Source organism: Alicyclobacillus acidiphilus NBRC 100859, assembly GCF_001544355.1.
GTDB lineage: Bacteria > Bacillota > Bacilli > Alicyclobacillales > Alicyclobacillaceae > Alicyclobacillus > Alicyclobacillus acidiphilus.
In genome coordinates this window covers 115,343-173,013 of record NZ_BCQI01000001.1, presented here as the reverse complement: position 1 = coordinate 173,013, position 57,671 = coordinate 115,343, and the positions used below count along the sequence as shown (strand labels likewise).

Here is a 57,671-nt window from a genome sequence, read left to right as displayed (position 1 = left end):
GAGGTGTCGAAGATCGATCCCGAGCAGCACTTCACACAGCCGCCTCCGCGCTATTCGGAATCGAGTTTGGTCAAAGCCATGGAAGAGTTGGGCATTGGACGCCCCAGTACGTATGCGCCAACCATCGACACGATTATCAAACGCGGCTATGTCCTGTTGGAGCAGAAGCGCTTTATTCCGACCGAACTTGGCGAAATCGTCGTCAATTTGTTGAAGGAGAATTTTGATCAACTGATTGACGTGGACTTTACCGCAAACATGGAAGACGAGTTGGATTCGGTCGAAGAAGGCAAGGCTGACTGGATCAAGTTGTTGGACGATTTCTATCGCCAATTTGAACAGAACTTGGAACAGGCCGAAGCGTCGCTCGAACATGTCGAGATCAAAGACGAAGTGTCTGATGTGCCGTGCGATAAGTGCGGTCGCATGATGGTCTACAAAAATGGGCGATACGGAAAGTTTTTGGCGTGTCCGGGATTTCCGGAATGTCGCAATACGAAGCCCATTGTCAAGGAAGTTGGAGTGAATTGTCCGAAGTGCGGCAAGGTTCTTCTCGAACGACGTGGGAAGCGGCGGAAAGTGTTCTTCGGTTGCAGCGGCTATCCAGAATGCGACTATGTGCTGTGGCAAAGGCCGACGGGGCAATTGTGTCCGACTTGTCAGCATCCGATGGTGGAAAAGACATCCAAGGGCAAAATCACCGTCGTGTGCAGCAACGAGAAGGCGCATCCGCACGCGGCGCCGTTGGCGGAGTCGTCTGAATCCCGGAAGTCGTCCTAACTCGTCGGGATTGTAGAGCATGGTGAACCGGATTGCAGAGTGCGTCTTTCAATCGAGGAGGTTTGAGCCTATGAGCCATCAACATGTGACTGTCGTTGGTGCAGGTCTGGCGGGAGCGGAAGCGGCGTGGCAAGCGGCGCGGCGCGGGGCGCGCGTGACGCTGTATGAAATGCGGCCTGTGCGCCAGACTCCGGCACACCACACGGAACAGTTTGCCGAACTCGTGTGTACGAATTCGTTTCGAGCGGCCAGCATCACGAACGCGGTTGGACTGCTGAAAGAAGAGATGCGACGCTTGGACTCGGTCATCATGAAAGCGGCGGATGAACACAGCGTTCCAGCCGGGGGAGCGCTTGCCGTCGATCGCGAACGATTCTCGGCCCGGGTCACCGAATTGGTTTCGAGCCATCCCAATATCGAGGTGCGTCGAGAAGAAGTCACTGCCATACCGGACGAAGGGATTGTCATTTTGGCGACGGGGCCGTTGACTTCGGCGTCGCTTTCGGAGAGCATCCGCTCGTTCATTGGCGGTGATTATCTCTATTTCTTCGACGCGGCGGCGCCGATCATCACGAAAGAATCCGTGAATATGGACAAGGTCTTTCTCCAGTCCAGGTACGACAAGGGAGAAGCGGCGTACTTGAATTGCCCAATGACGGAGGAAGAATTCAACGCGTTCTACGACGCGTTGATATCGGCGGAGACGGCTGAACTGAAAGATTTCGAAGAGGAGCGATATTTTGAAGGCTGCATGCCCATCGAAGTGATGGCGGCGCGAGGACGCCAGACCTTGCTGTTTGGTCCAATGAAGCCGGTTGGTCTTCGCGATCCGAGAACTGGGCAGCGCCCGTATGCCGTCGTGCAACTGCGCCAGGACAATGGCGCGGCCACGCTGTTTAACATGGTTGGATTTCAAACGCATCTCAAGTGGGGCGAGCAGAAGCGAGTGTTTCAGATGATTCCGGGCTTGGAAGAGGCTGAAATTGTTCGCTACGGTGTGATGCATCGCAACACGTACGTCAACAGTCCGCAAATTTTGCAGCCTACGTACCAGACCAAGCAGCGCGAGAATCTGTTTTTCGCAGGGCAAATCACGGGTGTCGAGGGATACGTGGAGTCGGCGGCCTCGGGACTGTTGGCTGGCATCAACGCCGCCTTGGTCGCGTTCGGCAGAGAACCAATCGTTCTGCCAAACACCACGGCGATTGGAAGCCTGGCTCATTACATTACACATACTTCGCCTGACAACTTCCAGCCGATGAATGCAACATTTGGGTTGTTCCCGTCGTTGCCTGAGCGTATAAAAGATAAGAGGCAGCGCAATCAGGCGTACGCCGATAGAGCACTCGCCGATCTCGCAGCCCATATCTCTGCTCACGAGGTGAACTGATATGCATCTGCGAGCGTGCGTGGAACAGTTTTTGGCGCATTCAGAAGCAAAGTGGAGTCCGCGCACGAAATTGGCGTACGCTCAGGATCTTCACCTTCTGGTCGATTTTCTGGAATCGGTTGGCATACGAACGCCTGAAGAGGTTACGCTTCGCGAATTGCGTGCCTTCCTCGCTTCTCAAATGAGCCATGGTCAAGCGAAATCGAGTGTCGCACGCAGGCTGTCCTGCATTCGCACCTTTTTCGATTACTTGCAGCAAGAAGAGCAGATTCCACAAAATGCGGCGCGGTTGCTGTCTTCTCCAAAACGCGACAAAACCATTCCGAGGCACTATTACCAAGAAGAGATGGACCAGTTGTTGAGCCGCATTTCGGGGAACGATTTCGCGTCCCTGCGAGATCGAGCCCTGCTTGAGTTCATCTATGCCACTGGGGTGCGCGTATCCGAGTGCGTATCGCTCGATATCGGCGACGTTTCTCTGGAAGAAGGCTATGCGCTTGTGCGGGGGAAGGGTGGAAAAGAACGCTACGTGCTTCTGGGGCGACAGGCGCAGGACGCGTTGGAGCGGTATCTCTTGGCGCGCCGCAAGCGAGCGTCGACGGAGGCCCTGTTTATCAATCAGAAGGGGGGCCGTCTGACGGATCGCAGTGTCCGGCGCCTTCTGGAGCGACGAATCGCAGAGGTGCCAGGTCTTCGTTCCCTGCACGTGCACGGCTTGAGGCACACGTTTGCCACCCATTTGCTTGACGGGGGCGCGGATTTGCGGTCGGTGCAGGAACTGTTGGGCCACGCGAGCCTCTCGTCGACACAGATCTACACGCACACGACGAAGGACCGCTTGGCGAAAGTATACCAAAAGGCGCATCCGAGATCGGAACGGAAATCGTGAAAGGTGTGATAGCATGGACAATTCGATGCATGCGACGACGATATTCGCCATATTGAAGGACGGCAAAGGCGCCATGGCCGGCGACGGACAAGTGACCTTGGGGAACAGCATGATCATGAAGCAAGGGGCCAAGAAGGTCAGGAGGCTCTATCGCAATCAGGTCGTCGCTGGGTTTGCCGGGTCTGTGGCGGACGCGTTTACGCTGTTCGAGAAATTTGAAAAGCGGCTGGAGGAATTTCAGGGCAATCTGCAGCGCGCCGCTGTGGAACTCGCCAAGGAATGGCGCTCCGACAAGGTGCTTCAGAAATTGGAAGCCATGTTGCTCGTCATGAATACAGAGGACTTGCTCATTGTTTCCGGCGGCGGCGAAGTGATTCAGCCAGACGACGGCATCTGTGCGATTGGGTCAGGCGGCGCTTTCGCGTTGGCAGCCGGCCGAGCATTGGCGCGAAATACGGATCTTGAAGTCTCACAAGTCGCCAGACAGGCATTGGAGATCGCGTCGGAGATCTGCGTGTTTACCAATGATCACATCATCGTCGAATCAGTTGGATAAGGAGGTCGTGCAATGAGTTTGCAACGAGAACTGACGCCGCGGCAGATTGTCGAACACCTGGATCGATATATCGTTGGACAGCGCCAAGCGAAGCGGGCCGTGGCAGTCGCCTTGCGCAATCGTGCTCGCCGTGCGCAATTGAGCCCTGAGCTCCAAGCGGAAGTGACACCGAAAAATATTTTGATGATTGGGCCCACAGGCGTGGGCAAGACCGAGATCGCGAGGCGTCTCAGCAAACTGGTGGGGGCGCCGTTCATCAAGGTGGAAGCTACGAAATTCACGGAGGTCGGCTACGTCGGGCGCGATGTGGAGGCCATGGTTCGAGATCTCGTAGAGACCGCCGTCCGAATGGTGAAGTCTGAGTATGCTGAGAAAGTCAAGGACGACGCGGAACGCCGCGCGAACGACCGAATTGTGGAGGCGCTTGTCCCGGATCCCAGCGCGCGAAAGAGCATGAAAAATCCGTTCGAAATGTTGTTTGGCGGTGCTGCGCATCAAGAGCGGGAAGCCGAGCCGAGTTCGGAAAGCATTCGATCCGAACGCGCCCGAATGAAACGTCAGCTCGAGATGGGGGAACTTGAGGATCGATATATCGAGATCGACGTCGAGGAGCAAGCGGGGGCCTTGCCGATCGGTTTTGTGCCAGGCATGGGTGCCGAAGGCCTCGGCAATTTGCAGGAAGCTTTGGGCAACTTGTTGCCGAAGAACACGAAGAAGCGCAAGATGACCGTTCGCGAAGCGCGCAGAATCCTCACCCAGGAGGAAGCTCAGCGCTTGATTGACATGGATGCCGTTACGGCGGAAGCGATTTATCGAGCGGAAAATCACGGGATCATTTTTATCGATGAGATGGACAAAATCGCGGGGAAAGAGCAGCGCGGCGCCGACGTCTCGCGCGAGGGCGTGCAGCGGGACATCCTTCCGATCGTCGAGGGCTCCACGGTGACGACCAAGTACGGCGCGGTGAAGACGGATTACATGCTGTTCATTGGAGCCGGGGCGTTTCATATGGCGAAGCCGTCCGATTTGATTCCTGAACTCCAGGGGCGTTTTCCGATTCGTGTCGAATTGGAGGCCTTGACGAAGGAAGATTTTGTTCGGATCCTGCGTGAACCCGAGCACTCGCTGTTGAAACAGTACACGGCGTTGTTGGAAACTGAGGGAGTTCACGTGGAATTTACGGACGAGGCGATTGATCGCATCGCGGAGATGTCACAACAGGTAAACCAAGACACGGAGAACATCGGCGCTCGTCGACTGCACACGCTGGTCGAGAAAGTCTTGGAGGATCTGTCATTCGAAGCGCCTGATGTCACGCTTGAGTCGATCCAGATCACGAAACAGTACGTCGATGAGAAGTTGGGCAATATTGTCGTAAATCGGGACATGAGCCAATTCATTCTATAATTTGCGATCGACGCGACGTGGATAAATCTTCCGTCTATTACGTATATTGGTGGTATAGGCGAGATTTGGAGACAAATCTCGCCTTTTTTGCGTCGAGATCGTGAACGCGAGACGAAATCCCCGCTGGAAAGATATTCGGTCGGAAGGAATATGCCATGCACCGCCGAATTTGTTGGTTGTCGTCGAAATGACTCAAATTCTGCGAACGGGGATGTCAGCTTGGATACGTTACAACTTCTCCAGTCGTCCATTAACGCTGCGACATTGCGCCAGAGCGTTTACGCCAACAATATCGCGAACGCCGAGACGCCCGGTTATAAGAGGCAGGATGTCGCATTTGAAACATACCTTCAGAGCGCGCTTGAGAATGGTTCTTCCGCGCAGATGGGGGAGAAGCACATTCCACTGCCGGGCACGTCGACGAACACTTCCATCGCGACGCTCCCAAACATTCAGCCAGTGGTGTATACGGATACCTCGACAGCGGTCGACAACAACGGCAACAATGTGGACCTCACAAACGAAATGACGGATTTGGCGGAGAACCAAGTTCGGTATGACACCCTGGTCCAAGATGTGAGCGAACGATTGTCGCGGGTCCAGACAGCGATTATGGGGAGTTGATGTGAATGAATGATTGGTCAAGCATGAACATCAGCGCCAGCGGTCTGGCGGCCAACCAATTGTGGATGAACGTCATTGCGAACAATATCGCGAATGCGAATACGACGCGAACGCCGCAGGGAGGCCCTTACCGCTCCGAGATCGTCAACTTTCAGGCTGTTGGCGGTACGCCGAGTTTTCAGTCGGTCTACGGACAGGCGTTGACGTCTCCTAACGATGGGGGCGTCGAAGATGGAGGCGTTGAAGTTTCGTCGATCACGGAGGACACCAGTCCACTTCAGTCGGTCTACGATCCTTCCAGTCCCGACGCAGTAAACGGATATGTTCAAGAACCCAATGTCGATATCGCTACCCAGATGGTCGATTTGGTCTCTGCGTCTCGGGCTTATCAAGCAAATGTCACCGCGTTCGACGCGGCAAAAGAGATGGCAACGACGGCTCTGAGTATTAAGTAGCAGGGGTGTGTGACATGGCAAATCCAATATCTCCAATCAGCGCGAGTGTCGTAATGCAGCCGGCGACGGCGGGGACCTCAGGAACAGCCAAACCTACTTCAGGAAAGAGCTTTGCGGACTTTTTGGGAGATGAGTTGAACCAGGTGAATTCGCTCAGCCAGAATGCGGATCAACTTGCTCAGACTTACGCGATGGGCGGAAATGTGTCCACCGCGCAACTGATGATCGCTGAATCTCAAGCCAGCATCGCCGTCGATATGCTTTCGCAAGTAGGGACGCGAGTCCAACAGGCCTATTCTACGATGATGAACATGCAGGTCTGATGTGACTCCTGCGATTGAGTTTGAGTAAGGGTGAGCGTATTGAACCAAACCCTCCGTGCAATGTGGACAAGGGTTGTCGAGCGATGGACCGCTATGTCTGCCGCCATGCGACGCAACATCATCATCATTTCCGTTGCCGTTGTGGCCGTTTTGTCGATGATCATATTTGTCGCGACGCGTCCGCACTATGTCACCATCATGAGCGGACTGGACGATAAATCGCTCGGACAAGTTCAGCAACAACTTGAAACGTTGAACATTCCGCAGGAGATCCAAGGTTCTTCGGTGCTGGTTCCGGCTCGAGACGCCGATGAAGCGAGGATCCAGTTGTCGATGGCAGGTCTCCCGCAGTCGGGATACATTGGATATTCCAGCGTGAGTTCTTCCATCGGGATGACGGAAGACCAATTCAACATTCAGGTTCTGGACGCGTTGCAGCAAAGCTTGAATTCGACGATATCGTCCATCGATGGCGTCGAGTCCGCGCAAGTGCATATCGTCATGCCTCAGCAACAACTGTTTGTGACGCAACCTGTCACCGACGCAAAGGCTTCGGTATTTGTCCAGTTGGGCAACGGCGTCCAGTTGTCGGCGGCGCAAGTGGCGGGTATTCAGCAATTGGTTGCTCATTCTGTACAAGGGCTTACCGTCGGCAATGTCACGGTGGTTGATCAATACGGCGATACATTGTCGAGCGATGTGCCCAATGCCGATCAGGGAAGTTCGAGCGCTTCGACTGAGATTCAAATGCGCGAAAAGCTCGAAAATGATATGACGCAAAAGCTTGTTTCGGGGCTTCAGCAAATCGTTGGAGCGCAGAACGCGGTGGTCGTCGTGCATGCGAATGTGACGTTCAATCAGACAAAGATTCAATCGCACACGCTGATCAACGCGCCGGGATCGACCAACGGCTTCGTAACCAGTTCGGAGGTCGACAAGAGCCAGACCACCAATGGCACGTCCACGAACAGCGGGGCGGCAGGCCAGGCTGGCAGCAATCCTAACAGCACCACGTCGTACGCATCCGGCGGCGCGAGTGGACCGTCCAATTCCAACTCGACCGATACGACGACCAACTATGACTTTAGTTACCAGAATCAGCAGACGACTGCTGATCCGATGCAAGTGCTTGGCTATTCGGTAGGCGTGCTGTTGAACAGCAATGACAAAAGTATTACGCCGGCGGTTCAGAAACAGATTCAATCATTCGTTTCCTCGGTGATTGGATCCAGTCAATCTCAGGGAAAAAACCAAGTGTCCGTCTCATCCGTTCCGTTCAGTCAAACGTCGTCGGTGAGCGTGACGCCGTCGAAACCGCATTATTCCCTGTATGGTTTGGGGTTGCTCGCTCTTCTGCTGATTGGCGGAGGCGTGTACATGGTAGGACGGAGACGCGCGAAGAACGCAGAACCGGAGATTGTCGCCAGGATTCAGGACACGTATGAGAACGAGTTGGAAGAACTTCCGTTGACGGAAGAGGAGATCTTGCGGAACCAACTGGTTGGGCTCGCGACACAGCGTCCTGATGATTTCGCGAGCCTGCTGAAGACCTGGCTCTCTGAATGACGACCGAACTCGGAGGAGGCGGTGAAGAGCGTGCAACGTCCATCACAATCTTTGTCAGGCAAACAGAAGGCGGCTGTGCTTCTCATCGCACTCGGCCAGGAAGTCGCCGCGAACGTCTTGAAACGTTTGTCTCAGGAAGAAGTCGAAAAATTAACGTTTGAAATTGCCAATGTGAGCAAAGTGGATATGGAGAAACGCGAAACCATCCTTGAAGAGTTTCGCGATCTCGCCATGGCTCGCGACTATATTCAAACCGGTGGTATCGAGTATGCCCGCGAAGTCCTGGAAAAGGCTTTGGGCGCTGCGACTGCGCAAGACATCCTTGCGAGGCTGACATCGTCGCTCCAAGTTCGCCCTTTTCACTTCGCACGCAAAGCAGACCCGACTCAAGTTCTTGGTTTTATTCAAGACGAGCACCCCCAAACGGTGGCCTTGGTTCTCTCCTACTTGGAACCTGCGCAAGCCGCAATGATCATGTCTGAACTCACCCCGGAGATGCAGGCGGATGTCGCTCGGCGCATTGCCACCATGAAGGGGACATCGCCTGACGTGATTGCGGAAGTGGAAGATATCCTCGAATCCAAACTGTCGACGATGACCGCTGTCGACAGTACGCAGGCTGGCGGTATCGAAGCGATTGTGAATATTTTGAACGGCGTCGACCGAACGACCGAGAAGTCGATTTTGGAACAATTGGCTGCCAAGGACCCGGAACTGGTCGACGAGATCAAGAAGCGCATGTTCGTGTTCGAGGACATCATCTTCTTGGACAGTCGCGCCATCCAGCGTGTCATCCGAGAAGTCGACGCCCGCGATCTGCAGTTGGCGTTGAAGGTGTCGCGGGAAGACGTCAAAGAGATATTGTTCAACAACATGTCGAAGCGCATGGCTGAGCAGTTTGCGGAGGATATGGAGTATATGGGGCCGGTACGCCTGCGCGACGTCGAGGATGCGCAGCAGCGCATCGTCGGGATCATACGGCATCTCGAGGACCTGGGCGAAATTGTCGTCTCGCGCGGCGGAGGTGACGACATCATTGTCTAAAGTGCTGAAACGAGTTGCTGCGACATGGCCGCCGCCGGACACATTGCCGATACCGGTTCCCGCCGTCGACGATCATTACCGTGCCAGTGCCGAACAGGCGAGCGGCGATGTCGATCACGCCGTGAAGGCCGATATGGAAGCGGAGTTGCTCCGATTGTCGCATGAATTGGCAGAAGCCGCGCGGCAGCGGGATGAGTTGGTTTCCTCGGCCCAGCAGGAGGCCGAGCGGATTTTGGAATCTGCTCGGACGGAAGCTGAACAGGTGAAGGCCGCGGCAAGGCAATCCGGATATGCCGAAGGTTTGCGAACGGGACGGGAAGAGGCCAAGGTCGAACTGGCGATTTGGAAACGCGAGGAAACGGCGCGTTTGGCCGCCATTTGCGAGGATATCGAGCGACAGCGCGAAGGCCAGCTGCGGCAAGCGGAGGACGCGCTTCGGCGATTTGCCGTGGCTGCGGTTGAACGGCTTCTCCACCGAGAACTGACCGCCGCTCCAGCCGAGGTGGGGGCCATCGTTTCCGAGGTTCTGGCCGAGTTGATCGGCAGCACGTCTGTGCAGGTTCGCGTACACCCTGATGACTACGCCGCCGCCCGGCAGTCGCACCCGCGATGGCTGGCGGAACGACACGGCGAGTACGAGATCACCGTCGTTCCCGACGCGAATCTGGCCGTGGGAGACTGCGTCATCGTGGGTGACGCAGCTCGCGTGGACGCTCGAATTGCGACGAGATTGGCCGAACTGCAACGGTCGTTGGATGATTTTTCGCGGCAATGGGAGGATGGTTCCCGTGGCGAGTCTTCTTGACAGCGCAATAGGTCAGTTGCCAAATTGGAAACTCGTGCGGTGCTACGGGAAGGTGACGAAAGTGGTCGGGATGACGATTGAGTCGCTTGGGCCGCGGGCCGCCCTGGGGGATCTGTGTGTGGTGCACGGCGCGACGTCCCGGTGCGAGGCTGAGGTTGTCGGTTTCCGGGATGATCGGCTGCTGCTTGTGCCGCTTGGCGAGATGGCGGATATTGCGCCGGGCGCAATGGTGCAAGCGCGGGATGAACGGCTTACCGTCGCCTGCTCGAACGCGATGCTTGGCAGAATTCTCGATGGACTCGGCCGGCCGATGGACGGTCGCGGGCCGGTCCGGGCAGAAGTTCGTCGGCACGTCGGCGGCAGGCCGCTCGATCCGCTGCGCCGCCGTCGCGTGGAGACGGTGTTGTCGACGGGCGTTCGCGCGATCGATTCTTTGTTGACCGTCGGCAACGGTCAGCGGATCGGCATCTTCGCGGGAAGCGGCGTGGGCAAGAGTACACTGCTGTCGATGATTGCGCGCGGCACCTCGGCTGATGTGAATGTCATCGCGCTCGTCGGTGAGCGAGGTCGCGAGGTGCGGGAATTTATCGAGCGGGACCTGGGCGAGGAAGGGCTGGCGCGAAGCGTCGTGGTTGTGGCGACTTCGGATCAACCTGCCTTGATTCGCACGAAAGCCGCGTTTGTCGCAACGGCGATCGCCGAGTATTTCAGCGAACAGGGGATGCATGTCAACTTCATGATGGACTCGGTCACCCGTTTTGCCATGGCGCAGCGCGAAGTGGGTTTGTCGGCTGGCGAACCGCCGACGTCGCGAGGATACACACCGTCTGTGTTCGCATTGCTGCCGAAGTTGCTCGAGCGCACTGGGCCGGGGGAATTTGGTTCCATCACCGCGTTTTACACAGTTCTGGTCGATGGCGATGACATGAACGATCCGTTGGCTGACACGGTGCGCGGCATCCTGGACGGGCACATTGTTTTGTCGCGAAGACTCGCCAATGCAGGACATTTTCCTGCCATTGACGTATTGAGCAGTATATCTCGACTGTTTTCGACAGTGGCGTCGAAGGAGCACCAGACGGCGGCGGCCATTGTCCGCAATTGGTTGAGCAAATATCAAGATATCGAAGACCTTCTGCGAATCGGCGCATATCGGAAAGGAACCGATATCGACGCCGACGAGGCGATTGAACGAATCCCGCATGTGCACGAACTGCTTCGGCAGGAGACGGATCAATTGTCGACGATGCAGGAGACGCTCGGCGCGTTATCGACGCTCGCAGGGGTGACCATATGAACCGCTTTCTTCAATTTGCGGATCGCTATCACAAAATCAAGCAAGATTTGACTGGTATTGAAGAGATCGAATATGGCCGGGCGCTCCAGGAGGAGTCGAGCATTCGTCAGTTGTGGATGGATTTGGAGGCCGAGAAGAGCCGTGCCCGCAAAGCCCAAAGCGCGGTTGTGCGCCGTGAGGATTGGGAGGCCTACGAGGCGTATCGCCGAGGTCTTGAGATGAGGCAGTCCCACATCGAACGGCAATGGACAGAAGCGAAGATGACCTTGGAGCACCAACAGGAAAAACTGCGCATGGCCTTTGTCGATGAGAAGACTTGGGACAAAATTGTCGAGCGCACGTTCGCTGAAGTCTCAGCGGCACAAGCGCGTCAAGACCAGGCGAAAGCGGATGAGGATGCGATGCTCAGGTTCGGAAAGGCGGATTCACGATGAATGCACGTCAGGCCAAGACAGCCGCCAGTGTGAGCCGCGTTGAGACAAAGGAGGAAAAATCGGGCTTTTTGCGAAGGCTGGCGTGGATCGTTCTCGTCGGCGTGATACCGGTTCTCGTTGCGATTCTCGTGATTGGCGGCGCCTTGCAATACGTTGGCGTTCCTGTGTGGCAGACGGCCATGAGCCTGTTGGGACACTCGACGAACGCCTCTAAGAATGGGCCAATGGTGCAGTTACAAGGTACCATCGCCAGCCAAAAAGCGACTATCCAATCGTTGAATCGAACATTGAGTGCGGATTTGACCGAACTGCAACAGCAACGACAACAGGTCGCTTCGTTGCAGAGCGAGATCGCGACGTTGCGGCAGAAGCTGAGCGTGGTCTCGTCGGATGCCAAGCAGGGGGCGGCCGAAGCGAAGGTGTTGGCGCAGATGGATCCGCAAGCTGCGGCGGCTGTCTTGGACAAGATGTCCCTCGCGAAGGCAGGTTGGGTCGTCGAGGAAATGTCCACATCCGTGGCGGGGCCGATTCTGCAGGAGCTGTCGCCTGCACTCGCGAGTCAAATTTTGCAACAGGCGGCGACGGACCAGCAAGCGAGTCCAACCAGTTCGGCGACGTCCAATGCGGCCGCCAATACGTCCAACGCGTTGACGTCGGCGCCGTAGGCAAAGCGCGAACCGGACTCACGAATCGAAACGGTTGCACCCAGACGGTCAACCTTTGAAAGGAGGTGATACGATGACAATCTCGCAGGTGACAGCGAGCGCCGAGGCTGATTCAGGTTCGGTTGCCAACGGCAAGGCGAAGCGTTCTTTTGACGGATCGAACGTGGTGTTCAGCGACGTCTTTGCCGCGATGTTTGGATCGATTGCAGGCACGCCGCTGCCAGGCTCAGGCAATCTCGGTCAGGCGGACGGTAAGGCGGCGGGTGAGGCCAAGCTCAAAGCCGCATCTGTGTCGCGAAGCCCGACGTCGAAATCTGCGTCAGTGCCTGTGAAAGGTCCGGTTCCTCTCCGCGTCGATGTCCCGATCCGTGGTGTTGCGGCGCAGGGATCGAGTAAGGCAGGCGGACGGGAACCCGCAAAGTCCGGTGGGAGCGGGGCGGCTGGCGAGCAGGCGAAATCTGCGCAGGTGACGAGTTTGACCGCGATCGACGAAGCGACGAAATCGACCGATTCCGCCTTGGTGAAGATCGACGCGACGACCGTGGTGCAATCGACGGCGCAGCAGTCTGTGCAACCAGCGAGCGATTTTGGTAGGGCCAGTGACCGGGCGGCTGACGCGCTGTCCAGTGAGAATGCGTCGGCGACAGCGACGCCTGCCAATCGCCATCTGTCCGACACGGGGCAAGCGCAGCAGATGCCTGCCAGCCAGGAACCTGCGAACTCGGCGCATGTTGTGACGGCGGTTGCGGGTGATGAGTCCGCTCCGCAGACGAGTCAGGCGAAGCGCCAGGAACCTGCGATCACGGCAGCTGCAGTGATGACCCAGGCAGCCACGGCATCGCATGGCACGCAACCGGTCAATACGCAGACGGCGACCCATGCGAATGCGAGCGTCGACATTCGCGATCCGGACGCGCTTTCGCAATTCGGCAAGGTGCTTTCGTCGAGCTTGAACGAGGGTAAGACGCAGTTTCATGTCCAAATTGTCCCGCAGGGTTTGGGGCAGCTCGACGTGACAGTCACAAAGGACGCGGATGGGCTGCAGATCCAGGTGGCGGCGGCGCAGCCAGCGACGTTTGCCTGGTTGAACCAGGAATGGTCGAATTTGCAACAATCGCTCCAGTCCGCCGGCGTACAGCTGGCAGGTATGAAGCTGTCGTTTGGTCAAGGAGAAGGGAATAGTGACAAGGAGCGTCAGGGGCGGCAGCCGCAGCGCAATGCCGTGGCCGGATTGGGTTCGACCGATGGTGTGGGTCAAGCGCGGAATTCTGTGCAATTGGCGAGTTTGCGATACAGCGAACAATCGAACGGAATCAGCGTGTCCATTTAGCATCCGAAGGAGGTGAAACGCATGACAGCTTCGGTGAGTTCAACAACGGGCAGCACGAACGCCATCAACTCGCCTAACGCGACACAGGGACAGTCGCAGACCGGCCCGGACACTGGCGGGACGGTCAATCCGAATGGTCAATTGACTCAGGACTCGTTTATGCAGTTGCTTGTCGCTCAGTTGCAAAACCAGGATCCGATGCAGCCGCAGGATACCTCGGAGATGGTCGCGCAATTGGCGCAGTTCAGCTCGCTCGAGCAAATGACGAACCTGTCCCAGACCGATTCACAAGTGTTGTCCGCGGTTCAGTCGCTGGCGACGTTGACCAGTATGGCGTTTGCCCATCAATTGATTGGTACGACGGTGTCGGTGGACGATGGTTCGGGCAATTCGGTCAGCGGCCAGGTGTCGGCCATCACGATGAACAACGGCTCGGCCGAGATCGTGATCGATGGGACGAGCTATCCGCTGTCGCAGGTGGTGCAGATGTCTTGAACAACGTGAATTGGGAATCGACACGTTCTCTGACGCCGAGCCCGACGCGATCGTCCACCGCCGCGCAGCCAAAAACACAGCCGGGCGCGTCTTTCCGCGACGTCTTGAGCGCGGCCGCGAAGTCCGCGACGAACGGCTGGAACGTCAGTCAGCATGCCCAACAGCGTCTGTCACAGCGCGGGATTCAACTGTCTGCCAGTGATCTCGACGCGATGGAGCGGGCAGCCAAGCAGGCTGAGCAAAAGGGAGCCACGAACGCCTATATGGTCCTCGGGCCCTCGGGGTTTGTCGTCAATCTGCCGTCGCGCACCGTGGTGACCGCGATGGAAAACGCAAGCAATCCAATCGTCACACAAATCGACAGTGTCGTGTTTGTAAACAGGCTGGACCCTAATACGGGAGGCTTTTCTATCGGTGATCGACCGATCCGATAGCACGACACAAAAGGAGAATGAGCATGTTACGCTCGATGAATTCCGCCATTTCAGGCATGCAGGCGTTTCAGACCGATTTGGACGTGGTTGGCAATAATATCGCCAACGTGAACACCATCGGCTTCAAGTCGCAAAGCGTGAATTTCAGCGACATTATGAGTCAGACATTGGCTGGGGGCAATGCGGGATCGACCACGGTTGGCGGCACGAACCCGGAACAGGTTGGCCTCGGCGTTCAAGTCGCGGACACCGAGATGGATACCTCGCAGGGCCCGGATGAAACCACGGGCAACGCGACCGACGTGGCCATTCAAGGTACTGGCTATTTTGTCATTCAGAATGCAGCCGGAACCGAGAAATATCTGACCAGAGCGGGCGATTTTTCGGTGGACAGCGCAGGCAACTTGGTTCTGCCCGACGGCAATTTGGCGATGGGGTATTACGCGACAACATCGGGCACCAGTTCCGGCAACCTCGAGCCCATCAATCTCCAGTCTTTTGTGAACGCGGCTACGACAGGCTCTTACTCGACTCCGGCGACGCCGTACAACATCGGCAATGTCACGATTGGCGACGATGGAAGCATCAACGTGACGTATGGGAATGGTTCCACTTCGACGACCAAAACCGTTGGCTATCTTGCCTTGGCGAGCGTGCCGAACCCGGCAGGTCTCAACAAGGTGGGCGACAATCTGTTCAGCTATCAGAGTGTCGCTGCAGGCACGCCGACGGTGTCGACACCAGGCACGGGCGTGATGGGCACGTTGGCGTCAGGCGAACTTGAGCAATCCAACGTCGACCTGTCGCAGCAGTTCGCCGAAATGATTGTTGCGCAGAACGCGTATGTCGCCAACACACACATGATTGGCACGGACAACACGATCCTGCAAGCGCTCGTGAACATGAAGAATTCGTAACGCGATCACACTCGCGGCGCAGTTCCACAACGGCGCACGGCTTGGCGATGCTGGGCCGCGCGCCGAGGAGGTGAGCGAATGATAAGACTCACGCGCTTGAAGGGATCCGAACTGTGGCTCAATCCGCTGCTCGTCGAGAGCGTCGAGGCCACCCCTGATTCCGTGGTCACCATGGCAAACGGGCACAAGTACATCGTGGTGGAAGATACGCAAACCATTGCCGCATTGTTTATCAGTTTCTACAGAGAGATTGGGCTGGCCCGCGCGATGCAGGGGAGCTGGGGGGAACCAGGGTGAAGAAGGCCATTCGGACGATGGTTGTCATCGTCGTGATCATTGTAGTATTGGCTGGTGTGGGCGTCGGCGCTTTCACGTACATGACGAAGCGTGTGGCCGCGCACAGCGCAAACAACAAAGTGGTTACACTGAGCGCCAAACAGGCCGCGCAATTGCAGGTTACGCTGCCGCAAATGACGACAAATCTCAATTCGGCCGGCATTATTCAATTTACGTTAACGTTGCAAGCGGACAGCAAATCAACGACTAAGGAACTGAACTTAATGCAAAATCAGATTGAGGATCAGGTCAATGAAATCATGCGTCAATTCACAACGGATCAACTCCGTAATGACACTGGTTTAAACAAATTAAAGGCTGCCATTCGAACGTCCGTGAACAAGCTTCTGCCAACCGGCAGCGTCACGCATGTTTACTTGTCGCAAGTTTTAGTCCAGTGAGGCGAGAGGGGAGCGGTCGTCGTGTCCGAAGTACTTTCACAATCCGAAATTGACGCCTTGCTGTCGGCAATCAACAACGGTGAAATCGATACGGCCAGCATTCGTGCGGACACGAAAGAGACGCGGGTTCGCTCCTACGACTTTCGGCGTGCGATGCGCTTTTCCAAGGACCACCTTCGCGTGTTGCGCCGAATGCACGAGAATTTCGCGCGGCAGTTGGCCACACATTTGTCGGGCCAACTGCGGAGCGTTCTCCAGATACAGGTGGAGTCAGTCGACCAAGTTCCTTATGAAGAATTCATTCGTTCGATCCCTATCCTGACGGTCCTGCATTTATTGGAAATGGCGCCCTTGGAGGGCAGAGCCGTCTTGGAGATGAATCCGCAGGTCGTCTTCGCAATGTTGGACAAATTTATGGGAGGTGATAGCCTCGGCCCCTATCGCGAGCGTGAGTTGACCGATATCGAGGTTTCGCTGATCCGCAAGCTGCTGAATCCGGCGACCGCATTCTTGGCCGAAGCTTGGCGCGGTGTCGCGCAACTCAGTCCGGAATTCGTGTCCATGGAGAGCAATCCGCAATTTTTGCAGTTGACGACGCCCAATGAAACCGTGTTGGTCGTCACGATGAGCCTGCACATCGGAGAAACCTATGGTCTTATCAATGTGTGTATTCCTCATTCGACAATCGAACCACTCATGCCGATGTTGAGCAATCGTTATTACATGGATACGGGGCGGACTCGGGACGGCCGCGGCGGAGACGAACGTGTGCAAACGCATATGCTGGGCGTCCCTGTGGACGTTCGCGTTCAGATAGGAGAGACGCAATTGACCGTACATGAAGTGCTGGATCTGGCCGTCGGCGATACCATCGTCCTCAGGCAGTCCATTCGCGACCCGGCGACCGTGTACGTGGATGGCACACCGGCTTTCCTGGGCAGCGTGGGAAAAAAGAATCGAATGTATGCGGTCAAGATTCTACGTGAATGGGAGGGAGATGATACGCTATGAACGAGCAGATGAAGTTGTCACAGGAAGAGATTGACGCATTGCTGAACGCCAACAATTCGAGCAGTCCTGGAGCCGACCAACCTGCATCGACCGGCGCGGAGCAATTGACCAGCGAAGAGGCCGATATTCTCGGCGAGATCGGCAATATCTCCTTCGGTTCCGCGGCGACTTCATTGTCGACGCTGTTGCAGCATCGTGTGGACATCACGACGCCGAAGGTGTCCGTGATTCAACAAGATGAGGTCGAGAAACGTTTTCCAACGCCTTATGTCCTCGTGGCCGTGGATTTCACGGAAGGTCTGCAAGGTTCAAACGCCTTAGCGATTGAAATCAACGATGCGAAGACCATCGCGGACCTGATGCTGGGCGGCGATGGAACGAATACACAGGGAGAACTGAACGAGCTTCATCTGAGCGCGGTCGGCGAAGCCATGAACCAAATGATGGGCGGTGCCGCCACGTCGATGAGCCAGATGTTTGGCCGGTACATCAACATCTCGCCGCCGAATGTCGAAGTGATCGATTTTTCGAGCTTGGATGGCAGAGCGCAGTTGAACGAATCCGGTTCGATCGTCGACGTCGAGTTTCAGTTGAAAGTCGACAACTTGATCGATTCGCGGATCATGCAACTGATTCCACTCAAATTCGCCAAAGAAATCGTTCGTGCGCTGAAGGGTGAACACGCTTCGGCGCCCTCGACAGTGTCCCAGCAGGCTGCGTCCACCGATCGTCCTGTCGATCTCCCTCGCGCGACCCAGCCGGCACAGCCTGTCGCCCAGCCGACAGATCCGTCGGGGCATGCGGAAAGGCCGTCTGCCGCGGCTTCGCAGCCGCAGGCCGCGCCTGCTCCAGGTGTGCAGATACATCGGCCGGAGTTCGCCGATTTCGACGATCCGTACGAGGCGCCAAGTCAATCGAACAACTTGTCGCTGCTGTTCGATGTGCCGCTCAATGTGACAGTCGAACTTGGCAGAGCGAAGAAGATGATCCGAGAGATCCTGGAGTTGTCGCCTGGGTCGATCCTCGAGTTGGACAAGCTGGCCGGCGAACCGGTGGATATTTACGTGAACAGCAAACGCATCGCCATTGGCGAGGTGGTCGTGATCGACGAAAACTTTGGCGTCCGGGTCACGGATATCATCAACGTCGAGCAGCGGGTAAGCAGCTGATCAAACCTATCATTTCGAAGAGGTGGAACGTATGCCGAGAATTTTGATTGTGGATGACGCAGCATTCATGCGGATGATGATTAAGGACATCCTGACGAAAAATGGAATGGAAGTTGTCGGCGAAGCGGCGGACGGCTTGCAGGCGGTGGAACGGTATCAGGAACTCAAGCCAGACCTCGTCACGATGGACATCACCATGCCCGAGGTGGACGGCATCGAAGCGCTGAAGCGAATTCGCGCGCTCGATCCCGCCGCACGCGTGATCGTCTGCTCCGCGATGGGGCAGCAAGCGATGGTGATCGACGCGATTCAAGCGGGCGCCAAGGATTTCATCGTGAAGCCGTTCCAAGCTGATCGCGTCATCGAAGCGATTCAAAAGGCGTTGAAGTAGCGCATGGAACGGTCGATGGTTGCAATGAACGCCGCGATTGCGGCAGTCGCAGGATGGGCCGCGTCGATGCCGACGGTCCTGGCTGCCACGTCGTCTTCAGAGTCCACACTGACCGGTACTGGCGCGTACGTGAAGTTGGTGGTCGCGTTTATCGTCATCCTGCTCCTGATGGCGATTGTGTTTCGGTTTTTGGGCAAACGCGTCGGGGTGCAGCAGCGCGGCGTCATTCAGGTCATTGCTGCAAAACAACTCGCTCCGAATCGGTCGATTCAGGTGGTCGAAGTCGGAGAGAGGTTGTATCTGATTGGGGTCGGGGAAAACGTGGAACTCCTGGCTGACGTAACGGACTCCTATGGCGACACGGCGGACGAATTGCCGCGATCGTCGTTGGGACAAGCGCTTGGTTCCACTTTGGCGGAACTGCGCCGTCGGAGTTCGGAGGAAGGGTAGAGTGTTGGACGCGACTAGATGCCAAACAAAACGAACTCAGCGGCGATGGATGCTGGTCGCTGTGATTGCCGCGGCGTGTTCGCTGATTGGATTGGGTTTGTCGACACACGTGTGGGCAGCCACATCCTCCTCTGGCGGAGTGATTCCTGGCGTAAGCCTCAACTTGGCCGACAACAGTCCGCCTTCGGTGGCGAATACGGTCAAGATTATCTTGTTGCTGACGGTTTTGACACTTGCCCCGGCTGCGCTGATTTTGATGACTTGTTTTACGCGGGTGATCGTCGTTCTGTCGTTTATCCGCAACGCTTTGTCGCTGCAGACGTCGCCGCCGAACCAAGTCCTGGTTGGATTGGCTCTGTTCATCACACTGTTCGTCATGCAGCCGACATTGGAGCAAGCGAACAAACAGGCGCTTCAGCCCTATCTGAAGGGGACCATCTCGCAGAGCGTGGCCATCGAGCGCGCGGAAGCGCCGTTCAAGGTGTTTATGGCACGCCAGACGCGGACGTCCGATTTGGATTTGTTTTTGTCGTATCGGCACGAGACGCTCTCCGCCAACGCGAAGAAGCATCCACAGGACATACCGCTGACGGCCCTGGTTCCGGCCTACACCATCAGCGAATTGAAGACGGCGTTTCAAATTGGCTTCATGATCTATCTGCCGTTTTTGGTGATCGATCTCGTTGTCGCCACGACATTGATGTCGATGGGCATGATGATGCTACCTCCGGTCACCATCTCATTGCCATTTAAGATATTGCTGTTCGTCATGGTGGATGGCTGGTATCTCGTGGTGAAATCGCTGCTCGACGGATATGTCACGTAGGCGGGAGGAAAAAGCTGTGTCAGATGCATTTGTCATGGGATTGGGTGCGCAGGTGATGTGGCTCGTCGTGAAACTGACCGCTCCCGTGCTGCTGCTTGGTCTTGCGGTTGGTCTGCTCGTGAGCATTTTCCAGGCGACCACGCAGATTCAGGAACAGACGCTCGCCTTCGTGCCAAAGATTCTCGCGGTCATCGTCGCGCTGTTGTTTTTCGGATCGTGGATGTTGAGGAACCTGGTGGACTTTACAACTTCGATTCTTGGCCATCTGGTCAACTACGTGATGTAAATGAACGAAATTCTAACGCATTTTGACGTCTTTATCTTAGTGACCTTTCGGACAGTTGCTTTCATCATGGCTTCGCCGCTCATTTCCATCAGCGCGTGGCCCAATTGGGCGAAAATTGGCCTCGCGTTTGGCCTGTCGTATGTGGTGACGCCGACGATCACGTCGGCCGTGCCGGATGTTCTGCAACAACCGGGAACATTCATCGTCGATGGTCTGCTGGAGGCGTGCATTGGATTGCTGCTTGGCTTCATCGCCACTATGATCTTTTCGGCCATCTCTATTGCCGGTCAAGCCGTCGACATTCAGATAGGTTTTTCCATGGCATCGCTGTTTTCGCCGGGGTCCAACGTCCAGTCCGGTATTTTTGGGAACTTATACAATCTTCTATTCACGCTCTATTTCTTGGGCATGGGCGGCCTCGACGGATTGATGATGGCCATTACGCACTCGTTTGTCGCGATACCCCTGGCACATTTCCAGTTGCCGAACCATTGGCCGGACGAGCTGATGCAGCTGATGAACGTCGTGATGACGCTGGCGTTGGAGATAGCGGCGCCGCTCTTGGCGTCCTTGTTCATGAGCGATGTGACATTTGCCTTCTTGTCGCGGGCGGTGCCGCAGATGAACGTGTTCGTCGTGGGGCTGCCGGTCAAGATCTTCGTTGGCCTCCTGATGTTCGCAGTCGTCATGCCAGGCACGATTTACATGTTTAACCGTGTCTTCATGTACATGTTCAGCCAGTTGCAGGTCGTGCAAAACGTATTGGGGGGATAATGGTGTGGCCGCTGCAACTGCAAAGGTTTGCTGGTGAAAGAACGGAACGCGCCACACCCCGCAGGCGGGATGAAGCACGGCGCGAAGGAAATGTCGCGCGCAGTCCAGAACTCACGTCGGCTGTCGCACTCGCCGCTGTCATTGTCGCGCTGCGTGTCAGTGCTCCAATGGTTTGGGGGGAATGGGAGAATCTGATGCAGCGGGATCTGACCATGAGTGTTCGCCAAGCCTGGACGGCGAGTTCGGTGATCAGCCTGCTGACGACGCAGTTGGTTGGAGCGTGTCGCGTCCTTCTGCCTATCGTCGGCGCAGGGTTGATCGTGGGTGTCGCCGTGGCCGTCGCCCAAGTGCGCCCGATGTTCGCGCCGAATTTGATTGCGCCAAAGTTTTCTCGAATTCAACCGCTGTCTGGGCTGCGTCGCCTGTTCGGAACGAGATCGCTCGTGGAACTCGGGAAATCGCTCGCGAAGCTGTTGATTGTCGGCGCCATCAGCTATATGACAATCAGGCAAACAGCCGGGCAGATTCGGGGTTACGGCGAGATGGGCCTGGCGCAATTGCCTGCTTCGGTCGGCGACATGGTCTTCAATCTCGGCATACGCATCGCCTTGGCGATGGTCCTTCTCGCACTGTTCGATTTTCTCTACCAGCGCTTTGAATACGAACGAAATTTGCGAATGACCAAGCAGCAAGTCAAGGACGAAATGAAAGAAATGGAAGGCAATCCGGAAATCAAGGCCGCGATCCGGCGGCGTGCGCGACAAATCGCCTTCCGTCGAATGATGGACGCGGTGCCGAAGGCCGATGTGGTCATCACGAATCCGACGCACTATGCCATCGCGCTGCGGTACGACGGCGAGTCGATGGCTGCGCCGCAAGTGGTTGCAAAGGGCGCCGATCAACTCGCACAGCGAATCAAGTTGAAGGCGGCCGAGTCCAATGTGCCGATGGTCGAAAATCGGCCCTTGGCGCAGTCCCTGTACCGAATGGTCGACGTCGGAGAATCGGTCCCTGCAGAATTGTATCAGGCGGTTGCGGAAGTGCTCGCCTATGTCTATCGATTGCGTCAACTAGCGCGGAGGTGATGCTGGATGAAAATGAATTGGCTGAAGCGAACCGATTTGATCGTCATGATGTTCGTGCTTGGCATGATCGTCATGATTGTCATTCCAATTCCCAAAGCGCTGTTGGACGTTTTGATCATCTTGAACATCTTTTTGTCGATGACGATCCTGTTGGTGGCGATGAGCACCAAGGAGCCTCTTGATTTCTCCGTGTTCCCCTCCATGCTTCTGATCACGACGTTGTATCGGCTGTCGCTCAACATTTCGACGACACGGCTGATTTTGGGACAGGGCAACGCAGGAAGTGTCATCAAGACGTTCGGCAATTTCGTGATTGGACAAAATCCAGTCGTCGGCTTCATGGTCTTTCTGATCATCATCATCGTTCAGTTTATCGTCATCACACGCGGCGCCGAACGCGTGGCGGAAGTCGCGGCGAGGTTCACGCTCGACGCGATGCCCGGCAAGCAGATCGCGATCGACGCCGACTTGAACGCGGGTTTAATCAACGAAGAGCAGGCTCGCATGCGAAGGCAGAACATCGAGCGCGAGGCGGACTTCTACGGCGCCATGGACGGTGCGTCGAAGTTTGTCAAAGGCGACGCCATCGCGTCCATGTTGATTGTCGCCATCAACATCGTCGCAGGGTTCATCATTGGCGTGGCGATGAACAAATTGCCGTTCACGCAGGCCTTGCACACCTACACGATGCTGTCGGTCGGCGATGGCTTGGTCAGCCAAATTCCGGCTCTGCTCCTGTCGACGGCGACGGGCCTCATGGTTTCCCGCGCCGCGTCGGAGGGCAACATCGGCGAAGACGTGGTCAAGCAGGTCTTTGGCTATTCGAGAGCGCTCTACATCGTGTCTGGTGCCATTCTGCTGCTCGGCATCGTCACTCCCATCGGCATTCTTCCTGTCCTTCCGATTTCAGGCGGCGCCACATTGATGGCTCGCCGCATGCAACAGACCAAGAAGCTCGTGGAGAAGAAGCAGGCGGAGGAAGCGGCGAGATCGGAGCAGGCGGCGACGAAAAAGCCGGAAAACGTGTATCAATTGCTTACGGTCGAACCGATTGAATTCGAGTTTGGCTATGGTCTGATCCCGCTGGTGGACAGCAAACAAGGCGGCGACATGCTGGAGCGGGTCGTCATGATTCGACGGCAGCTTGCGACAGAACTCGGGCTCGTACTGCCTATGGTGCGGATGCGCGACAATATTCAACTCAAGCCGACTCAATACGTGATCAAATTAAAAGGTGTTCAGGTGTCCGAGGGCGAAATTGTCATGGGACACTGGTTGGCGTTGAGCCCAGGGGTGGATCATCCGTCCGTTCAGGGGATCCCGACGAAGGATCCGACGTTCGGCCTTCCGGCCATTTGGGTCAACGCGCAAATGAAGATTCAAGCGGAAGTGAACGGGTATACCGTGGTGGATCCGCCTTCGGTCATCGCGACGCACTTGACGGAAGTCTTGCGGCGCCATGCGCATGAATTGCTCGGACGCCAGGAGACCAAGGCTCTGCTGGATCACGTGAAGACGTTTAACGCCGCGGCGGTGGACGATGTGTATCCGAACACGCTGTCGCTCGGCCAAATTCAAAACGTATTAAGCAATCTTTTGCAGGAGAAGGTATCCATTCGCGATATGGTCACCATCCTCGAGACGCTCGCCGACGTGGGACGTCAGACGCAAGATATCGACACCTTGACGGAGCGCGTCAGACAGGCGCTTGCGCGGCAGATTTGTCACGAATTCACGCTGCCGAACGAGCCGATGACGGTGATTACGCTGGGCGCGGCGGTGGAACAGCGAATTCAGCAGTCGCTTGTGGAGCAGGGAGGAAGCCTGTTCGTCGGCATGGATCCTGCGGAATCGAGTCGCGTGATTCGAAGCCTGCAAGAAGAAGTCACAAAATTACAAGGCCTCGGCAAGACACCAATCTTGCTGATTCATCCGCAATTGCGGCTTCCGGTTAGACGCTGGATTGTAAGATATTTGCCAGATCTCGCAGTATTGTCGTTCAACGAACTGGATCCAACGGTTGAAATTCAAAGTGGAGGCGTGGTGAACCTCTGATGATTGTCCGCAGATACGTTGTGAAGGACATGCCGGAAGCGGTGCTGTCGATTCGCAAAGATTTGGGCAAGGACGCCGTCATCTTGAGCACAAAAAAAGTGAGAGTCCGCAAGTGGCTGGGACTCTTGTGGCAAACGCGGCTGGAAGTGACCGCCGCGGTTGGGGGGGACATTCCACTCCAACACGATCCGAAACGTTCACGTCCAAACCAGGCAGCCGTCGATCCGGCGCAGTCAGCAGAGGGCGACGAAGATACCAAATCATTGTTGGAACTCGCCGTCGTCCAAGGGCGCGAGGAGCAGCGCGACGCGCCGGCCGCGTCTCAGGCGCCGTCGGGATCGGCCTCATTCGAATCAAGTTTGGCGTCGGCGTATCGCGCGTATCAGAATCAAGCCCCGTCGACACCCGTGGAAGCGGACAAGGTTGGTGCGGCCCCGGCGACGGACTTGAAGGACGTGTTGCGAGAACTGTCGTCACTGAAGCAGATGGTCACCCAGTTGCACTCGGGCGCGAGCGACGACGAGCATAGCGAGCGGGAACCGTTGCGGGATCGAACGGCTGCCTTTCTTCGGCGGGAGGGACTGGCCGACGAGCAGATTGCGCGCTGGCTCGAGGGAGTCGACGCGGCTCGGCGCCAAGACCTCGATTCGTCGCTCTCCATCGTTCGGCACACGATTGTCGAAGCGTTGTCGGATCGGGCACGGCCGCTTCCGATTGAGAAAGAGAGCCGGATTGTGGCGTTCGTGGGACCGACGGGTGTGGGCAAGACGACCACCATCGCGAAAATCGCGGCTTTACACGTGCTGGCGGGGCAGCGCCGGATTGGGCTGTTGACGACGGATACATACCGGATCGCGGCAGTCCAGCAGTTGCAGACTTACGCGGACATTCTCGACGTGCCGATGGTCGTCGTCGAGGATCCGGCTTCCATCGATTCGGCGCTCGAACGATTGCAGAAGCGCTGCGATTTGATTCTGGTCGATACGGCGGGAAGAAATTTTCGCAACTCGGAAACGGTGGCGGAAACCAAGCGGTTGTTGGACGCGTTACACCCTGATGAAACGATGTTGGTTGTATCCGTGACGACGAAACCGGAAGATGCCGACGCCTTGATTGCGCTGTGCCCTGTCTTGTCCGTTCATAAACTGCTGTTTACCAAGCTGGATGAGACCAACAGCGTAGGACTCATTCCTCGTCTGTTGGACGAGAGCAAGCTGCCGATGTCGTATATCACGAATGGACAGAACGTTCCAGACGATATAGATATTCTCTCGATAGAAGAGTTGCTGGATCGTTGGGTCGGGGGTGAAGTCGATGCTTGATCAAGCATCGCAATTGAGAACGCAAATGGGTATGCGATCCATGGCCGCAGAGGCCGATACGGCTTTCGCGCAGTCGTCTGCGAACCCTGCTAAAGTCGTCGCCGTCGCGAGCGGCAAGGGCGGCGTAGGGAAGTCGAATTTCTGTGTGAATTTTGGGATCGCGTTGGCGCAGCAAGGTGTTCGAGTTCTGATCTTGGACGCGGACGTCGGTTTCGCAAACGTCGAGGTGCTTTTGAATATATCGCCCTCTCACTCGTTGCTGGACGTGCTGGAAGGCCGTCATTTGAACGACATTGTCGAATATTCCCCATACGGGTTGGCGTTTATTTCAGGGGGCAACGGCCTCTTTGATCACCTGTTGATGAGTTCGGACGATCACGCCCGCCTCGTGTGGGAACTTGGCAAACTGAGCCAAATGTACGATGTCGTACTGCTCGATTGCGCGGCCGGAGTGAATGAAGTCAGCATCCGTCTGGTCGCGGCGGCCGATCAACTCGTCCTCGTCACGACGCCGGAGCCGACCGCGATGGCCGACGCGTACGCGTTTATGAAACTGTTGACGCGCAGGTTGATCACGCCGGCGCCGCAAGTCGTGGTCAACCGGGCGCAATCGTTCACGGAAGCCAAGCAAAGCGTGGACAGATTGACGCGCGTCACGTCGCGTTTTCTCGACGTTCATCTCGAGACCCTCGGTTACATTCTGGAGGATCCCAGCGTCAGCCAGGCCGTGATGCGGCAGGTTCCCGTGCTTCATCATGCAGCCAACAGCAAAGCGGCTTCCTGCTATCGACAGATTGCGTCCAACTTCTTGCGCAAGGATTTGCAGACGCCGTCGCTCGGCATGTCTGGCTTCTTCGACAGACTGTTGAAAAGCCGCTTGTTCGGAGGAGGCCGCGACCGTGGCCACGGTGCCTAACCGACCTCTTCGAGCGCTCGTCTTGATTGGCACCTCTACGGGCGGGCCGAAGGCTTTGACCGAACTGTTCAGCCACTGGAAGGCGGTCGACGGTGTCGCGTGCTGCGTTGTACAGCACATGCCCCCGGGCTTCACCGCCAATTTGGCCAATCGCCTGAATCAATTGTCTGAATGGACAGTCGATGAAGGTGTACATGGTCAGCCGTTGGTCGAGAAGCACGTGTACATCGCGCCTGGCGGGTACCAGATGCGGGTTACCGGAAGCCATTCCGCATTGCAGCTCGCGATTGCGCGGGAAGATCCGGTCGGCGGGCACCAGCCTTCGGTCGATGTGCTGTTTGACTCGGCGATTCCGCTGGCTTCGAGCCTGCAACTGGTCGGCGTCATCCTGACTGGAATGGGGCGCGACGGCGTGAAAGGACTTGGCGGCATCCGCGACGTCGGGGGTTACACCGTCGCTGAGTCGGCCGAATCGGCGCTGATTTACGGGATGCCCAGAGTCGCTTTGGAATCCGGCGCCGCCATGGCCGGTTTGCCGCTGTCTGCCATTTCGAATTGGTTGACGGAACGGCTTGCTCTGTGACAGACATGGCTGTTGAAGGAGTGGAACGATGGATATCAGTCAATATCTCGACGCGTTCTTGGCAGAGTCTGAAGACAATCTGACGACGCTCAACGATCTGTGTTTGCAGTTGGAGCAGCAAGGGGCGGAAGACAGCATCTTTGCCGCCATGTTTCGAGTGGCTCACACGCTCAAGGGTATGAGCGCCACGATGGGCTTCACGAAGATGGCGGAATTGACGCACCGCATGGAAGATGCCCTGGGTTATGTGCGGGCGCATCCAGAAGTCTTTCAGCCGAGCGTTGTCGATATTTTCCTCGCAGCTGTGGATGCGCTGACCATGAATTTGCAGTCGATTCGCGATCACGGCCAAGATGCGCATCTGGATCACGGCGGGCTGTTGGCTCAATTGGCGGCTGTCATGGCGGGGAACGAGCAGCCGGCCATCCAAAAGGCAGCCTCGAATGGGCTGTCGGCAGATGTCTTCGAAAAGCTTCGGGAGCTTCGGCGAGACGGACTGACCGTGGGCGTGATCGAGATTGAACTGAGTTCGTCTTGTGTGATGAAGGGTGTTCGCATGGTGATGATCATGCGGGCCATCGAACAGTTCGGCGACAGTCTGGCGTGCTATCCGGAGGCCTCTTTGCTTGAAGAAGGGGAATTCGAAGGACCGGTCCAGATTGCAGTCGTCGTGAATGGAGCTTCGATTTCGGATGTGATGGCGGCCATTGCCGATATCACAGAGGTGGAGACTGTCCGCGAAATCGATCTCGACGCAGTCGCTGCGTCGAGTCAAAGTGAGCAGCATTCTGCCCAAAGCGCAGCGGCTCCGGAGCAGCCTGCCGCCGCCAGCACGGCGACGCCAGTCTCTGGCCGAGGCAGGGAGCAGACGCTGCGTGTGCCTGTGGGCCGCATCGACGAGTTTATGAACGTGCTGAGCGAGTTGGTCATCGCCAGAACGCGTTTGGATCTGCTTGCGCAGCAGAGCGGGGATCCCGCGCTGCGGGAGGTGAGCGAACAGATCGGGCGTTTGTCGGAGAACTTGCAGGAAGGTGTCATGAACATGCGCATGATGCCCGTGGAAGCCCTGTTCCAACGGTTTCCTCGGATGATGCGAGATCTCCAGAAGTCGCTGGACCGCGAATTCGACTTTGAGATGACCGGTCTCGAAACGGAAATGGATCGAACCATTATGGATGAAATGGGCGAAGCCCTGGTCCATCTGCTTCGCAACGCGGCCGATCACGGCCTTGAATCGCCCGATGTACGCGAGCGGAACGGAAAGCCGCGTCGTGGCAAGATCACGCTGTCCGCGTACGCGACGGGCGGGCATATCTATCTCGAAGTGCGGGACGACGGCGGCGGGATCGAACGCGAGAAGGTCCTGCAGTCGGCTGTCAAAAAGGGCGTGATTGCGCCGGAGCAGGCCAAGGGCATGTCGGACGAGCAGGTGTTTGAACTTTTGTTCGCGTCCGGCTTTAGCACCGCGCAAACCGTGTCCGATATTTCGGGGCGCGGCGTCGGGTTGGACGCTGTTCGAGGCAAGGTGAATTCGCTTGGCGGCACGATTCGCATCGAGTCGAAAGTCGGAGAAGGCACGGCTTTTATCATTGAACTTCCGCTTACGCTGACGATCTTGCCGGCCATGCTGGTTCGTGTCGGTGAAGAGTTGTTCGCGGTGCCAACTGCGAACATCGAAGAAGTCGCGCGAGTGGACGCCTCGGATCTGGAATGGGTGCACGAGCATCCGGTCGTTCGCTTTCGCGACAAGGTCGTGCCCGTGCTGGATTTGGGAGACAAGTTCTTCGGCCGAACGTGCGGCGAACAGCATCCGTGGAACACGGTGATTTGCAAGGACGGCAAAGATTACGTCGCCTTGACGGTCACCGAGATCGTCGACGAGTTGGAGGTCGTCAACAAACCGCTCGGGCGATATCTGGCCAACGTGAAAATGTTTTCCGGCGCCACCATTTTAGGCGATGGGCAAGTGGCGCTGATCCTCGATGTCCGCGAGGTGCTTCAACTAGGCGCTTGAGAGAGGAGAAGCAGAAGATGAGTGAACAGTATGTGGTCATGAAGCTCGGCAACGAGTTCTATGGCGCGTCGGTGATGCAGGTCATCTCGATTGAACGGATGATGAACATATCGCAGGTTCCGCGAACCCTGTCTTACATCAAGGGCGTCGTCAATCTGCGCGGCACTGTGACACCCGTCATCGACTTGCGGGAACGCGTCGGGCTGACGCGCAATGGACAGGAATCAGACGCGACGAGAATCGTCGTGACCGAAGTCAACGATATGACAGTCGGGATGATTGTCGACGCGGTGGAAGACGTCGTGTCAATCGAGGATGGCGGGATCGCGCCGCCGCCGCCGGTGGTCGGCGGCATCCACGCCGTGTATTTGAAAGGCGTCGCGCAGGTGGGGGATCGGTTGTTGGTCATCCTGAATTTGGAGAAAATCCTGTCTGACGTCGAACTGGAGCAGCTTCAAGAAGTGGACAGGCAGGTACGAGGATGAATGGGAACAAGCTGGACGCGTTGACGACAGACGCCTTGAAGGAATTTGGCAACATTGGCGCAGGGCATGCTGCAACGGCGTTGTCCATTCTGCTGGATGGCCGCGTCACCATGTCCGTGACGGAGGCAAGGCTCTGTCCCTGCGCGGACATCGTGGAAACCGTCGGCAGCGACAGGTTGGTGGCTGCCGTTTTCATTCGACTGCTAGGCGCCATTCCGGGCAATATGTTCGTGTTGATGACCCTGCCAAGCGCGGACAGACTGTTGGCTCACATGCTTCGTGAAGCGCGCCGCGAGGACGATTACACGGAACTCGAATTGTCGGCGATCGCGGAAGTAGGCAACATCCTCTCGGGAGCCTACGTGGCCGCCATCAGCGACTTGTGCGGCTTGAATCTGAACCAGTCCGTGCCAGCTGTCGCCATCGACATGGCCGCCGCTGTCTTGGATATCGGTCTGATGATGAGCGGCAATGAGAACAACGAAGCCATTTTCATCAGTTCCACCCTCGTCCACGAGGGAAATCACATCGACACGCAATTTTTCATGCTTCCTGACTATGACGGAACGGATACGCTGCTCGATGTCCTGCGAAGGAAAGCGTACTATGGTGGATGAACAGCAAACCATACGGATTGGAATCGCAGAAGGGGCGATTCTCACCGGCCCCGGTACCATCACCACGACCGGTTTAGGCTCGTGTATCGGACTGGTCTTGTTTGACGTGATCGATCACGTCGCCGGCATGGTGCATGTCATGCTTCCCGAGAGCCCATCCCCGTCGCCTGCGCTGCCTCAAAAATACGCTGACACTGGGATTCGGTGGCTGTATGAAAACGTCCTTGAGGCGGGCGCGAACCGAGCGAGATTGAAAGCCAAATACGCAGGAGGTTCGCAGATGTTTCGCGGATTGCAAACGGAAGCCTTGCGCATCGGTGATCGGAATATTGCCGCGGTCGCCGAACATTTGAGCCAGTTACATATTCCCATTGTCAATTTCGATGTCGGCGGGAGTGTCGGTCGGACAATCCGTTTCGAACTTCCTTCACGGGCATTGCACATTCGTACCGCTCGCGGCGAGGAGCGGTCGATTTAATCACAATCTGGAAACTAGGTGACCTTGGACATGCTCCCGACTCTCATATTGGCTGTGGTCTGTATCATCCTGCTGTTTGTTCTCTACGTCATCACGGGAGGATGGCGCAAATACGGCGGTGTTCGAGGTATGTACAAGTGGCTTCTCTCAGGCGCCGCCACCCAGGGCATGTCGGCGAAACCGAATGTTTCGGCGGGATCGTCCCCGCGGCGATCCGCAGCAGGCCTCGCAATGGCCGGAAACGCGGACGAAACGGACGACGCGGTCGCCATCCTGCGCGACTTGTACGTCGAGTTCGATGGGCGCCAACGCGCGTTGGAAGCGCGCATCACCCGGTTGGAGACGCTCGTTGCCGATATGCTGTCTCGTGAAGATAGGCCGACAGCGCGTCAATCCGTTTCTGTGACGGCGTCAGATGTGGTTGTATCAGACAAGATCCCGTCGGACGTGGTTGAGGCGGAGAAGTCGGACGAGATGTCGGACGGGTCCCAGGTGAAGGACTCTCGCCGGTACTTTGCGATTTTAGACCTGCTGGATGCGGGCGTTTCCGATGGCGATATCGTCGCGAAACTGGGCGTCGAACCGGAGGATGTCGCGTATGTGCGAACCATCATGCAGAGTCCGTTTGGGAATCCGCCGGAGCCTTGCAGGTAAACTGGGCATTATCCGGGTACGCAATGCGGAATCAATTGATTCCGGTTTGGATCATGTGCTATATTAGACAGCAGTGCAATGACCCACAAAATGTGGAGTTCACACGAATGATGACGCTTCGTCGAAGTGCCTCGCTTTGAGGTCGAGGGGGCGGATGAGTCGTTCGGCGGCCAAACTTGAAGGAGGAACATGCATTGGCGATTATTTCTATGAAGCAGCTGCTCGAGGCTGGCGTTCATTTTGGACACCAGACACGCCGTTGGAATCCGAAGATGGCGCGGTACATTTTTACCGAGCGCAACGGCATCTACATCATTGATCTGCAAAAGACGGTTCGCAAAGTCGAAGAAGCGTACAACTTCGTTCGCGAACTCGCGGCTTCCGGTGAGACCATTCTCTTCGTAGGTACGAAAAAGCAGGCGCAAGAGGCTGTCAAGGAAGAAGCCGAACGCTGCAATATGTACTATGTCAACCAACGCTGGCTCGGCGGCACGTTGACCAACTTTAACACCATTCAAAAGCGTATCCGTCGCCTTCAACAGTTGGAAAAGATGCAAGAGGACGGAACGTTTGATGTGCTTCCCAAGAAGGAAGTCATATTGCTGAAGAAAGAGGCTGAACGCCTCGAGAAGTTCCTCGGCGGTATCAAGGGCATGACGAAGATGCCTGGCGCAATGTTCGTCATCGATCCTCGCAAGGAACGGATTGCGGTCGCTGAGGCTCACAAGCTCGGGATTCCGATTGTTGCCATCGTCGATACAAACTGCGACCCGGATGAGATTGATTACGTCATTCCAGGGAACGACGACGCGATTCGCGCTGTTCGCCTATTGACCGGGAAGATGGCCGATGCGGTGCTCGAGGGCACGCAAGGTGAAGAAACGACTGCTTGATGGATGTCTCGGGGAGGTGGCGGGTGCAAAGCGCTCTCGTCACCTTTTTTATGCAACTTGAATATGGCGTGGGTCGCCGGATTGGCATCCATCGAAGACACTTGAGGAGGATATCAGGATGGCTGAAGTAACAGCTGCAATGGTGAAGGAATTGCGCGAGAAGACAGGCGCGGGCATGATGGACTGCAAAAAGGCTCTGACAGAGGCGAACGGCGATATGGAACGCGCCATGGAAGTGCTTCGTGAACGCGGACTCGCATCTGCGGCGAAGAAGGCTGGCCGCGTGGCGGCTGAGGGCGTCGTCGAATCCTATATTCACGCTGGCGGCCGGATCGGCGTGCTGGTTGAAGTAAACTGCGAGACCGACTTCGTAGCGAAGAATGAAGACTTCCGCACGTTTGTGAAGGACATTGCAATGCATATTGCCGCTGCAAGTCCGCAATACGTGCGCCGCGAAGACGTGCCTGAGGAAGTTGTGGAGAAGGAACGCGAGATTCTCCGGGCTCAAACGCTCAACGAAGGACGTCCCGAAAATATTGTGGACAAGATCGTCGATGGCCGGATCGACAAGTTCTTCAAGGATATCTGTTTGATGGAGCAAATGTTTGTGAAGGATACAGATAAGTCGATTGATACACTCCTTCGCGAAAAGATCGCTACCATCGGCGAAAACATTTCGATTCGCCGGTTTGCCCGCTTTGTCGTCGGCGAAGGTATCGAGAAGCAAGAGACGAACTTCGCGGAAGAAGTGATGGCTCAAGTCCGCCAATAAGACGAACACGCGCTCGCGAGGGGACACATTTCGGTGTTCCCTCGTGTGGCGTATCAGCAAGTGATTTCATCGAATAAACGGAGGGGCTTTCGTGACGACACCGAAATATCGCCGAGTGGTTCTGAAAATAAGTGGCGAGGCCTTGGCTGGCGCGGGTGGTTATGGCATCGATCCAACCGTGATTCGAGATATCGCGCAACAGATCACGGACGTCCAAAAATTAGATGTGCAGGTAGCGGTGGTTGTTGGAGCGGGTAACATCTGGAGAGGGCTTTCGGGGAGCCAGATGGGCATGGATCGGGCGACCGCGGACTACATGGGGATGCTCGCGACGGTCATGAACGCCCTGGCACTTCAGGACGCCTTGGAGAAACTTGGCGTCGCTACGCGGGTCCAGAGCTCCATCGAGATGTCGCAAGTAGCGGAACCGTACATACGCAGGCGAGCGATTCGCCATCTCGAAAAGGGTCGCGTCGTGATCTTTGCCGGCGGCACTGGCAACCCGTTCTTTTCCACAGACACGACCGCGGCGTTGCGGGCTGCGGAAATTGAGGCGGAAGTGATTTTGATGGCCAAGAATGGCGTGGATGGGGTTTACACCGCTGATCCACAAAAGGATCCTACGGCCACCAAATACTCCGAAGTCGATTTCATGCAGGTCCTGAACGAGGGGTTGGGGGTCATGGACTCCACCGCCGCATCGCTGTGCATGGACAACGACATTCCTCTGCTTGTCTTCTCGCTCAACGAAGAAGGCAACATTCGCAAGGCTGTAATTGGTGAGAAAATTGGCACCATGGTGGGATCTGGCGCCACAGGAAGGGATGAGTCGAAGTGAGTCAGCAAATTATTGCGGATGCACAAGAACGCATGGATAAAGCGATTGCGAATTTGCGTCGAGAACTGGCAAGCGTTCGGGCTGGGCGGGCAACGCCGTCGCTCTTGGACAAAGTGATGGTCGAATACTATGGTTCGCAGATGCCGGTCAATCAAGTGGCGGGCATCACGTCGCCAGAACCGCGGCTGCTCGTCATTTCGCCGTGGGAGAAGTCGATGCTCAGCGAGATTGAAAAAGCGATTATGAAGTCCGATCTCGGTCTGAATCCTTCGAACGACGGATCGGTGATCCGCTTGACCATTCCTGCGTTGACTGAGGAACGCCGCCAGGAACTGGTCAAACAAGTGCGGAAAATCGCGGAAGAGGCCCGTGTCGCGATTCGGAATGTGCGCCGCGACGCCAACGACGACCTGAAAAAGGCGGAGAAGAACGGCGACATTTCGGAAGATGAAGCGCGTCGATTCATGGAGAAAATTCAGCAAATCACGGATAAATCTATTGCGCAGGTCGACAGTATGTTGGAAGATAAGGAGAAGGACGTTACACAGGTATAAGCCGCCATTCTGGCCGCATGATCTGAGGAGGTTGCCAGACTTGTTTAAGAGTTTTGGGCGTGGACAGAGAGTGAGTGCGACAACAGTCGAGCATCCAGCGCTCAAGGTGAAACCTCGACACATCGGCATCATAATGGATGGAAATGGTCGTTGGGCTCGTAAGCGAGGATTGCCCCGAGTTGCCGGACATCACGCAGGAATGACAGCGATGCGTGAGACCATCCGGGCGTGTGACGACTTCGGGATCGAATGCGTTACCCTATATGCGTTTTCTACCGAAAACTGGAAAAGGCCAATTTCGGAAGTTGAGTATTTGATGCGATTGCCTGAGCAGTTCTTTCGCAATGAGATTGAAGAGTTGGTCAGTCGCGGGGTGAGGGTAAGGTTCCTCGGCGACACCTCACAGTTGCCTCCGTATACACAGGAGACCGTGCGAAATTCTCTGCTGCGCACGGAAGGCAATACAGGCATGACTGTCAACTTTGCGTTGAATTATGGCGGACGCAATGAATTAATGTGTGCCATCGAACGGTACGCCAGGGAGATTGCCGATGGCAAGGCGTCTGTTGGGGACCTGACGGAGGCCGATTTTGATCGGTATTTGGATACGGCGGGCCTTCCCGCGCTCGACTTGGTCATTCGGACGAGCGGCGAGATTCGCCTCAGCAATTTTCTCATTTGGCAGGCTGCATATGCGGAGCTCTGGTTTACAGATGTTCTTTGGCCTGATTTCTCCAGAGATGATTTGTTTCAAGCTATTTCTGACTACGGAAGGCGGAAGCGTCGTTTCGGGGCTGTAGAGTAGGTGTGTAGATGCTGAAACAACGGGTGATCACGGCCGTCTTGGCGGGGATCGTCGTATTAATTGTTCTCTTGTTTGGAGAGGAGATTGGCTGGCGCTGGTTGGTGTGGTTATGCACAGTAGCTGGCGTCGCCGAATTTTCGACGATGTTTGGCGCCCGTTGGTTGAGCATTTCCACCATCTTGTCTGCGCTTGTGGTGACGTTGATCGAATGGTTTCCCGTCACGTTCAACCACCCAATTTACCTGTACCTTGTAGTCGCGATTGTCCTCGTCTCTCCCGTCCTCACACGCGATCCTGGCGGACTTCGTACGACGTCGGTGCTTGCCTTCGGGGCCCTGTACATCGCTGCCGGCGGTCTTTCTCTGACGTCGCTGCGAGCCTTGCCCGTCGGCTGGTTCTGGATGTGGCTGTTTCTGATCGCGGTGTGGATGTCTGACACAGCGGCGTACTTTGTCGGCAAGGCCATGCGCGGGCCGAAGCTGCTTCCTGAGATTAGTCCTGGCAAGACGGTGAGCGGTATGCTGGGCGGGATCGTGGGAGGCGCCGTGGGGGCTGTGGTGTTCGGATGGATCGCGCACCCTGTGTACAATGGATGGATGTTCGCGGCAGTCGGTGCCATTATTTCGTTAGCGGAGCAATTGGGCGATCTCGTCGAGAGCGCGTACAAACGGGTGGCTGGCGTGAAGGATTCAGGGCGCATGCTGCCGGGGCACGGCGGCATTCTGGATCGGATCGACGGGCTGATTTTTGCCGCGCCCATCGCGTTTTGGTTGATCGATCACGGCATTCGTGGTTGGTTTGGTTGACGCCTTGTCGGACCATTTTTTGAGAAGGTGGGCTTCGCATGACAACGGTAAGTATCTTGGGCAGTACCGGTGCCATCGGCACGCGGACGATCGACGTGCTCCAGGCGTTGGGCGGTTCGTACCAGGTTGCGGCGATGGTCGCTGGACGGAATGTCGATTTGCTGGTTGAGCAAATTCGCAAGGTCCGTCCAAAGTTGGTCGGCGTGGCCGACGAGGAAACGCGCAAGTCGCTGCTGGATCGCCTGGAAGCCAAGGAACGCCCGGAAATCGTCGTTGGCGACGATGGCCTCGTGGAGTGCGCGGCTTTTCCGTCCGACATTGTCGTAAACGCGGTGGTTGGCGCGAGAGGTATCTTGCCCGCACTGGCGGCAGTTCGCCGGGGGGCTCGTTTGGCCTTGGCCAATAAGGAGTGCCTCGTCGCAGCAGGGAAGTTCATCAAAGATGCCGCAGCGTTGGCGGAAGCCGAGATCATTCCGGTAGACAGCGAACATTGCGCACTCTTTCAGTGCATGTTGGCTGGGTCTCGGGATGAGGTGCATCAATGGATCCTCACCGCTTCGGGAGGGCCGTTTCGGACGTATTCGAAGGCCGACCTGGAAGCGGTCACGGTCGAACAGGCCTTGCGGCATCCAAACTGGAGCATGGGCAAAAAGATCACGGTCGACAGCGCGACGCTGATGAACAAGGGTCTTGAGGTCATCGAGGCGCATCATTTGTTCGACGCGCCATATGATAAAATAAGTGTACTTGTACATCCGGAAAGCATCGTCCATTCCATGGTGGAATACGTGGATGGATCAGTGCTTGCCCAGTTGGCGACGCACGATATGAAATTGCCGATCCAGTACGCCCTGACCTTCCCAGACCGAGTGACTGCCCCGTGGCCGCGACTAAACCTCGCGGAAATTGGCAGGCTAACGTTTGAAGAACCGGATCTCGACAGGTTCCCAGCCCTGCGTGTCGCAATCGAGTCGGGCAAGAGCGGCGGCTATGCGCCTTGTATCCTGAACGCTGCGAACGAGGTGGCAGTAGAAGCGTTCCTCCGGGGGCAGATCGGGTATCGTCGGATCGCCGCTTTGGTCGAGAGCGTCATCTCGGATTTAGCTGGTGGAGAACCGAAGTCGGTTGAAGACATCCTCGACATGGACAGGCGTGCTCGAGCAGAGGCAGAACTCTTACTGACAAAGGGCTGATGACGGATTGCCGATCCTGTTGCACCTCGAATTTTACTTAAAAGCTGCCATAGCGATCATTCTCGTGTTTGGCGTGTGCATCACGCTCCACGAGCTGGGTCACTTCTATGTCGCAAAACGGAGTGGTGTCGCAGTACCGGTTTTCGCCATCGGTTTCGGCCCCAAGTTGTTCAAATTTCGACGAGGCGGCACCGAGTACTCGCTTCGACTGCTGCCCATCGGTGGGTTCGTGCAAATGGCTGGCGAAGCGCCGCAGGAGACGTGGTTTCCTGTCGGACAGCCCATCGCGTATGAACTGAACGACGATGAGGAAATCGTCAAACTGGGCGATCCGAAGGATTTGCCCCGCGCTTTGGTGGGTACGGTTCGACGCGCGGATCTGACGGAAAAATTGGAAATGACGATTCAGACTTCTGACGGGATTCGCACCTTCCGTGTGCGCCCTCACGCGAATCTCATGCTGAACGCGCGGATGTCCATGCCGATTGTCGAGAAGCACGAACAAGTGGTGGGCAAACCACTGTGGCAGCGCGCGGCGATTATTTTGGCAGGTCCGGTCATGAACCTGCTGCTTGCAGGATTTCTGTTCGCTGCCGTGAATACGTACACCGGCGTTCCGACGACAACTATCGGCAAGGTGGAGCCGAATACACCCGCGTACCGGGTTGGCTTGCAAGTCGGGGATCGGATCGTCGAGGTCGACAACCATCCTGTTCATTCTTGGAATCAGCTGGTGTCGTTGGTCGTGGCGAGCGGCTATCAGCAGCATCAGGTGAAACCGATTCACATCGTGACCGAGCGCAATGGTTCGCAGCAGGACTTGGTGATTACGCCAGAACTGGTGAAGGGCACGCCGGTGATCGGCATTGAAACCGCCATTTCGCACAACCCCGTTCGCACACTGTTTTCTGGATTTGCGGCGCTGGGACAGGACATCGTGCTGACCGTGCACGGATATGTCAGTTTGTTCGTTCACCATCAGTTCCAATCGCTGTCTGGGCCGGTGGGCATCGCGGATGTGATCACGCAGCAGGTGCGCTTCGGGTTTTGGAATGTCGTCGCGGTGGCCGGCGCGTTGAGCCTGGGTTTGGGTCTCTTCAATTTGCTCCCGATCCCGGCGTTGGACGGCGGGCGTCTGCTGTTTATGATCATTGAGCTGATTCGCGGGCGACGGGTCGATCCAGAGAAGGAGACACTCGTTCACTTTGTCGGCTTCGCCCTTGTGATGCTGTTCGCTGTCGTGATCACGTATCGAGATGTCACGAAGTTGTTTTGACCCGCCGCGGTTTTCTTCAGACAGCGTTGGGTGAGTTTGGGATTTTCGCAGGTACATGCATGGCAGCAGGAGGTGGGCGCGAATGTCCGCGATGATCGAGGCAGAGGCAGTCAACAGCTTCGCTTCACGTGTGCGAGAAGTTCGCGTCAACGCGAGCAAACGTCGGGCGATTGTCTGTATGGAAAGCCCGTTTATGGATATGGACGAAAGATTGGGAGAGGGCGATGTCGTTTCCCGATCGCGTCAATTCACCGAGTTCTATCAAGATTACCGCCAGTTGATGGAGGCGTGCGAAAGCCGTCTCTCCGCCTGTGGCACGTGGTCCATCGAAGTTCCATCCGTACATCCTTCCCATCTTTCCGCGGCGGCGCGCGAGGCCGTTGTACAGGGACTCGTCGACGCCTACGGGCAGATTGAACCGATTGCAGGCAACTTGCTGCGGCAGGCCAACGTGATTTGCGGCGAGGACATGCAGGTTCGAATTCAGTGCCCGTCTACCGCCATTGTGGACAAGCTGAAACAAAAAGGCGTCTGCGCGTGGCTTCAGGAAGCCGCTGCCGCCTTCGGATTGACCATGCAGTGCGTCGTGGAGCTGTCGAGCGACGGCGAATCGCAGATGGAAGCTTTGCGATCCCAGCTTGAGGCGGAGCAAGGTGCGCATGTGCAGCAGATTCTCGAAGAGGAGCAGAAGCGGGCGGCTGCGGCGAAGGAAGCTCCACCGGAGCCCAAGCCGGGTGGCTGGGGCGGTCGGGAAGGCAGGGAGCGGTCGCGCGAGAAAGAGTCTGGCGAACCGCTGACGCTCGGGCCGATGTACCCGGAGCCTGCGCCCATCCCCATCCGGGAGATTGTCGACGAAATGCGTCGCGCCTGCGTGATTGGACGCGTCTTTCGGCATGAGCGGCGAACGCTGCCGAGCGGCAGGACGCTGGTGCAGTTCAATTTGACGGACGACACGGATTCCATCTCCGCGAAGTTGTTCGCCCAGCACGATCACGAATTGGCTTCGCTGGAAGCCTTGGAGGACGGGGTGTGGGTTCGCGTCCAGGGACAAGTCCAGTTCGACACGTATGCCAAGGAAATTGTCTTTATGGTCCAGGGCATGCGGCCGGAAACGGGCCCGTCGCGGATGGACGAGGCGGAGGAAAAGCGCATCGAATTGCACGCGCATACGGTGATGTCGGCGATGGACGGCGTCGTCAGCGCGTCGGATCTGGTGAAGCGTGCCGCGAAGTGGGGGCACCCTGCCATTGCCATTACCGATCACGGCGGTGTGCAGTCGTTTCCAGAAGCGTATTCCACCGCCAAGAAGCAGGGCATCCGCCTATTGTTGGGCCTTGAGGCCTACGTCGTCGACGACGGCGGCCTGATTGTCTACCGCGAGCGGCAGCAACCGTTGACGAACGAGGCGACCTACGTCGTCTTTGACACAGAGACCACGGGCCTCAACGCTCGTGAGGACACCTTGATTGAAATCGCCGCGGTCAAGGTTCGCGGCGGGGAAATCGTCGACACGTACGCCAAGTTGATCGATCCCGAACGCCTGTTGTCACAAAAGATATCGGAGTTGACCGGGATCACCAACGATATGGTGGCAGGGCAGCCGACGCTCGATGCGGTGTTGCCGGAGTTCCGCAAGTTCGTCGAGGGAACCATTCTCGTCGCTCACAACGCCGAATTCGACGTTGGTTTCCTCAATCAATGCGCGGTGCGCTTAGGCATGGACCCGTGGACGGAGCCGGTGATCGACACGCTCGCACTGGCGCGGGCGCTCTATCCGGGCGAGAAAAATTACCGACTTAAAACATTGACACAAAAGTTTGGTGTGGAATTGGTCAACCACCACCGCGCGCTCGCGGACTCGGAGGCCACGGCCAAAGTCTTTTTGAAGATGCTCGAAACCTGCGAAGAACGCGGGCTGACAGATCTCGGTTCGCTCAACCAACTGATTGGACAAGTGGATATCGGCCGCGTGCGTCCATTCCACGCGACCATTCTCGTCCGCAATCGCGACGGCCTGCGGAATCTCTACAGGCTCGTCTCCATCGCGAATACGCAGTATTTGCACCGCGTGCCGAGGCTGCCGAAGAGTGTGCTGGCCAAGTATCGGGAAGGTTTGCTCATCGGCACCGCGTGCCGCCAGGGCGAATTGTTCGAGTCGTTCATCCGCGGCAAGTCGGAAGATGAGATCGAGGCGCTGTGCGAGTTTTACGACTATCTCGAACTGCAGCCGCCGAGCCACTACGAGCCCTTGATTCGGGACGAGATCATGCCGTCCTTGGAGCATGTGCGCCATTTGCAGCGGCAAATTGTGGATCTCGGCAAGCGCTTGAACAAGCCGGTCGTGGCGACAGGAGACGTCCACTACTTGGACGAGAACGACAAGATTTATCGTGAGATCTTCCTGCAGTCGCAAAAGCTCGACACGCATCAGCCGCCGATGCACCTGCGGACGACGGCGGAGATGCTGCAGGAGTTCGCGTTCCTCGGAGAGGAGGACGCGAAGGCCATCGTGATCGACAATCCGAGGGCGGTCGCGGAACTCTGCGAAGACGTCAAGCCGATCCCGGACGAACTGCACACGCCCGTCATCGAAGGCGCGGAGGAAGAGATTCGATCCATGTCGTACGCGAAGGCGACGGCGATTTATGGCACGCCCTTGCCGGACATCGTCGAGAAGCGGTTGGAGAAGGAACTGAACTCCATCATTTCGAACGGATTCTCTGTGATCTATCTGATTGCGCACAAGCTTGTGACGAAGTCGCTGTCCGACGGCTATTTGGTAGGCAGCCGTGGTTCGGTCGGTTCGTCGCTCGTGGCGACCATGACGGACATCACCGAGGTGAACCCGCTGCCGCCGCACTACGTCTGCCCGAGCTGTAAACACAGCGAGTTTTTCCTGAATGGCGAATATGGTTCGGGCTTCGATTTGCCTGAGAAGAATTGTCCGAGCTGCGGCGAGCGTATGCATAAAGACGGCCAAGACATTCCCTTTGAGACGTTCCTCGGCTTCGACGGCGACAAGGTGCCGGATATCGACCTAAACTTCTCTGGCGAGTACCAGCCGCGGGCTCACCGCTATACGGAAGAATTGTTCGGCAAAGATTACGTGTTCCGAGCAGGGACCATTTCGGTGGTCGCGGAGAAGACCGCCTATGGCTACGTGCGCAAGTACGCGGAGGAAAAGGGGTTGATTCTGCGCAACGCCGAGATCGACCGATTGGTCCAGGGATGCACTGGCGTCAAGCGGACGACGGGACAGCACCCGGGCGGACAGGTCGTCGTGCCGAACAACGTGTCGATTTACGATTTCACACCGATTCAGTTCCCGGCTGACGACAAGGATTCGGAGACGTTCACGACGCACTTCGACTACCACTCTGGTCTCGAGAACTGTTTGCTGAAGCTCGATATCCTCGGCCACGACGATCCCACCGTGATCCGGATGCTGCAGGACTTGACTGGCGTCGACCCGAAGTCCATTCCGCTCGACGATCCGCAAGTGCTCGCTCTGTTTCGCGGGACGGAGCCGCTCGGTGTGTCGCCGGAGGATATCCGATCCGTCACGGGCACGTATGCGATCCCCGAATTCGGCACGCGATTTGTTCGTCAGATGCTCGAAGACACGCGGCCGACGACGTTCTCGGAACTGGTTCGCATTTCCGGTCTGTCGCACGGCACCGACGTCTGGTTGAACAACGCGCAATCGATCATTCGGGAAGGTATCGCCACGCTGTCCGAAGTCATCTGCGCCCGCGACGATATTATGATCTACCTGATTCAGAAGGGGCTCGATCCTGCGCGCGCCTTCAAGATTATGGAGGGTATCCGTAAGGGCAAAGGCGTCAAGGAAGAAGACGAAGCCTACATGAAGGAGCACAATGTCCCGGACTGGTATATCGAGTCGGGCAAAAAGATCAAATACATGTTTCCGAAGGCGCACGCCGCCGCTTACGTCTTGATGGCGGTCCGTATCGCGTGGTTCAAGGTGTACCATCCGCTCGCGTTTTACGCGACGTACTTCACGGTCCGCGCGGACGATTTCGACGTCGCCGTGATGACCAAGGGCCGTGACGCGATTCTCGCGAAGATCGACGAGATCGAAGCGAAAGGCAACGCCGCGCTGCCCAAGGAAAAGAGCTTCGTCACCGTGCTGGAAGTCGCGCTCGAGATGGTATCGCGCGGATTCAAGTTTTTACCGGTCGATCTCTATCGTTCACACGCGACCAAATTCCTGTTGGACGAAGAACAGCAAGCTTTGATCCCGCCGTTTGTCGCCATCTCCGGCGTCGGTGAAACGGCCGCGAAAAATCTGTACGAGGCCGCTCAGCAAGGAGAGTTTCTGTCCTTGGAGGATTTGCAGGAACGCGGCCGCGCTTCGAAAACGATCGTCGATATTCTGGTCGATCTCGGTTGCGTGGACGGATTGCCGGAAACCAACCAATTGTCCCTGTTCTAGCCGAGATGGGCTGATTTGTCGAGCGGAATCTGGTGAAGGAGGGTACCTGATGAACATCTATTATCTGGGTCCCGAAGGAACGCACAGCCACGAGGCGGCGGCGGCTGTGAACGCGCATTTTCTGGGGGGGGAGGCGTCGGTCGTCGCGCGTCCCACGTTCCCCGCGGTGTTGGAGGCGTGTTTCGCAGATGCGATCGATGACGCGTTCGCGTGTGTTCCGATTGAGAACAGTATCCAAGGTTCCGTGTGGCAGGTGTGGGACGGCCTGACGCGATATGCAGAAGCCGTTTCTTCCGAAGAGCGTGCGTCCGCCTGCCAGATGCTTGCCGCCATCAACGTGCCCATTCACCAGTACGCCGTGTATCCGCCGAACACGGAATTCGGGGCGGTTCGTGAGGTTTTGTCGCATCCGCAGGCCTTGGCCCAGTGTGATCGATCCGTGAAGAAACTGTTCCCCAACGCGGTACCTGTTGCCGTGAGCAGCACGGCCGACGCGATACGTCAAGTGGCGGAAAGGCGTTTGGAAGGGGTCGTCGGCATCGGGAGCCGGCGCGCCGCCGAACAGTATGGACTCGATTACTACCGCGATCCGATTGAGGACCATCCTGGCAACGTCACGAGATTCGCGTTGATTGGCAAAGCGTCCTTCCCGTTGGCGCAACCTGTCAACTTGGCCAAAACCGATGAGACCGCATCGCTGTGCCTGCGCGGCGTACCGCATCGACCAGGCGGCCTGGTCACCGCCTTGCAGACGTTCGCGGACGCGAGGCTGAATCTGACGAGGCTCGAGTCGCGGCCCGTCGGCGACCAAATCGGGAACTACGTGTACTACGTCGATGTGTCGATCGCGGGTCTCCCACACAGCGGAGAGGCTGAACTCGAAGCCGTGATCGGTCAATTGGCCGATCACGGCACGCGAACGACTCGATTGGGTACCTATCCGGTCTATCGAGCCGAGTGACCTTCGGGCATTCTTCGCGATTTCTTTTGCCCTCTTTACGGAAACGTATCCGTTTATTTGGAATTGAATGATAATTTGGTGTCGACTTCAAAACGTCGAATATTTTGGAGGACGCCAGATGGATAAGCGGATACGTTCACTTGCCCCCCTCACGCTCGCGGGTTTGTTGGCCATTGCGCCGATGACCGCCTGGCCGATCAGACGACCAGCGGTGCGTCGGACAGCACGACGAGCAGCACCTCAACTTCTCTGCCCTTGCTCACTGCGGACCCATCCACGGACACCTTGATGTCGGAGCCTGACGACGGGAAACAGCCTTATCTTGACACCATTGACAGCGCAACGAAATCCATCGACGTCGAAATGTATCTCCTGACTGATACGGACGTTCTCAATGCACTCATCGCTGCCGCCACGGCCAACTCGCTTGACGACAATCGCGAAGTCGGCGCCGTTTGGGACACCCGTACTTTGCTTCATCGATGGAGGCTTCGTTCAAACAGGCTGAGAAGAACGCGATCTGGATGAGGACCGCGCCGCCGACGCCTGTTTCCGCAACGCTGCTCGATCTCGCCAACAATCCCGCCAAGTACATGAGCGATTTGCTGTAAGGTGGAAAGTGGATCTGGCAAGGCCGAGATCGTCGTCAACGGCAAAGTCGTGAGGCGTGTCCACAGCCGCCAGGCAATCGATCCCACAACGGGCTAATCGACCGCCTATCTGCCGATTTGGAACGGAACGACCTGGACGATCACGGCGAACTGACTCCCCACTGCGGTACCCGGCCGGCCTGGGGGCGGTTGCTGCGGTGACTCCGGCGGCTCGAGGCGAATAAGCTGCCGAGGACCGCTTAAGTTTGTCGAATCGGCGCGATCGCGACGAATAAGCTGCCGGGGGCCGCTTAAGTGCCTCAAGTCCCGCCGATCCGGCTCCGATCTGGCAAATAAGCGGTCGAGGGCCGCTAAAATGGCAGGCATGGGCGGATTTCCGACGAATAAGCGGCTGTGGGCCGCTTATTCGCCCAGCGCCCACCCAGCACCCACCCAGCACCCACCCAGCACCCACCCAGCCGCGTGGCACGGTCCAATCATCTGGCCATATGGAACTTGCGTTATGTAGAAAATCGGTTTGACGGACAAACTACCCCAAAAGACGTGAGCAAGGTGTATAATATCATGTTGGAAGGCGTTCGTTCCTGCCTGTAGGTGTTATAGATCGAAAAGGAGTGGTCGGAGTTGAAACCATTAGAGAAACTGCATTCACTCGGGCAAAGTATTTGGTATGACAACGTAGAGCGTGGACTCATCGAATCTGGTGAAATGAAAAAGCTGATCGACAACGGTGTTCGCGGCGTTACGTCGAACCCGACGATCTTCGAAAAGGCAATCGTTGGAAGCAACAACTATGATGCCGCAATTCGCGAGGCGGCCAGCCAAGGAAAAGATGTGGACGCGCTTTATGATTATCTTGTGTTCCACGACATTCAGGCTGTCGCGGACTTGTTGAAACCTGTTTACGATTCGTCGAAGGGCGTCGACGGCTATGTAAGCCTCGAAGTGTCGCCGAAACTGTCGGACGACGCGGAGGGCACGGTTCGCGAGGGGCTTCGTCTGAAGGAGGCTTTGCAAAGGGACAACCTGATGGTGAAAGTTCCTGCGACTGAAGCGGGTATTCAAGCGATCCGCCAGTTGATCGCGAAGGGTGTCAACGTCAACGTCACGTTGATTTTCGGTCAAAAGCAATACGCTTCCGTGTTGGATGCCTACTTGTCCGGTCTGGAAGACCGCCTGGCACAGGGCTTGCCGTTGAATGTGCATTCTGTCGCGAGTTTCTTTGTCAGCCGCGTCGACGGTTTGGTCGACAAAAAGCTGGCGAATGTCAGCGGTGGAGAAGCGCTGCAGGGCAAAGCGGCTGTGGCCAACGCGAAACTGGCATACAGCCATTTCGTCGAAGTGACCCAGTCTGATCGCTGGAAGAAGCTCGCCGCTGCTGGCGCGCACGTGCAACGTCCGCTGTGGGCGTCGACGAGCACGAAGAATCCGAGTTACCCGAATCTGCTCTACGTGGACACACTGGTTGGGCCGGACACGGTCAACACGGTTCCGCCTGTGACGCTTGAGCACATTTTGGCGAAAGAGGACTACGAACGCACAGTCGATGTGAATGTCGACGAGGCTGTCGCGCAGATCAACGCGATTGAAGCGAAGGGAATCCTGCTTGAGGATGTCGCAGCACAGCTGCTGTCCGAAGGACTGGAGAGCTTCGCGAAGTCGTTCGATTCGCTGATGGACGCGTTGGCGAAGGGATTGCAAGCCGCGAAGTAATCGAAAGCGCGGCTTTGTTCGAGTGCGCCGCTTCGAGGCAGCCGTGCGCTGCGAAGATTGCATCGTATCTACAAAGAATCGTGCCACGAATGCCGTGGCACGATTCTTTGCGTTGAACGGGAATTGAACCGTTCATGTTCGGCTGTGTCCAACTGTTTTCGAATTGTCGCCAGCTTGACGATCCGGCCCGAGTACCCGTGCCAAGCGGCTTGGCGGCTTCAGGTCAGACTTCCTGACGCGTCCGCTTCTGGGCCTTCTCGCGTTCGTTCTTCGAGAGGATGCGCTTGCGAAGGCGGATTGCCTGCGGCGTCACTTCGCACAGTTCGTCGTCCTCGATGTATGTCATGGATTCTTCCAACGACATCGATCTCGCGGCCTTCAAGCGAACGGTTTCGTCCTTGGTCGCGGAGCGAACGTTCGATTGGTGTTTCGCGCGGGTGACGTTGACGGTCAAGTCGTTTTCGCGTGTGTGCTCGCCGACGATCATGCCTTCGTAGACCGGGGTGCCTGGCGTGACGAACATCACGCCTCGATCCTCGAGATTGCCGAGCGCATAGGCTGTCGCGTCACCCGTATCCATCGATACCAGGACGCCTTGCCGCCTCGTCGTGACAGCGCCGCGCCATGGACCGTATTCGTAGAACCTGTGGTGCATCGTCCCATACCCTTTGGTCATCGTGAGGAACTCGGTCCGAAAGCCAATCAAGCCGCGTGTCGGAACGTGAAAGACCAGACGCGTCATGTCGCCAGTGTCGGCGGGCTGCAGACTCACCATCTCACCTTTGCGATAGCCGAGCGCTTCGATGATGGATCCGACCGCGTCAGATGGAACGTCCGCGACGAATTCCTCGATTGGCTCCATGCGCTGCCCGTCGATTTCCTTGACGATCACGTGAGGTTTCGAGACGGCGAGTTCGTATCCTTCGCGGCGCATCGTTTCGATGAGGATGGACAAATGCAGTTCGCCGCGGCTCGCCACGAGGAAGACATCGGCGTCTTCCGTCTCCTCCACGCGCAGCGACACATCCGACTCGAGCTCCTGGAACAGCCGCTCGCGCAGTTTTCTCGACGTCACGTGCGTGCCTTCGCGTCCAGCGAATGGACTGTCGTTGACGCGGAAGGTCATTTCCAGCGTCGGTTCGTCGATCCTCAGCAGCGGCAAGGCTTCTGGATGCGCGACATCGGCGACCGTTTCGCCGACCATGATCTCAGGGATACCTGCGACCGCCACGATATCGCCAGCCGCGGCCTCTTCGACTTCAATGCGGCGGAGACCCTGGTGCGCGAACAGTTTTTGAATCCGCTTCTGCAGCACAGTGCCGTCGCGTTGGATCAGCGCGACGGTCTCGCCTTGGCGCAATACGCCTCGCGCGATTCGGCCAATGCCGATCCGGCCCAAGTACTCGTTGTAGTCGAGCATGGTCACCTGCCACTGCAGCGGTCCGTCGACATCGACCGGCGGGGATGGAATGTGATCGATGATCGATTCAAACAATGGTTCCATCGTTTCTCCGGGCACGTCGAGATCGACCGTAGCGGTGCCTTGAATCGCAGACGTGTAGACGACTGGAAAATCCAGTTGATCTTCGTTTGCGCCGAGATCGATGAACAGATCCAGCACTTCGTCGACGACCTCTTGCGGTCTGGCGTTGGGCCGATCCATCTTGTTGACGACGACGACCGGCACGAGACCAGCGCCGAGCGCTTTCTCAAGGACGAACCGAGTCTGAGGCATCACGCCTTCAAACGCGTCGACCACGAGCAGGACGCCATCGACCATTTTGACAATCCGCTCGACTTCGCCGCTGAAATCGGCGTGGCCCGGTGTGTCGACCAAATTGATGCGATACTCTTTATAAGGAATGGATGTGGTTTTCGCAAGAATCGTAATGCCCCGTTCACGCTCGAGGTCGTTCGAATCCAGCGCGCGTTCGTGTACTTGCTCATTGTCGCGGAAAAGACCGGACTGTCGCAGCAACTGGTCGACCAAACTCGTCTTGCCGTGGTCGACGTGTGCGACGATCGCCACGTTCCGCATCCGTGTAACATCGGTATGCATAAATTCCTCCTAGCTCTGTCTTTGCGCTAAACACGATAGCACGAAGGGCTTGGAATTACAACGTAAATGGTTTGCAGGGTATGGTCGACAGTGGTATAATACCCATGTTAGGCTTCGTATACCGTGTACGGACAAGAGTGGGGCATACCCACTCTTTGATTTATGCTAGGCACTTTTCGACGTGCGAACAGCGGTGGCACCAGGATGAATCCCAACTTTGGGGAGGATGGCATTTGGCAAAGGAACGTGTGACGGACATCGTAGAGCGATTGGTAACTCCTATTGTAGAAAAGGAGCACGTGGAACTCGTCGACGTGGAATTTAAGAAGGAAGGCGCAAATTGGTATCTCCGTGTCTTCATCGACAAACCAGGCGGCGTGGATATCGACGATTGCAGTCGTGTCAGCGAGCAGCTCTCCGACCAACTGGACATTGTCGATCCAATACCCGATGCGTATTTTCTCGAAGTGTCCTCGCCAGGCGCCGAACGCCCGTTGAAAAAACCAAGCGACTTCGAAAAAGCCGTGGGCGAAAACGTGTACGTCTCACTCTACGAACCAATCGATGGTGTGAAAGCGTACGAAGGAACGCTCATCAGTTACAGCGAAGAACAACTGGTATTGGAAGTTCGTGTCAAGACCAGGACAAAGTCGGTCGTGATTCCGACCGACAAAGTGGCATTGGCACGATTGGCCATACAATTGTAATCCTATCGTCCGTGCGTGTCGAAAGCGGTGCCGGATCACCACTTAAAAGGGGGAGGTTCCCTTCCATGAACGTTGATTTTCTTGACGCACTCGAGCAGCTTGCTCGCGAAAAGGGTATCGATAAAGAGATCTTGTTGGAAGCCATTGAAGCGGCATTGATTTCTGGATACAAGCGCAATTTCCATTCGGCGGGCAATGTTCGTGTTGACATCCACCGGGATACCGGCGAAGTTCGGGTGTTTGCGCGCAAAACGGTCGTCGAAGAACCGGAGGACACGCGACTCGAGATCTCGCTCGATGCTGCGAGGGACATCAATCCCAGCTATCAGGTGGGAGATGTCGTCGAGATCGAAGTGACGCCGAGGGATTTTGGCCGTATCGCGGCGCAAACCGCGAAGCAAGTGGTGACGCAGCGCATCCGTGAAGCTGAGCGTTCTGTCATCTATGGCAAGTTTGTCGACAGAGAAGAGGAAGTCGTCACTGGGCTGGTCAACCGGGTGGAATCTCGGGTTGCGTATATCGATGTTGGGGATACCGAGGCGATTCTGCCGCAGTCTGAACAGATGCCAACTGATCAACTCCGCATGGGGGATCGCATCAAGGTGTTCATCTCCCGCGTCGAACGGACCACGAAAGGGCCTCAAATCGTCGTATCACGCAGCCATCCTGGACTCCTAAAACGTCTTTTTGAACTTGAGGTTCCGGAGATTTTTGATGGAATTGTGGAAATTAAGGCGGTGTCCCGTGAAGCGGGTTTTCGGTCGAAGATCGCGGTTCATTCGAGAAATCCGGAAGTCGATCCGATTGGCGCTTGCGTCGGCACGCGGGGATCGCGCGTGCAGGCTGTGGTGAACGAACTCAACGGGGAGAAAGTCGATATCGTCGAGTGGAGTGAAGATCCCGCTGAATTCGTCGCCAACGCCTTGTCGCCTGCCAAGGTTGTGGAAGTGCAGATCGACGAAGAGGAAAAGGTGGCCAGGACCATCGTGCCGGATTACCAGCTTTCGCTCGCCATCGGCAAGGAAGGGCAGAATGCGCGTCTGGCGGCTCGACTGACCGGATGGAAGATCGATATCAAGAGTGAGTCGCAGGTCTCGAAAGGCGATTTGTTCCAGGAACTCGACGAGGCGGACGTGGAAGACGAGGGCGGATTTGGGACGTTGTCGGACGACTGGTTGACCGAGCCGTAAAGCGAACGGCGTTCATAGAGGGGAGGGCTTACGATGAATAAAGTGCGGAAAATCCCGCTTCGCAAGTGCGTCGGCTGTCAGGAGATGAAGCCGAAGCGTGAACTGATACGCGTCGTGCACACACCTGACGGCGACGTGCTCATCGATCCGACGGGGAAACAGAACGGCCGGGGCGCTTACCTGTGCCCGGACGAAACTTGTCTGCAAACGGCGCAAAAGAAGAAGTCTTTGGAGCGCGCTTTGAAGATGTCTATCCCCTCCTCTGTGTACGAAACGCTGACGGTGCAGCTTCAAGGGGCGATGAATCATTGAACACGACGGATAACGTCGTTGAGATATATCAATTGATAGGTCTGGCGAGGCGGGCCAGGCAGGTGGTCGACGGACAGGACAGAATCATCTCCGCCATCACACGAGGAGATGCCAAGCTCGTGATCGTCACGACGGATGCCGGAGCGAACGGTCGCAAGAAATTGTTCGACAAGTCGTCGTTTTATGGGGTTCCCGTTGTCAACTTTGGGACAAAGCTGGCCTTGGGAAACTCTATCGGCCGACGAGAAGCGGCGGCGGTTGCGGTTCTTGAGGAAGGGTTTGCGACAAAGTTACAGTCACGAATTGGGGAAACCCGCGGAGGTGGAGCGTTTGACGAAGATTCGAGTCTATGAGTACGCCAAGAAACTAAATATGTCCAGCAAAGAAATTCTCACGATTCTCGGGCGCTTGGATGTGCCCGTCGCGAACCATATGAGCGTCATGGACGAAGAAATGGTGAGCAAGGTGGAGAATTTCTTTACAGATATTAAGAAACGCGCGGCTGAGCGGCATGCGCAAGAGGTGGAGAAAGAGATGCGCGAACGTCAGCTGCGAAGACAAGAGGAGCGTCAAGATACGAATAAGAATACGACGGCAACGAGCACACCGGCGCAAAGTCACGGAGATCGGGAACAGAATGTCGAGCGCGTGAGCGCGGAACCACAGGCATCGGCGAACCGATCCGCAGCAAGAGAACCTTCTGCACGTGAAGAGGATCGGACCCAGGCGCCGCGGCGCGACGATGGTGTTCGAAGCGGGGATCAAACTCGCGCAGCAAGTGCACCCATTCGCAGCTACCAAGGAGACGCGCGCCGGTCGGACGAACATCGTCCGTCGAGCGCACGACCAGTGAATGGAGACGGCGCACGGGCGAACGACGGACGTCCGCGCACTGCGTCGGGCGCGCCGCGTCAAGGCCAAACTGGCGGACCAGGCAATCGGGACGCTCGATCCAGCGGCGGCTATCAGGGCAATCGCGACGGCGGCGGGTACAACAATCGCGGCGGTCAAGGCGGCCAGAGCGGCGGCTATGGCAATCGCAGCGGTCAAGGCGGCGGCTATCAAGGCAGTCGCGACGGCGGTCAACGTACAGGCCAGTCAGGTTACGGCAACCGCGGTGGTCAAAGCGGCGGTTATCAGGGTAATCGCGACGGTGGCGGGTACAACAATCGCGGCGGTCAAGGCGGCCAGGGCGGCGGCTATGGCAACCGCAGTGGTCAAGGCGGTGGTTACGGCAATCGCGGAGGTCAGGGTGGCCAAGGCGGCGGTTTCGCGAATCGCGGCGGCCAGTCCGGTGGACGTCCAGCTGGCGGCGGCAGCCGTCCCGCATCCGGGATCGCCGCAGCGGCAGCGAAACCTACGGCCCCCGGCAGTTTGCGGAAGGACAAGGAGAAAAAGGACCGGCAGGGCTTTGCGCGTCACGAGGAGTTCAACGAGACGAAGCTGCAGAGAGCAAAGCGGAGGAATGGCGGCCGCGGTCAGGCGAAGCCGTTGCCGACCGAGGTGACGGTCGAAGGTCCATTGACGGTTGGCGACTTCGCGAAACTCTTGCAGCGCGAAGCGGCTGAAGTGATCAAGAAATTGCTGTTGCTCGGCATTATGGCGACCATTAACCAGGAAATCGACACCGATACGATGGAATTGATCGGTTCGGAATTCGGTGTAACGGTGCACGTTGTGGAACCGGTCGACGAAGAGGCGCTCGACATGCTGGTTGAAGAAGACGCGCCGGAATCGCTGGTACCGCGTCCGCCTGTCGTCACCATCATGGGGCACGTCGATCACGGTAAGACCACGTTGCTCGACGCGATTCGCGAAAGCCGTGTGACCGCGTCGGAGTCTGGCGGCATCACGCAGCATATCGGCGCTTATCAGGTTGAAGTGAACGATCGGGAGATCACGTTCCTCGATACACCTGGTCACGAGGCGTTTACGACCATGCGCGCACGCGGTGCGCAAGTGACGGACATCACGATTCTGGTGGTTGCCGCGGATGACGGCGTCATGCCGCAGACGGTGGAGGCCATCAACCACGCGAAGGCTGCGAAGGTGCCGATCATCGTCGCGGTCAACAAGATCGACAAGCCGGATGCGAACCCGGATCGAGTGAAGCAAGAGTTGGCGCAGTACGAGTTGGTTCCGGAAGACTGGGGCGGGGACACTATCTTCGTGCACATCTCCGCATTGAAGCGGATCGGTCTGGAAGAACTGCTCGAGATGGTTCTGCTGGTCGCTGATGTGCAGGAGTTGAAGGCGAATCCTCAAGGGCGCCCGCGCGGTACCGTCATTGAGGCCAAGTTGGACAAAGGACGCGGTCCGGTTGCGACCGTGCTGGTGCAAAACGGCACGCTCAAAGTGGGTGACATTGTCGTCGCGGGAACGACTTACGGCCGCGTTCGAGCGATGCTCAACGATACGGGCAAACGGCTCAAGGCGGCCGGTCCGTCGACACCGGTCGAGATTCAGGGCTTGGGCGGTGTGCCGTCTGCGGGTGACCAATTCGTCGTGTACGACGATGAACGGAGCGCGCGCAACCTGGTCGAGAAACGGTCGAGTCGCGAAAAACAGGAACAGATGCAAACGACGTCCCGCGTGACGCTTGACGATTTGTACCGTCAGATTCAGGAAGGCAACGTGGCTGAGCTCAACGTGATCGTGAAAGCGGACGTTCAAGGATCCGTGGAAGCTTTGGTTCAGTCAATTGAAAAAATCGACGTGGAAGGCGTCCGCGTGCGCGTTATTCACAAGGGTGCCGGCGCGATCACGGAGTCGGACGTGTCGCTCGCTTCGGCTTCCAACGCGATTATCATTGGTTTCCATGTTCGTCCCGACGTCAACGCGAAGCGGATGGCAGAGCAGGAGAAAGTCGATATCCGCCTGTACCGCGTGATTTACAACGTGATGTCGGAACTCGAGTCGGCCATGAAGGGCATGTTGGCGCCGGAGTACAAGGAAGTTGTCCTGGGCCACGCCGAAGTCCGCGAAACGTTCAACATCTCACGCATCGGTACGGTGGCAGGCTGCTATGTCACGGATGGAAAGATGACCCGCGACGCGGAAGCTCGATTGATTCGCGATGGTATCGTGGTGTATGAGGGCAAACTGGATTCGTTGAAGCGTTTCAAAGACGATGCGCGCGAAGTCGCGACCGGATTTGAATGTGGAATCACGCTTGAAAAGTACAACGACATCAAGGTTGGCGACGTCGTCGAGGCGTTCACCATGGAAGCCGTCCAGCGGGCGTGATTCGTCACTTCACGCGCTTTGCGCGATGTCTGTCGACCGATTGACTGTCATTGAGGGAGGCGTTGTCGATGTCGCGAATCCGAGTACAAAAAGTGGCTGAGCAGATGAAGAAGGAAATGGCCGATATCATCCGAAACAATGTGAAGGATCCGCGCGTCGGTTTTGCGACGGTGACGCGCGTCGAATTGTCGGGAGACCTTCAACACGCCAAAGTGTACGTCAGCGTGTTCGGATCTCAGGATGAAAAAGACGGCACGCTGGCGGCGCTGACGAACGCGACTGGATTTATCCGGGGTGAGGTCGCTCGCCGGTTGCACATGCGCGTCGCGCCGGAATTGTTGTTCCGGCTGGACGATTCCGGGGAATACAGTGAGCGGATTGAGCAAGTCTTGAAGACGATTCGGACGGAATCGCCGGATCAAGCACATCCAAACGATTGATTTTGCATGCCTTCACGGGTAGGGAGGATCGAATATGGAAGGGTGGCAGCCCGTACCGCGGCAGCCGGACACACTGGAAGCCATCGCCGTTGCAGTGCGCGAAGCGCCGGATTGGCTCATCGTGACACACGAGCGTCCGGATGGAGACGCTCTGGGCAGTGCATTGGCGGTTGGACATATTTTGAGTGCGCTGGGAAAGACATGGACGTTTGTCGTGGCCGAGATGATTCCCGAACGATTCAGTTTCTTGCCGAAGTACGGGCAAATTTCCCAACTGGCCGACCTCCCTGGCCGTGTTTTTGATCACGTGATTGCCGTGGATTGTGCGGACGAATCCCGCTTTGCCGGGGTGTCGTCCGCCATTGCGGCGGATGCGAAAATCCTGAACATCGATCATCATCAGACCAATCCGCATTTCGGTACTGTGGCGTACGTGGACGATCGCGCCGCCGCCACGGCGGAACTGATTTTTCACGTCGCTTGCGCGCTTGATGTGCCGCTGGAGAAGGACCTTGCGACATGTCTCTATACAGGTATCCTCACCGATACGGGCGGTTTCAGCTACCCGAACACGACCCGCGAAGTTCATCAAATTGCAGCCGAGCTGCTTGCCAGCGGCGTTCAGCCGTACGACGTGGCGGAGCCTGCGCTCGAGGCCCGAACGCGCGAACAGATGAAGCTGTTGCAGGCGGCCATCCGCGACATGTTCATTTCTGACGACGGCAGGTACGCGTTTATTTCCGTGACCCAAGAGATGCTGTCGACGCTCGACGCGACCGAAGATGACGCGGTGGGGCTGGTTGCCTTCGCGCGTTCCATCGATACGGTCGAGGTCGGTGTGTTGCTGAGAGAGCGGCCGGACGGCTCGATTAAGGCGAGTCTCCGATCAAAACGTCGAATTGATGTAGCGAAAATAGCGCAACGGTTTGGCGGAGGCGGGCACGCGCGCGCTGCGGCGTGTGTTGTGGCCGGGCCTATGGCCCAGGCTCGCGCCGCCATCGAGCGCGCGGTGTTGGAAGCATTGGAGGGAACGGACGTTTGATGTCATCTGCTGCGAGCGGAATTTTGCTGATCGACAAACCAGAAGGACCTACGTCTCACGACGTGGTGGCAAGCGTTCGCAGAAAATTGGGAACTCGGAAAGTGGGGCACGCAGGCACGCTCGATCCGGATGCGAGCGGCCTCCTGATCCTGTGCGTCGGCGAAGCGACCCGTTTGCTCGAGTACCTGACAGCGAAGGACAAGCGGTATGTCGGCACAATCGCCTTTGGAATCGGCACGGATACGCATGACGCAGCCGGACGCGTGACGGTCACCGCCGACGTTTCGCACCTGACAGACGAGCTGGTCCAGGATGCGGTTCGTCAGTTTGTCGGAACGACCGCTCAGACGGTTCCCGAATATTCAGCTGTACATATCGACGGTCAGCGCGCCTATGAATTGGCCCGGGCCGGCAAGGCGGTGGACATGCCGCAGCGCCAGATTCAGATTTCGCGGTTCGACGTGGGCGCCTTGCGTCGCGAAGGCGATGTCGGGATCGCGGCGTTTGACGTGATCTGTTCCAAGGGTACGTATATTCGCGCACTCTGCCGCGATCTGGGAGCGGCCGTCGACGTGCCCGCCCATATGAAGGAATTGCGCCGGATCGCCATCGGCAGCGTGAACATCTGTGACGCTGTTGATTTGGAGACGTTTGTCCATTCAGATCAACCGCACGCCTACATTCGTGAACCACTTCGATTTTTTGAGGATTTTCCGAGAATCGAGGCGACGCTTGAAATGGTTGAACGAATCGCGAACGGCCAGTCTGTCGAAGTGCCGCCGGAGACAATCCCGTCCGATATTGGCCAGGATGGCGTGGCGATGCTCGTGTATGACAAAGCCGTCGCCGCCATCGTCGAGGTTGCGGACGAGCGGTCGTCGCGTGTGATGAGACCGAAGAAGGTCTTCTGGAAGAGGGGATAACCGTGTTGTTTCAAGAAGTGCATGGAATCCCACCGCAGAGCGACGTCGATCAAGTGTTGGTGATTGGCAAATTCGACGGCGTCCATATCGGACATCAAGCGATTCTCGATACGGCGCGAAACGTTGCACCCCCGGGAACGCGGCTGGCCGTCATGAGTTTTAATCCGCACCCGACATTCGTGTTGACGGGTGACGAGGCGTATCTCAGAACGTTGACGCCCCCGACTGAAAAGCTGAGAATTCTCGCCGAATTAGGCGTTGGCAGCTATTACTCGATCCGCTTCGACAAGGCGTTCGCGGCGATGGATCCGGAACAGTTCGTCGTCGAGTTCGGCACGCGGTTGCGCGCGCGGCAGATCGTGGTCGGCGAAGATTTTCGCTTTGGCCGGGGCGGGAGCGGCGACACGGCGCTGTTGCGGACGGTAGGGTCGCGGCTCGGCATTGGGGTCACGGTCGTGTCTCCCGTCGTCGAGAACGGATCGAAAGTCAGCAGTTCACAGATTCGCGCGCATCTCGCCGCCGGGCGGGTGGAAGCTGCGGAAGCCCTGTTGGGGCGGCCGTATACGATCACGGGAACGGTGGTACACGGAGGCGATTGCGGTCGGGCCATCGGCTTTCCAACCGCGAATTTGAGCGGGATCGACGCGTACGTCATGCCGAAGTCAGGCGTCTACGCGGTGTCGGCGGCTGTTTCCGAGCGCGACAAGGGTGAAATCGTGTCGCACGAGGAGATTTGGTTTGGGGTGCTCCTTGCGGGCGGCCGGACGACGATCAGCGGCGATCGATTCCAGCTCGCCGTTCATCTCCTAGGGTTTAGCGGCGATTTATACGGGAAACAATGTCGAGTATCGTTTCTGCGCCGCATCCGCGATGAACAAGCGTTCGCTTCTGCCGAAGAACTGCAGGCGCAGCTGGCCAGAGATTGCGACACCACGAGCGCCATGGTCGGACTGGCTGATGTCAGGCTGACCGGGGACTTGATCCGTCAAGGCTCGGCATTTGTGCGCACTTCGTTCGGCAAAGATTAGGTCTAGCTTGGAAATGGCTGCTGTGGTATGCTATGATTTGTGTGTCATGCACGATGAACTGCCTCGAGGATGCTGGCGTGACCTCCCGACCTCTTCTTCGTAGCAGGGATGACTAGATTGTAGGAGGAAATATGATGTTGGATGCAGAAGCAAAAAAACAAATTGTCGAAAAGTATCAGGTTCACGGAACGGATACAGGGTCTCCTGAAGTTCAGATTGCCATTCTGACTGAGCGAATCAACTATTTGACGGAGCACTTCCGTACGCATAAGAAGGATCACCATTCGCGTCGCGGATTGTATAAGATGATTGGACGTCGCAGAAACCTGTTGAACTACCTTCGTAAAAAGGACGTCAACCGGTATCGCGAACTGATTCAGTCTTTGGGACTTCGCAGGTAAGGGTGGAAGCGGGCTTCGGCCCGCTTCTTTTGCATGGTTCGCAGATTGTACGTCGCGTGGGCTTGTCCCTTTACATAACCCATAGGAAATTCAGTATGGAGATCAAATGAATGGCAACAGTAAATTGAGATACGTGTCAGGAGGGCATCAGAGAAATGGTTGTACGCCACGAATTCGAGGT

61 protein-coding genes (2 of these 61 running past the window's edge) are annotated in these 57,671 nt (G+C 56.9%); 60 read left to right on the top strand and 1 reads right to left on the bottom strand.

Annotated features, from left to right (window positions below):
- From topA to tal, 49 genes are all read left to right on the top strand, one after another.
- Nucleotides 1-780, top strand: partial view of a type I DNA topoisomerase gene (gene topA, locus AAC01S_RS00820; protein WP_067617240.1) — the end only. 1,329 nt of this gene lie to the left of the window's left edge; the window shows 780 of its 2,109 coding nt (coding positions 1,330-2,109); its start codon lies beyond the left edge, outside the window; its stop codon occupies nt 778-780.
- A 70-nt stretch (nt 781-850) separates the two neighbouring features.
- Nucleotides 851-2,170, top strand: coding sequence for an FADH(2)-oxidizing methylenetetrahydrofolate--tRNA-(uracil(54)-C(5))-methyltransferase TrmFO (trmFO, locus tag AAC01S_RS00815; RefSeq protein ID WP_067617237.1), 1,320 nt, complete (start codon nt 851-853; stop codon nt 2,168-2,170).
- Between the two features lies 1 nt (nt 2,171).
- Nucleotides 2,172-3,059 (top strand): tyrosine-type recombinase/integrase, encoded by an 888-nt coding sequence (locus tag AAC01S_RS00810; RefSeq protein ID WP_067617235.1) that lies wholly within the window; start codon nt 2,172-2,174, stop codon nt 3,057-3,059.
- A gap of 13 nt (nt 3,060-3,072) precedes the next feature.
- Nucleotides 3,073-3,615 carry an ATP-dependent protease subunit HslV gene (gene hslV, locus AAC01S_RS00805; protein WP_067617232.1) on the top strand — a complete coding sequence of 181 codons (543 nt, stop codon included), beginning with the start codon at nt 3,073-3,075 and terminating at the stop codon, nt 3,613-3,615.
- A 12-nt stretch (nt 3,616-3,627) separates the two neighbouring features.
- Complete coding sequence (hslU, locus tag AAC01S_RS00800) at nt 3,628-5,022, top strand: ATP-dependent protease ATPase subunit HslU (RefSeq protein WP_067617230.1); 1,395 nt, start codon at nt 3,628-3,630, stop codon at nt 5,020-5,022.
- Nucleotides 5,023-5,241: 219 nt separating this feature from the next.
- Nucleotides 5,242-5,646 (top strand): flagellar basal body rod protein FlgB, encoded by a 405-nt coding sequence (gene flgB, locus AAC01S_RS00795; protein ID WP_067617365.1) that lies wholly within the window; start codon nt 5,242-5,244, stop codon nt 5,644-5,646.
- Between the two features lie 5 nt (nt 5,647-5,651).
- A complete protein-coding gene (flgC, locus tag AAC01S_RS00790) occupies nt 5,652-6,101 on the top strand; it encodes a flagellar basal body rod protein FlgC (protein WP_067617227.1) in 450 nt (149 codons plus the stop codon).
- A gap of 14 nt (nt 6,102-6,115) precedes the next feature.
- Nucleotides 6,116-6,424, top strand: coding sequence for a flagellar hook-basal body complex protein FliE (gene fliE, locus AAC01S_RS00785; RefSeq protein ID WP_067617224.1), 309 nt, complete (start codon nt 6,116-6,118; stop codon nt 6,422-6,424).
- 30 nt (nt 6,425-6,454) lie between these two features.
- Nucleotides 6,455-7,990 carry a flagellar basal-body MS-ring/collar protein FliF gene (gene fliF, locus AAC01S_RS00780; protein WP_281178094.1) on the top strand — a complete coding sequence of 512 codons (1,536 nt, stop codon included), beginning with the start codon at nt 6,455-6,457 and terminating at the stop codon, nt 7,988-7,990.
- 30 nt (nt 7,991-8,020) lie between these two features.
- Nucleotides 8,021-9,034, top strand: a complete 1,014-nt coding sequence (gene fliG, locus AAC01S_RS00775) for a flagellar motor switch protein FliG (RefSeq protein ID WP_067617218.1) — start codon at nt 8,021-8,023, stop codon at nt 9,032-9,034.
- A 1-nt stretch (nt 9,035) separates the two neighbouring features.
- Nucleotides 9,036-9,839 carry a FliH/SctL family protein gene (locus tag AAC01S_RS00770; RefSeq protein WP_067617215.1) on the top strand — a complete coding sequence of 268 codons (804 nt, stop codon included), beginning with the start codon at nt 9,036-9,038 and terminating at the stop codon, nt 9,837-9,839.
- On the top strand, nt 9,823-11,136 hold the full coding sequence (locus tag AAC01S_RS00765) for a FliI/YscN family ATPase (RefSeq protein ID WP_281178093.1): 1,314 nt from the start codon (nt 9,823-9,825) through the stop codon (nt 11,134-11,136). Before AAC01S_RS00770 ends, AAC01S_RS00765 begins: the two co-directional genes overlap by 17 nt.
- Complete coding sequence (locus AAC01S_RS00760) at nt 11,133-11,570, top strand: flagellar FliJ family protein (RefSeq protein ID WP_067617209.1); 438 nt, start codon at nt 11,133-11,135, stop codon at nt 11,568-11,570. The genes AAC01S_RS00765 and AAC01S_RS00760 overlap by 4 nt, the downstream gene beginning before the upstream one ends.
- Nucleotides 11,567-12,235, top strand: a complete 669-nt coding sequence (locus AAC01S_RS00755; protein ID WP_067617206.1) for a MotE family protein — start codon at nt 11,567-11,569, stop codon at nt 12,233-12,235. The genes AAC01S_RS00760 and AAC01S_RS00755 overlap by 4 nt, the downstream gene beginning before the upstream one ends.
- Nucleotides 12,236-12,308: 73 nt before the next feature.
- A complete protein-coding gene (locus AAC01S_RS00750; RefSeq protein WP_067617203.1) occupies nt 12,309-13,565 on the top strand; it encodes a flagellar hook-length control protein FliK in 1,257 nt (418 codons plus the stop codon).
- A 21-nt stretch (nt 13,566-13,586) separates the two neighbouring features.
- The gene (locus AAC01S_RS00745) at nt 13,587-14,060 is read left to right on the top strand and encodes a flagellar hook capping FlgD N-terminal domain-containing protein (protein WP_067617200.1); all 474 of its coding nucleotides are present in this window, start codon (nt 13,587-13,589) and stop codon (nt 14,058-14,060) included.
- 5 nt (nt 14,061-14,065) lie between these two features.
- Nucleotides 14,066-14,494, top strand: coding sequence for a hypothetical protein (locus AAC01S_RS00740; protein WP_245629999.1), 429 nt, complete (start codon nt 14,066-14,068; stop codon nt 14,492-14,494).
- Nucleotides 14,495-14,517: 23 nt separating this feature from the next.
- Nucleotides 14,518-15,411, top strand: coding sequence for a flagellar hook-basal body complex protein (locus AAC01S_RS00735; protein WP_067617197.1), 894 nt, complete (start codon nt 14,518-14,520; stop codon nt 15,409-15,411).
- Nucleotides 15,412-15,489: 78 nt separating this feature from the next.
- Entirely contained in the window at nt 15,490-15,708 is a 219-nt protein-coding gene (locus AAC01S_RS00730) for a flagellar FlbD family protein (protein WP_067617194.1), read from the top strand.
- The gene (locus AAC01S_RS00725; RefSeq protein ID WP_067617191.1) at nt 15,705-16,148 is read left to right on the top strand and encodes a flagellar basal body-associated FliL family protein; all 444 of its coding nucleotides are present in this window, start codon (nt 15,705-15,707) and stop codon (nt 16,146-16,148) included. The genes AAC01S_RS00730 and AAC01S_RS00725 overlap by 4 nt, the downstream gene beginning before the upstream one ends.
- A 21-nt stretch (nt 16,149-16,169) precedes the next feature.
- A complete protein-coding gene (gene fliM / locus AAC01S_RS00720; RefSeq protein WP_067617188.1) occupies nt 16,170-17,159 on the top strand; it encodes a flagellar motor switch protein FliM in 990 nt (329 codons plus the stop codon).
- Nucleotides 17,156-18,328: a flagellar motor switch phosphatase FliY gene (fliY, locus tag AAC01S_RS00715; RefSeq protein WP_067617185.1), complete on the top strand. Its 1,173-nt coding sequence runs from the start codon at nt 17,156-17,158 to the stop codon at nt 18,326-18,328. The genes fliM and fliY overlap by 4 nt, the downstream gene beginning before the upstream one ends.
- Before the next feature lie 31 nt (nt 18,329-18,359).
- On the top strand, nt 18,360-18,719 hold the full coding sequence (locus AAC01S_RS00710) for a response regulator (protein WP_067617182.1): 360 nt from the start codon (nt 18,360-18,362) through the stop codon (nt 18,717-18,719).
- Between the two features lie 3 nt (nt 18,720-18,722).
- Nucleotides 18,723-19,169: a flagellar biosynthetic protein FliO gene (locus AAC01S_RS00705; RefSeq protein ID WP_245629989.1), complete on the top strand. Its 447-nt coding sequence runs from the start codon at nt 18,723-18,725 to the stop codon at nt 19,167-19,169.
- Between the two features lie 49 nt (nt 19,170-19,218).
- Nucleotides 19,219-19,995, top strand: coding sequence for a flagellar type III secretion system pore protein FliP (gene fliP / locus AAC01S_RS00700; RefSeq protein ID WP_169793985.1), 777 nt, complete (start codon nt 19,219-19,221; stop codon nt 19,993-19,995).
- Between the two features lie 16 nt (nt 19,996-20,011).
- On the top strand, nt 20,012-20,281 hold the full coding sequence (fliQ, locus tag AAC01S_RS00695; protein WP_067617179.1) for a flagellar biosynthesis protein FliQ: 270 nt from the start codon (nt 20,012-20,014) through the stop codon (nt 20,279-20,281).
- Complete coding sequence (gene fliR, locus AAC01S_RS00690; RefSeq protein ID WP_067617176.1) at nt 20,282-21,055, top strand: flagellar biosynthetic protein FliR; 774 nt, start codon at nt 20,282-20,284, stop codon at nt 21,053-21,055. It begins immediately after the preceding gene.
- Nucleotides 21,056-21,057: 2 nt separating this feature from the next.
- A complete protein-coding gene (gene flhB, locus AAC01S_RS00685) occupies nt 21,058-22,140 on the top strand; it encodes a flagellar biosynthesis protein FlhB (protein ID WP_157070985.1) in 1,083 nt (360 codons plus the stop codon).
- Between the two features lie 6 nt (nt 22,141-22,146).
- The gene (flhA, locus tag AAC01S_RS00680) at nt 22,147-24,195 is read left to right on the top strand and encodes a flagellar biosynthesis protein FlhA (RefSeq protein ID WP_083511396.1); all 2,049 of its coding nucleotides are present in this window, start codon (nt 22,147-22,149) and stop codon (nt 24,193-24,195) included.
- The gene (flhF, locus tag AAC01S_RS00675) at nt 24,195-25,517 is read left to right on the top strand and encodes a flagellar biosynthesis GTPase FlhF (RefSeq protein WP_067617170.1); all 1,323 of its coding nucleotides are present in this window, start codon (nt 24,195-24,197) and stop codon (nt 25,515-25,517) included. The genes flhA and flhF overlap by 1 nt, the downstream gene beginning before the upstream one ends.
- On the top strand, nt 25,510-26,433 hold the full coding sequence (locus AAC01S_RS00670) for a MinD/ParA family protein (protein ID WP_067617167.1): 924 nt from the start codon (nt 25,510-25,512) through the stop codon (nt 26,431-26,433). Before flhF ends, AAC01S_RS00670 begins: the two co-directional genes overlap by 8 nt.
- On the top strand, nt 26,417-27,016 hold the full coding sequence (locus AAC01S_RS00665) for a CheB methylesterase domain-containing protein (RefSeq protein WP_067617164.1): 600 nt from the start codon (nt 26,417-26,419) through the stop codon (nt 27,014-27,016). The genes AAC01S_RS00670 and AAC01S_RS00665 overlap by 17 nt, the downstream gene beginning before the upstream one ends.
- Nucleotides 27,017-27,044: 28 nt before the next feature.
- Nucleotides 27,045-29,030 carry a chemotaxis protein CheA gene (locus AAC01S_RS00660; protein WP_067617161.1) on the top strand — a complete coding sequence of 662 codons (1,986 nt, stop codon included), beginning with the start codon at nt 27,045-27,047 and terminating at the stop codon, nt 29,028-29,030.
- Nucleotides 29,031-29,047: 17 nt separating this feature from the next.
- Nucleotides 29,048-29,515, top strand: a complete 468-nt coding sequence (locus AAC01S_RS00655; protein ID WP_067617157.1) for a chemotaxis protein CheW — start codon at nt 29,048-29,050, stop codon at nt 29,513-29,515.
- Entirely contained in the window at nt 29,512-30,132 is a 621-nt protein-coding gene (locus tag AAC01S_RS00650) for a chemotaxis protein CheC (RefSeq protein WP_067617154.1), read from the top strand. The genes AAC01S_RS00655 and AAC01S_RS00650 overlap by 4 nt, the downstream gene beginning before the upstream one ends.
- The gene (locus AAC01S_RS00645) at nt 30,122-30,610 is read left to right on the top strand and encodes a chemotaxis protein CheD (protein ID WP_067617151.1); all 489 of its coding nucleotides are present in this window, start codon (nt 30,122-30,124) and stop codon (nt 30,608-30,610) included. Before AAC01S_RS00650 ends, AAC01S_RS00645 begins: the two co-directional genes overlap by 11 nt.
- 30 nt (nt 30,611-30,640) lie before the next feature.
- Nucleotides 30,641-31,264, top strand: a complete 624-nt coding sequence (locus AAC01S_RS00640; protein WP_067617148.1) for a hypothetical protein — start codon at nt 30,641-30,643, stop codon at nt 31,262-31,264.
- A 194-nt stretch (nt 31,265-31,458) separates the two neighbouring features.
- On the top strand, nt 31,459-32,157 hold the full coding sequence (rpsB, locus tag AAC01S_RS00635) for a 30S ribosomal protein S2 (RefSeq protein ID WP_067617145.1): 699 nt from the start codon (nt 31,459-31,461) through the stop codon (nt 32,155-32,157).
- A gap of 118 nt (nt 32,158-32,275) precedes the next feature.
- Entirely contained in the window at nt 32,276-32,929 is a 654-nt protein-coding gene (gene tsf / locus AAC01S_RS00630; RefSeq protein WP_067617143.1) for a translation elongation factor Ts, read from the top strand.
- A 91-nt stretch (nt 32,930-33,020) separates the two neighbouring features.
- The gene (gene pyrH, locus AAC01S_RS00625) at nt 33,021-33,767 is read left to right on the top strand and encodes a UMP kinase (protein WP_067617140.1); all 747 of its coding nucleotides are present in this window, start codon (nt 33,021-33,023) and stop codon (nt 33,765-33,767) included.
- Nucleotides 33,764-34,321 (top strand): ribosome recycling factor, encoded by a 558-nt coding sequence (gene frr / locus AAC01S_RS00620; protein ID WP_067617137.1) that lies wholly within the window; start codon nt 33,764-33,766, stop codon nt 34,319-34,321. Before pyrH ends, frr begins: the two co-directional genes overlap by 4 nt.
- Before the next feature lie 40 nt (nt 34,322-34,361).
- Entirely contained in the window at nt 34,362-35,126 is a 765-nt protein-coding gene (uppS, locus tag AAC01S_RS00615) for an undecaprenyl pyrophosphate synthase (protein ID WP_067617134.1), read from the top strand.
- Nucleotides 35,127-35,134: 8 nt separating this feature from the next.
- The gene (locus AAC01S_RS00610; RefSeq protein WP_067617132.1) at nt 35,135-35,932 is read left to right on the top strand and encodes a phosphatidate cytidylyltransferase; all 798 of its coding nucleotides are present in this window, start codon (nt 35,135-35,137) and stop codon (nt 35,930-35,932) included.
- A 38-nt stretch (nt 35,933-35,970) separates the two neighbouring features.
- Nucleotides 35,971-37,125, top strand: coding sequence for a 1-deoxy-D-xylulose-5-phosphate reductoisomerase (locus tag AAC01S_RS00605; protein WP_067617129.1), 1,155 nt, complete (start codon nt 35,971-35,973; stop codon nt 37,123-37,125).
- Nucleotides 37,126-37,132: 7 nt separating this feature from the next.
- Entirely contained in the window at nt 37,133-38,401 is a 1,269-nt protein-coding gene (locus AAC01S_RS00600) for a M50 family metallopeptidase (protein ID WP_067617127.1), read from the top strand.
- A gap of 82 nt (nt 38,402-38,483) precedes the next feature.
- Complete coding sequence (locus AAC01S_RS00595) at nt 38,484-42,857, top strand: PolC-type DNA polymerase III (RefSeq protein WP_245629987.1); 4,374 nt, start codon at nt 38,484-38,486, stop codon at nt 42,855-42,857.
- Between the two features lie 49 nt (nt 42,858-42,906).
- Complete coding sequence (locus AAC01S_RS00590) at nt 42,907-43,818, top strand: prephenate dehydratase (protein ID WP_067617125.1); 912 nt, start codon at nt 42,907-42,909, stop codon at nt 43,816-43,818.
- A 455-nt stretch (nt 43,819-44,273) separates the two neighbouring features.
- On the top strand, nt 44,274-44,429 hold the full coding sequence (locus AAC01S_RS19110) for a hypothetical protein (protein ID WP_157070984.1): 156 nt from the start codon (nt 44,274-44,276) through the stop codon (nt 44,427-44,429).
- Between the two features lie 624 nt (nt 44,430-45,053).
- A complete protein-coding gene (tal, locus tag AAC01S_RS00580; protein WP_067617118.1) occupies nt 45,054-46,142 on the top strand; it encodes a transaldolase in 1,089 nt (362 codons plus the stop codon).
- Nucleotides 46,143-46,365: 223 nt separating this feature from the next.
- Here the strand turns inward: tal and typA are convergent, their stop codons facing one another.
- Nucleotides 46,366-48,201 carry a translational GTPase TypA gene (typA, locus tag AAC01S_RS00575; RefSeq protein WP_067617115.1) on the bottom strand — a complete coding sequence of 612 codons (1,836 nt, stop codon included), beginning with the start codon at nt 48,199-48,201 and terminating at the stop codon, nt 46,366-46,368.
- Between the two features lie 233 nt (nt 48,202-48,434).
- Here typA and rimP point away from each other — a divergent pair, with 233 nt between their 5' ends.
- From rimP to AAC01S_RS00520, 11 genes are all read left to right on the top strand, one after another.
- Nucleotides 48,435-48,908, top strand: a complete 474-nt coding sequence (gene rimP / locus AAC01S_RS00570) for a ribosome maturation factor RimP (RefSeq protein ID WP_067617111.1) — start codon at nt 48,435-48,437, stop codon at nt 48,906-48,908.
- A gap of 65 nt (nt 48,909-48,973) precedes the next feature.
- Nucleotides 48,974-50,098 carry a transcription termination factor NusA gene (gene nusA, locus AAC01S_RS00565; protein ID WP_067617108.1) on the top strand — a complete coding sequence of 375 codons (1,125 nt, stop codon included), beginning with the start codon at nt 48,974-48,976 and terminating at the stop codon, nt 50,096-50,098.
- A gap of 33 nt (nt 50,099-50,131) precedes the next feature.
- The gene (gene rnpM, locus AAC01S_RS00560; RefSeq protein WP_067617105.1) at nt 50,132-50,410 is read left to right on the top strand and encodes an RNase P modulator RnpM; all 279 of its coding nucleotides are present in this window, start codon (nt 50,132-50,134) and stop codon (nt 50,408-50,410) included.
- On the top strand, nt 50,407-50,763 hold the full coding sequence (locus AAC01S_RS00555) for a L7Ae/L30e/S12e/Gadd45 family ribosomal protein (protein WP_245629986.1): 357 nt from the start codon (nt 50,407-50,409) through the stop codon (nt 50,761-50,763). The genes rnpM and AAC01S_RS00555 overlap by 4 nt, the downstream gene beginning before the upstream one ends.
- 19 nt (nt 50,764-50,782) lie before the next feature.
- Nucleotides 50,783-53,656, top strand: a complete 2,874-nt coding sequence (infB, locus tag AAC01S_RS00550; protein ID WP_281178097.1) for a translation initiation factor IF-2 — start codon at nt 50,783-50,785, stop codon at nt 53,654-53,656.
- Between the two features lie 68 nt (nt 53,657-53,724).
- Nucleotides 53,725-54,096 (top strand): 30S ribosome-binding factor RbfA, encoded by a 372-nt coding sequence (rbfA, locus tag AAC01S_RS00545; RefSeq protein WP_067617099.1) that lies wholly within the window; start codon nt 53,725-53,727, stop codon nt 54,094-54,096.
- Nucleotides 54,097-54,130: 34 nt separating this feature from the next.
- Entirely contained in the window at nt 54,131-55,138 is a 1,008-nt protein-coding gene (locus tag AAC01S_RS00540) for a DHH family phosphoesterase (RefSeq protein WP_067617096.1), read from the top strand.
- Nucleotides 55,138-56,061, top strand: a complete 924-nt coding sequence (gene truB / locus AAC01S_RS00535; protein ID WP_067617343.1) for a tRNA pseudouridine(55) synthase TruB — start codon at nt 55,138-55,140, stop codon at nt 56,059-56,061. Before AAC01S_RS00540 ends, truB begins: the two co-directional genes overlap by 1 nt.
- A 2-nt stretch (nt 56,062-56,063) precedes the next feature.
- Nucleotides 56,064-57,089, top strand: coding sequence for a riboflavin biosynthesis protein RibF (ribF, locus tag AAC01S_RS00530; protein ID WP_067617093.1), 1,026 nt, complete (start codon nt 56,064-56,066; stop codon nt 57,087-57,089).
- A 131-nt stretch (nt 57,090-57,220) separates the two neighbouring features.
- The gene (gene rpsO / locus AAC01S_RS00525; protein ID WP_067617090.1) at nt 57,221-57,490 is read left to right on the top strand and encodes a 30S ribosomal protein S15; all 270 of its coding nucleotides are present in this window, start codon (nt 57,221-57,223) and stop codon (nt 57,488-57,490) included.
- A 155-nt stretch (nt 57,491-57,645) separates the two neighbouring features.
- On the top strand, nt 57,646-57,671 hold the 5' portion of the coding sequence (locus AAC01S_RS00520) for a polyribonucleotide nucleotidyltransferase (RefSeq protein ID WP_067617085.1). 2,092 nt of this gene lie beyond the right edge of the window; 26 of the gene's 2,118 nt are visible here — the first part of the coding sequence; it begins with the start codon at nt 57,646-57,648; its stop codon lies off the right edge, out of view.

Coding starts and splice junctions, on each gene's coding strand:
- truB (WP_067617343.1), top strand. CDS start 55,138: ATGTCATCTGCTGCGAGCGGAATTTTGCTGATCGACAAACCAGAAGGA.
- tsf (WP_067617143.1), top strand. CDS start 32,276: ATGGCTGAAGTAACAGCTGCAATGGTGAAGGAATTGCGCGAGAAGACA.
- AAC01S_RS00745 (WP_067617200.1), top strand. CDS start 13,587: ATGACAGCTTCGGTGAGTTCAACAACGGGCAGCACGAACGCCATCAAC.
- AAC01S_RS00755 (WP_067617206.1), top strand. CDS start 11,567: ATGAATGCACGTCAGGCCAAGACAGCCGCCAGTGTGAGCCGCGTTGAG.
- trmFO (WP_067617237.1), top strand. CDS start 851: ATGAGCCATCAACATGTGACTGTCGTTGGTGCAGGTCTGGCGGGAGCG.
- flhF (WP_067617170.1), top strand. CDS start 24,195: ATGATTGTCCGCAGATACGTTGTGAAGGACATGCCGGAAGCGGTGCTG.
- rnpM (WP_067617105.1), top strand. CDS start 50,132: ATGAATAAAGTGCGGAAAATCCCGCTTCGCAAGTGCGTCGGCTGTCAG.
- flhA (WP_083511396.1), top strand. CDS start 22,147: ATGAAAATGAATTGGCTGAAGCGAACCGATTTGATCGTCATGATGTTC.
- AAC01S_RS00810 (WP_067617235.1), top strand. CDS start 2,172: ATGCATCTGCGAGCGTGCGTGGAACAGTTTTTGGCGCATTCAGAAGCA.
- nusA (WP_067617108.1), top strand. CDS start 48,974: ATGAACGTTGATTTTCTTGACGCACTCGAGCAGCTTGCTCGCGAAAAG.
- flgC (WP_067617227.1), top strand. CDS start 5,652: ATGAATGATTGGTCAAGCATGAACATCAGCGCCAGCGGTCTGGCGGCC.
- AAC01S_RS00605 (WP_067617129.1), top strand. CDS start 35,971: ATGACAACGGTAAGTATCTTGGGCAGTACCGGTGCCATCGGCACGCGG.
- AAC01S_RS00610 (WP_067617132.1), top strand. CDS start 35,135: ATGCTGAAACAACGGGTGATCACGGCCGTCTTGGCGGGGATCGTCGTA.
- AAC01S_RS00540 (WP_067617096.1), top strand. CDS start 54,131: ATGGAAGGGTGGCAGCCCGTACCGCGGCAGCCGGACACACTGGAAGCC.
- AAC01S_RS00595 (WP_245629987.1), top strand. CDS start 38,484: ATGTCCGCGATGATCGAGGCAGAGGCAGTCAACAGCTTCGCTTCACGT.
- AAC01S_RS00760 (WP_067617209.1), top strand. CDS start 11,133: ATGAACCGCTTTCTTCAATTTGCGGATCGCTATCACAAAATCAAGCAA.
- AAC01S_RS00710 (WP_067617182.1), top strand. CDS start 18,360: ATGCCGAGAATTTTGATTGTGGATGACGCAGCATTCATGCGGATGATG.
- typA (WP_067617115.1), bottom strand. CDS start 48,201: ATGCATACCGATGTTACACGGATGCGGAACGTGGCGATCGTCGCACAC.
- AAC01S_RS00655 (WP_067617157.1), top strand. CDS start 29,048: ATGAGTGAACAGTATGTGGTCATGAAGCTCGGCAACGAGTTCTATGGC.
- AAC01S_RS00735 (WP_067617197.1), top strand. CDS start 14,518: ATGTTACGCTCGATGAATTCCGCCATTTCAGGCATGCAGGCGTTTCAG.
- fliE (WP_067617224.1), top strand. CDS start 6,116: ATGGCAAATCCAATATCTCCAATCAGCGCGAGTGTCGTAATGCAGCCG.
- rpsO (WP_067617090.1), top strand. CDS start 57,221: ATGATGTTGGATGCAGAAGCAAAAAAACAAATTGTCGAAAAGTATCAG.
- rbfA (WP_067617099.1), top strand. CDS start 53,725: ATGTCGCGAATCCGAGTACAAAAAGTGGCTGAGCAGATGAAGAAGGAA.
- AAC01S_RS00590 (WP_067617125.1), top strand. CDS start 42,907: ATGAACATCTATTATCTGGGTCCCGAAGGAACGCACAGCCACGAGGCG.
- infB (WP_281178097.1), top strand. CDS start 50,783: ATGTCCAGCAAAGAAATTCTCACGATTCTCGGGCGCTTGGATGTGCCC.
- AAC01S_RS00750 (WP_067617203.1), top strand. CDS start 12,309: ATGACAATCTCGCAGGTGACAGCGAGCGCCGAGGCTGATTCAGGTTCG.
- fliP (WP_169793985.1), top strand. CDS start 19,219: ATGCTGGTCGCTGTGATTGCCGCGGCGTGTTCGCTGATTGGATTGGGT.
- hslU (WP_067617230.1), top strand. CDS start 3,628: ATGAGTTTGCAACGAGAACTGACGCCGCGGCAGATTGTCGAACACCTG.
- fliY (WP_067617185.1), top strand. CDS start 17,156: ATGAACGAGCAGATGAAGTTGTCACAGGAAGAGATTGACGCATTGCTG.
- AAC01S_RS00645 (WP_067617151.1), top strand. CDS start 30,122: ATGGTGGATGAACAGCAAACCATACGGATTGGAATCGCAGAAGGGGCG.
- AAC01S_RS00650 (WP_067617154.1), top strand. CDS start 29,512: ATGAATGGGAACAAGCTGGACGCGTTGACGACAGACGCCTTGAAGGAA.
- AAC01S_RS00670 (WP_067617167.1), top strand. CDS start 25,510: ATGCTTGATCAAGCATCGCAATTGAGAACGCAAATGGGTATGCGATCC.
- AAC01S_RS00640 (WP_067617148.1), top strand. CDS start 30,641: ATGCTCCCGACTCTCATATTGGCTGTGGTCTGTATCATCCTGCTGTTT.
- AAC01S_RS00660 (WP_067617161.1), top strand. CDS start 27,045: ATGGATATCAGTCAATATCTCGACGCGTTCTTGGCAGAGTCTGAAGAC.
- fliR (WP_067617176.1), top strand. CDS start 20,282: ATGAACGAAATTCTAACGCATTTTGACGTCTTTATCTTAGTGACCTTT.
- AAC01S_RS00705 (WP_245629989.1), top strand. CDS start 18,723: ATGGAACGGTCGATGGTTGCAATGAACGCCGCGATTGCGGCAGTCGCA.
- hslV (WP_067617232.1), top strand. CDS start 3,073: ATGGACAATTCGATGCATGCGACGACGATATTCGCCATATTGAAGGAC.
- AAC01S_RS00730 (WP_067617194.1), top strand. CDS start 15,490: ATGATAAGACTCACGCGCTTGAAGGGATCCGAACTGTGGCTCAATCCG.